We start from the raw sequence: 56,864 nt of genomic DNA on the forward strand, positions 1-56,864 counted from the left end.
ACCACGAACAGCCGCTCGTGGGTCAGGCGGGCCTTGTCGTCCGTCGTTTCCTCCGACAGCCAGCCGTAACCGGGCCGCGCGCCGCGCAATTCGCGGGCGAGATACTGATCGAGCGCCAGATCCGCCTCGGTGACGGGCGAGTTGTTTTCCTTGTTCCACACGCGCGGATCATGACCAAAGTATCCCATGGCGAGGCGGCCGGCCTCACGCGCGGCGTTCGCGATCAGGTCGAGGTCTTCTGCGGGGCTCGTGGCCGGCGAAGCATCAGCGTCCGGCAAGGGTCATTCCTTCGATAGCGACCGTCGGCGCGCTGGTGGAGAACCTGAGATCGGGGTCGTTGGCGGGCCGCAGCCGGGCGAACATGTCCTTCAGGTTGCCCGCGACCGTAACCTCGCTCACGGGATAGGTCAGTTCCCCGTTCTCGATCCAGAAGCCCGACACGCCCCGGCTGTAGTCGCCCGTTACCGGGTTGACGCCGTGGCCGATCAGGTCCGTGACATAAAGCCCCTCGCCGGTCTCGCGGATCATGTCTTGCGGCGACATATCGCCGGGCAGAAGCGCGAGGTTGGTTGGGGAAGGAGATGTGCCGGAGCCCGAACGCGCGGCGCGTGCGTTGCTCTCAAGACCGAGTTCGCGCGCCGTCGGGCCGTCCAGGAACCAGGCCTTCAGCACGCCATCCTCGATCATCGAGAGCGGCGCGACCGGCAGACCCTCGCCATCGAAGGGACGCGAGCCGGTGGCGCGCGGCTTCAAGGGGTTGTCGGTGATAGTGGTGCCGGGGGCGAAGACCTGCTTGCCCATCATGTCGCGCAGGAAACTGGTCTTGCGGGCCACCGCCGCACCGTTGACGGCGCCTGCGAAATGGCCGACCAGCGAGCGCGCGGCGCGCGGCTCGAAGATGATTGCGGTGGTGCAGGTATCGACCTTGCGCGGGTTGACCCGGCGCACCGCACGCTCACCCGCCCGACGGCCGATTCCGGCCGGATCGTCGAGATCGTCCCGGTGGGTGCGGAAATCGAAATCGTAGTCGCGCTCCATCGCCGTACCGTCGCCCGCGACGGCCGTCATGGAGAGCGAATGGCGCGAAACCAGATAGGAGCCGGAGAACCCCGCGCTCGTAGCCAGAACCACACCGCCGAAGCCGCTGGAGGCGGATGCACCGCCGGACTTGCTGATACCAGAAACGGCAAGCCCCGCCGCCTCCGCCGCAAGGGCCGCATCACGCAACTCGTCGGCGCTCACCTCGCGGTCGTCAAGGAGATCGAGCGACGGCAGGGAGCAGGCCAGAAGAGCGGCATCGGCGAGACCGGCATAGGGGTCTTCCGGGGCGACGCGGGCCATCGCGACAGCGCGTTCGGCAAGGCCTGCCAGATCATCGAGCGCATTGGCCGAAACGCTCGCCACCCGCCGGCCGACGAAGACACGCAGATTGAAGCCGTCGGACTCGGAGCGCTCCGTCTCCTCCACCTTGCCAGCACGCACGGAAACGGAAAGCGACTGGCCGGTGATGGCCACCGCATCGGCGGCATCGGCGCCGGCTGTTCTGGCCGCCTCGACCAAACGGGCTGCGCGCGCTTCGAGATCCTGCTGGTCGATGGAGAGTGTCATATGGTTCCTTTCGCTCCCGGGTCGTCAGGTCGGTCGGCCGCCGTGCGGCCCCGATCCGGGTTCGTGTATGCGCAATATATAGGAAGCCAGGCGCGGTTTTCCCGTGTCCCGCCCTCCAACGTCCTCAGCCGCGCGCCTTGTCTATGCCTCATCCATGGCGCGAGCAAGCAAACGCTTCGCCCGGGGGATGTAAACGAACCCTGAATTGCGCGCTCACCATTCCCTAACCCTCTTTGAAATCAGGAAAATTTAACCAGGTTTCTTAAGCAGGTTCCAACCGCCGGCGCCTATTGTCGATCACGTCAAACGGAAAGGCCGGCCACAAAAAACAGAGCCGGCCACGGGAGAGGCAAATTGAGGCGTCAAACAGCAACCTGCGGGATCGCACCCGCGGAACAGGAGACGTGCGCGCGTCTGGATCCCCTCGCGCTGCCTTCCACCTTCACTGTCGGCCTGGCCGAAAGTGAAGGTGGTCTGGCGGGGGCGGATATCCACCTGGAGCGCAACACCGTCATTGTCACGCGTCGCCACAACGGCCGGCGCAACCAGATCTTCCTCAAGCTTCGCGATTTTCGCGGCGTCGCCGCCCGCGTCCGGCCGTCGCAAACCGCCGGCGCCATTGATGTGACGCTGGAACTGATGCACGCCGAGCCGTCGCTGTCGCTGGTGCTGATGGAGGCCAGCGACCTTGATGACGTGGTCGCCGACTGGCAGGCCTGGGCTCGCCGCCTGGCGCTGCCGCTGCTCATGATAGAGCCGGACGGCAGCCTGCACGAAGTTGCCGGTTCTCCTGATCGGATCTCGGTCGGACGACCGGGTCCCCGGCGGCGCTCTTCTGTCCTGCGTGGGCGCCGTCCTCGGTTTCTCGTACGCCGCAAGCCCGGCATTGCCGGCATGATGCCGGTTCACGCCGACGAACGCGAGATCATCGCGCGGCGCTGAGTGAAGAACTGACCGCCCGGACAAGTCCTTTGTCCGGGACACACCGTTCGCGGTCCCGCGTCCGGGGCGCAACCGATTTTTCCAGAGCACCAGGCCGCCCCGGGACAACTGTCACGTCTCGACCGGCAGCGCCTTTTCGATAAGCCGTTCCAGCTTGTGCCGGACCTCCACCTTGACCGGCTCGCAGACCCGCAGGATCTCTTCGGCCTTCAGAAAATTGAGCACGCGGAAACCGTCGATATCGGGACGGATGAGGATGTCCGGCCTGCGTGTCTTGAGCTTTTCCGCGGTGATCGTCTGCATCAGGATCTGTGTCGATCCGAAGACCGAATCGCTTGCCGAGGGCAGCCGGTGGCCACTGCGCGGCAGCGGTGAGCCGATGACATCCACCGCGATGACGATGTCGAGCCCCTCGGGCAGCGCGTCGAAAGGCAGCGGGTTGACCACGCCGCCGTCGATCATCACACGGTCCTGGAAGGTGACGGGCTTGAAGATGACGGGGATAGCGATGGACGCGGCCACCGCCTGATGCAGGTCGCCGGTGCGGATCGTCACCTGCCGGCAATCGTAGAAATCAGTCGCGACGACCGTCAGCGGGATCTTCAGATCCGCGAAGTCACGCGGGATCGAGGGCCCGGCGAAGACCTCCAGCACGCGTGTCGCGTCGAACTGGGCCAATCCTCCACCGGCGAAGAGATCCGCGAACCGGCGCGGGCGAAGCTGCCATATGCGGCCCAGCGCGTCGGTGCGCTTGCGAAAGATCGTCGTTGTGATCTCGCGCAGATCCGCCCCCGATAGCCCGCCGCAATAGCCCGCGCCGATGATAGAGCCGATCGACGTGCCGGCGATCGCGGCTGGAACGATGCCCATCTCGTCGAGCGCTTCAAGAACGGGGATATGAGCAAGCCCACGCGCACCTCCGCCGCCAAGCGCCAGTCCGATACGTGGTGTTGTCATGAAACGGGCATTCCTTCGCAGAGCGGTGCGCCAGCGCGGCGCCGGATCGACAGAAGCGTTAGCCGGCGATCATGACGATGCAATGATCGGCGTCTTGTCCAAAGTTTCTGCGCTGATCAACGCACGACCAGCTTCGCCGGTTTCACGACTGTTTGAAAAAGCTGATGAGCGCGGCGGTCGTCGCCTCCGGGTTTTCCTCGGGCAGGAAATGGCCGCCGTCGACTGCTTGTCCCTCAACGGCGGTTGCCCAGTCGCGCCAGACATCGAGCGGATTCTTGTCCGGAGATAGGCCGCGCCCGCCCCACAGCACCAGAAGCGGCACGTCTATCGTCTTGCCCGCTGCACGATCCGCAGTATCGATGTCCATATCGATGCCTGCCCCTGCGCGATAATCCTCGCAGGCCGCATGAATGCGTTCCGGGTCGGAGAAAAAGGCGCGGTAGTGTTCCAGCGCCCGCTTGTCGAAGGCGGAAAGATTGCCGTTGGCGGTCCAGCTCGCCAACGTGTGTTCCAGATAGAAGGTGCTGGCGCGGGCGATGAGGTTCTCCGGCAGGGGCGTCGGCTGGGCCAGGAACAGCCAGTGGTACATCTTCAGGCCGTACTCCAGGTTCATCTGCCGCCAGTAGTCGTAGGTCGGCAGGATGTCGAGAACCGCGAGGCGCGACAGCCGGTCGGGATGATCCAGCCCCAGGCGATAGGCGACCCGCGCGCCGCGATCATGTCCGGCGAGCGCGAAGGTCTGGTGGCCGAGCCGCGTCATCATCGCGGCGATGTCGTTGCCCATCGCACGCTTGGAATAGGCGAGCCCCTTTTCCGACTTCGGCACGGAGCTTTGGCCATAGCCGCGAAGGTCCGGAATGATGCAGGTGAAATGCCGGCTCAGTTCGGACGCCAGCTTGTGCCACATGACGCCGCATTCGGGATACCCGTGCACGAGCACAAGCGGCATCCCCTCCCCGCCGATGCGCACATGCAGCGTGGCCCCCTCACCCTCCACCATGCGAGTCTCGAAACCGGGAAAGAGTTCGGGCAGATCGGCCATGGAAAGGATCCTCGCATGTTCCGCGCGAGGATGGCCCCACTTGCAGCATCTTTCAATGCCGCGTTCGCAGCATATGCCGCCTGTTACCCGCGTTCACGCTCCACGGCCCGCCAACCGATGTCGCGCCGGCAGAAGCCTTGCGGCCAGTCGATCGCATCGACCGCCGCGTAGGCCCGCGCCTGCGCGTCCGCCACCGTCGCGCCGAGCGCGGTAACGCCCAGAACGCGGCCGCCATTGGCGAGGGTGCGGTCGCAGTCGGCCCTGGTGCCCGCATGGAAGACCTGCACCGCCGGATCGGAAGCCGCGGCATCGAGCCCGCGGATATCCGTGCCCTTTTCATAGGACCCCGGATAACCGTTCGCGGCCATGACGACGCAGAGCGCGGTGTCGTTGCTCCAGGAAATCGTTCGACCTTCCAGCTTGCCGTCGGTGGCGGCCAGCAGCAGCTCGAGAAGATCGCTTTCAAGCCGCATCATCAGCGCCTGACACTCGGGATCCCCGAAGCGGACATTATATTCGATGAGCTTCGGACCATCCTCGGTGATCATCAGCCCCGCATAGAGGATACCGGTGAAGGCGCAGCCCATCTCGGCCATGCCGCGCATGGTCGGCTCGATGATCTCGACCATGGTGCGCGCCACGAGCGCGTCGCTCATCACGGGAGCCGGCGAATAGGCGCCCATGCCGCCGGTATTCGGCCCCTCGTCGCCGTCGAAGACGCGCTTGTGGTCCTGGGCGGTGGCGAGCGGCAGCGCCGTAGTGCCGTCGCAAAGCGCGAAGAAGCTCGCCTCCTCGCCCTCCATGAATTCTTCCACCACGACTTCCGCGCCGGCCTCGCCGAAGGTACCCTCGAAGCACGCGGCGACCGCGTCGAGCGCATCTTTCTCATTCATCGCGACGATGACGCCCTTGCCGGCGGCGAGCCCGTCCGCCTTGACGACGATCGGCGCGCCCTTCTCGCGCACATAGGCGCTGGCGGTTTCCGTATCCGTGAAGCGGCCGTAGGCGGCGGTGGGAATGTCGTATTTCGCGCAGAGATCCTTGGTGAAGCCCTTGGAGCCCTCCAGACGGGCGGCGGCGGCGGTGGGCCCGAAGACCTTGATGCCCGCCCTGGCCAGATCATCCGCAAGTCCGGCGACCAGCGGTGCCTCGGGACCGACGACGACGAGGCCGATGGTCTTTTCCTCGCAGAACGAGACAACGGCCGCATGGTCGGTGACATCAAGCGCGACATGGGTCGCAACGCGGTCGATACCGGCATTGCCGGGAGCGGCATAGAGCGCCTCGATCAGCGGTGATTTGGCGAGCGCCCAGGCCAGCGCGTGTTCGCGCCCGCCGGAGCCGATGAGAAGGACGTTCATGCGCAATCCCCGTCGCGGATTCATTTCGCGCGGGGTCTAGCACGGGATGGCGCGCGCGCAAATCGGTTCCGCACTTGACCTTGGCTCCGTTCCGCGCGAACTCAGGGAGCGAGCAGCCACCCTCAGCGCGGTATCGACATGAAGATGCAATTTCCCGGCATGGTGACGGAAGCCGTCGCAGACGCCGTTTCCGGCAACTGGGTCGACCGGTTCGCCCCCGAATGGCTGAAACCCTATGCGCGGCTGGCGCGCTGGGACCGGCCGATCGGCTGGTGGCTGCTGATGTGGCCGTGCTGGTGGTCGGCCGCGCTGGCGGCCGAAGCCGCCGGATACATGCTGCCGAACATTTGGCACCTGGTGCTGTTCATGATCGGCGCCATCGCCATGCGCGGTGCGGGCTGTACCTACAACGACATCGTCGACCGCAATTATGACGGCATGGTCGAGCGCACACGCTCGCGCCCCATCCCGTCCGGCCAGGTCTCCACGGTGCAAGCCGTCATCTTCATGATCCTTCAGGCGCTGGCTGGCCTCGTGGTGCTGTTGCAGTTCAACACCTACACGATCGTGCTGGGCTTCTGCTCGCTCGTTGTGGTGGCGATCTACCCGTTCATGAAGCGGATCACCTACTGGCCGCAGTCGGTTCTGGGCCTTGCCTTCAACTGGGGCGCGCTGGTGGGCTGGAGCGCCGTCTTCGGGCATCTCTCGTGGGCCCCGGTCGCGCTTTATGCCGGCGGCATCCTGTGGACCATCGGCTACGACACGATCTATGCCCACCAGGACAAGGAAGACGACGCGCTGATCGGGGTGAAGTCCACGGCCCGCCTGTTCGGCGGCTGGACGGAGACCGCCGTCTCGTTTCTCTATATCGGCGCAACCGCCTTCTTCGTGCTGGCGGCGACGCTGGCGGACGCCGGGCCGCTCGCCTTCCTCGGCCTTGCCGTCGGCGCGATCCACTTCATCTGGCAGATCATCGTCCTCGACATCGACGACAACGACCAGTGCCTCAAGCTGTTCCGCTCCAACCGCATCTATGGCTGGATCGTGTTCACCGGTTTCGTTGTGGACGGGCTGATCGCCAATTTCTGATATTTGTGCCAATAGTGGGAAATCGATTGATATCGCTGGGGCACAACGCCCGACGGGAGGAACGATGAGCGAACATATTCACTGGATGCTCGAACTCGCGCTGAAGGAGGGGGCGGCGGACGACCTGAAGGCCTTGATGCGCGAGATGGTCGACGCCACCAAGGCGGACGAGCCCGGCGCGCTCATCTACGAATGGTTTATCGACGAGGCCGAGACGAGCGTCCACATCTACGAACGCTATGCCGATTCCGCCGCCACGATGGTGCATCTCAATAATTTCGGCACGAAATTCGCCGCGCGCTTCATGGAACTGGTGAAGCCGACGCGGATGACCGTCTACGGCGCTCCGGACGAAACTGTGAGCGCCGCGCTCAAACGCCTCAACGCCACGTTCATGAGCGAGATCGGCGGCTTCGCGCGATAAGCGCGGGGAACCGAAATCAGCGCGACTTACCGCCGGTCGCGAAAGAAACCTTTCAACAAGTCCACAGCCCGGCTTTCTCCAATGCCGGAATAGACCTCCGGGGCGTGATGGCATGTGGCCTGCGCGAAGAAGCGCGGACCGTGTTCCACCGCCCCGCCCTTGGGATCGGCCGCCCCGAAATAGAGCCGGCGGATGCGCGCGAACGAGATCGCTGCGGCGCACATGGCACAAGGTTCCAGCGACACATAGAGATCGCAGTCGCCGAGCCGCTGGGACGCGAGCTTTTCCGCCGCCTCACGGATGACGAGGATCTCCGCGTGCGCGGTCGGGTCGTTGTCGGCAAGCGTCCGGTTGCCGGCTGCCGCGATGATCTCGCCATCGCGCACGATCACCGCGCCCACGGGCACTTCGCCGCGCGCGGCGGCGGCTTCCGCCTGAGCCAGAGCTTCGTCCATGAAGGAAGGAGACTTCATCATGGCCGGCAAGCTAGTGGCAAGCGGCGCGTTTTAGAAGCCGTCAGTTCGCAGTTGGTCATCGCCCCCCGCATTTTCCCATACCACCGCGCTATTTCGTTTCCGCCGCGCGCGACCTCTGCTATCACCCGCAGCATGGTCAAGGACACATCGAAACCGACGGCCCCCGGGGCTGGCGCTGAAGCAGACAACGGGGCGGACAAGGGCGAGCGCATCGCCAAGGTGATGGCGCGCGCCGGGCTATGCTCGCGCCGCGAGGCGGAAGGCTGGATCGCCGCCGGCCGCGTCGAGATCAACGGCCGTAAGCTCACCACCCCCGCCATCACCGTCACCGCGAAGGACAAGGTGGTGGTCGACGGCCAGGCCCTTCCCATGCGCGAGCGTACGCGGTTGTGGCTCTTCAACAAGCCCAAGGGCTTCGTCACCACATCGCGCGACCCGGAAGGCCGGCCGACAGTGTTCGACCGGCTGCCTAAGGACCTGCCGCGCGTCATTTCCGTTGGGCGGCTCGACATCAACACCGAGGGTCTGCTGCTGCTTACCAACGACGGCGGGCTGGCGCGCATGCTGGAACTTCCCGCCACCGGCTGGCTGCGCCGCTACCGCGTGCGCGCCCACGGCAAGGTCACACAGGCAGATCTCGATGCATTGAAAAACGGCATCGCCATCGACGGCGTCTTCTACGGTGCCATCGAGGCCGAGGTTGACCGCGAGCAGGGATCCAACATCTGGCTCACGCTGGGCCTGCGCGAAGGCAAGAACCGCGAGGTCAAACGCGTGCTGGAGCATCTGGGCCTGTCGGTAAACCGGCTGATCCGCATCTCCTTCGGCCCCTTTCAGCTGGCCGACCTTGCGGAAGGCACGACACGCGAGATCCGCGGCCGGGTCCTGCGCGACCAGCTCGGCGACAAGCTCGCACGCGAATCGGGCGCCGATTTCGACGCGCCGATCAACCAGCGCCAGCAGGACCAGAAGAAGCAGGCAGCGAACGCGAAAACCACCAAGAAGCCGGGGAAGCCACGCGCCAAGACCGAGCCCGGCTGGATCAGCGCCAAGCAAGGTGAGCAGGCACACGCCAAGGCCCACCCCAAGCACAAGGCCGGCGGGGCGAAGCCCGGGCTGAAGTCCAGACCGGATGCCGAGGCATCGACGCCCCCCAAGGGACGCGGCGGGGCCGGCAGCCGGATTCCCGCCAATGCGCGGCCCGGTGGCACCGGCGGCCGCGGCCCGTCCGACGAGGCCCCTGCGCGCGGCGGAAAAGCTGCCGGGAGCCGGTCCTCGGGAGGCCAGGCATCGGGAAACAAGGCATCAGGCAGCCAGACGCGCGGGGACAAGACACGCGGCGGATCGGGCGGCCCGAGAACGAGCAGTCCGGGTGCGGGTGGTCCGGGTGCGGGTGGCCGAGGAGGTCCGAAGCCCGGCAACCGGGGGCCGCGTTCGCGTCCGCCGAAATCGTAAGGCCGAAATCCCATGCGCATCGTCTCGGGCCGGTTTCGCGGCACCCATCTGGCAACGCCGAAGAGCGAGGGCACCCGCCCCACATCCGACCGCTTGCGTGAGACCATCTTCAACATCCTCGCCCACGGCCATGGCGATGTCGTCGTCGATGCGCGCGTGCTCGATCTCTTCGCCGGCACAGGCGCGCTCGGCCTTGAAGCCCTGAGCCGGGGGGCACGAGCTTGCGTCTTCGTCGAGGAGGCCGTGGAGCCGCGCGGTCTCATCCGGCGCAACGTGGAGACGATGGGGCTTACCGGCGCCACCAAGATCTTCCGCCGCGATGCGACGCAGCTCGGCGAGGCGGGCACAATCGAGCCTTTCGATCTGATCTTCCTCGACCCGCCCTATCGCAGGGGGCTCGGCGAGAAGGCGCTTGCTAGCGCGAAGGCCGGCGGCTGGGTAAAGCCATCCGCGCTCTGCGTGCTGGAAGAAGCCGCCGATGTCGCGATCGCGATCCCTGCAGGGTTCGAGCTCCTCGATGAGCGCACCGCCGGCGACAGCAAGGTCCTGTTCCTGCGCGTTGCCGGCGAATAACGGACCCTCTGTTCCAAAATTATCGGGCCGTTCCTTGCCTTTGCCGCCGGCGACCCCAAATGTGCCCGCACGACACCGGGCGCACGACACGGGCGCATCCTGCCCGCACACTCCGATCCCATTCAAGGCTTTCATGGCACCGATCCTAAAGATTTCCGGGCTTTCCAAGGTCTATGACAGCGGCTTTACCGCCCTCAAGTCTGTCGACCTTGAAATCGACAAGGGCGAAATCTTCGCGCTTCTGGGCCCCAATGGCGCGGGCAAGACCACGCTCATTTCAATCATCTGCGGCCTCGTCAGCCCGAGCGGCGGCACGGTCGTCGCCGACGGCCACGACGTCATCCGCGACTATCGCGCCGCACGCGCCATGATCGGGCTGGTACCGCAGGAACTCACAACGGACTCTTTCGAGACCGTGTGGGCGACGGTGAGCTTCTCGCGCGGCCTGTTCGGCAAGCCGAAAAACCCCGCTCATATCGAGAAGGTGCTGAAGGCACTCAGCCTTTACGACAAGCGCGATTCCAAGGTGATGACGCTTTCCGGCGGCATGAAACGACGCGTGCTGATCGCCAAGGCACTGGCACACGAGCCGGAAATCCTCTTCCTCGACGAACCGACGGCCGGCGTCGATGTGGAGCTGCGCCGCGATATGTGGAATGTGGTGCGAGAGCTTCGCGACGGGGGTGTCACCATCATTCTGACCACCCATTACATCGAGGAAGCCGAAGAGATGGCCGACCGGGTCGGCATCATCAACAAGGGCGAACTGATGCTGGTGGAAGACAAGGCGGAACTGATGCGCAAGCTTGGCCGCAAGCAACTCCGCCTGACGCTGCACGAACCCCTTGGCGCGCTCCCCGAGGCTCTTGCCGACCACGGACTGGAACTCGGCAAGGACGGAACCGAGATCGTCTACACCTACGACAGCCAGGGCGAGCGCACGGGCATCACCACATTGCTTTCCGACCTTTCGCAAAACGGCATCCGCTTCAAGGATCTCGATACCAGCCAGAGCACGCTGGAAGAGATCTTCGTCAATCTGGTGAGGAATCAGCAATGAACTTCCACGCCGTGCGCGCAATTTACGTCTACGAAATGGCCCGTGCCTTCCGCACCCTGTTGCAGAGCGTCGTCTCGCCGGTCATTTCCACCTCGCTCTATTTCGTCGTGTTCGGCGCGGCGATCGGCTCGCGCATCGACGAGATCAACGGCGTCTCCTACGGGGCCTTCATCGTGCCCGGTCTGATCATGCTCTCGCTGCTCACCCAGAGCCTGACCAACGCCTCCTTCGGCATCTATTTCCCGAAATTCGTCGGCACCATCTACGAGGTGCTGTCGGCGCCCGTCTCCTTCATCGAGGTGGTGATCGCCTATGTCGGGGCGGCCGCGACCAAGTCGATCATCCTAGGGCTGATCATCCTCGGGACAGCCAGCCTGTTTGTGCCGCTGAGGATCGAGCACCCCTTCGTCATGCTCACCTTTCTGGTGCTGACCGCGCTGACCTTCTCGCTGTTCGGTTTCATCATCGGCATCTGGGCCGACAGCTTCGAGAAGCTGCAGCTCGTACCGCTGCTGATCATCACACCGCTAACGTTTCTCGGTGGCAGCTTCTATTCCATCGACATGCTGCCACCCTTCTGGCGCACGGCGACGCTGTTCAACCCCGTCGTTTACCTGGTTTCCGGCTTTCGATGGAGTTTCTACGGCGTATCGGATGTCTCCGTGTGGATCTCGCTTGCCATGACGGGTCTCTTCCTGGCGATCTGCCTCACCGCGATCTGGTGGATCTTCCATACTGGCTGGCGACTGAAAAGTTAATTCCAAGCCCACATTCATCGCAAAATATATCAATATGAATCGTAATATCTCCGATATTGACGCACGGTTCACGTTGTCTAGTATAACTAATAGGCCACAAATGATGGATAATAGACCTTCTAATTCCACCTAATACCCCAGAGGCGACGTGCCTAGGGTCAGAATATTTTAAGAATGGACTTCGCCGAATGCTCCCCAAAAGCCGTGAAGCGATGTATCAGAACAGAGTCATGGTCGTCGATGACGATGAAGACGACATCTATCTGATGAAGAAAGCGCTGGCGCGTCTTCAGGAGTCCGCCCGGGTCAATCTCGATCTGACATTCGTCCTTTCCGGATCAGATGCGTTGGGCGAGATCGATCGCGGTCTTCAAGACAACACCCTGCCGGACAAGATCTTTCTCGATCTGAACATGCCCGGGGTGAATGGACTTGATGTCCTTCACCACTGCATGGTGCAGGAGATACTCGACAAGGTAGATGTCGTCGTGATCACGACCGCTTCCGATCCCGATACCCGCCGTGCCGCGCTGGCCAGCGGTGCCAGATCGGTGTGCGTCAAACCAAACAGCCTGCAAGAAATGTCCGAGCTGATTTCCAGACTTCTGGACGTCAACTGAACGCTCATCCATCCTGCAGCAGCGGTTCCCCCGGCCGGAAGACGATCACCTGACAGGAAATCGTCGGCTAATCTCAAAGCCGTCTTCCACTCAAAGCGCTCGCGCAAGACGCAATTCGAGAACATAATAATTCCGCAACGTCATTTTTTGTCCGAAAGAGGCCGTTCATTTTCGCCATCTCATACGGATTCGCCATCTCATACGGACGCCAAGGAATTTTGACGGGAGACTGATGCCCCGGTCTTGCCGCAAGGAAGGAGCCGGGGCAAGGGGAAGGCGCGGTCATGTCCGGGTACCTGGAGAACTTCTTCGAGGCGCAATCGTTCCTGGCGCACGGCTACTGTATGACGTGGAGAGGTGACCTGATCGCGCTACATGCGGTTTCCGACGCACTGATCTTCGTCAGCTACGTACTGATCCCCCTGGCAATGCTCTATTTCGTGCTACAACGTCCGGACCTTGCGCATAAAGGGATATTCGGACTCTTCGCGGCTTTCATTCTCGCCTGCGGAACCACTCATCTGATTTCCCTGATCACTCTGTGGGAGCCGATCTACGGCCTGGAAGGCCTGGTCAAGGCCATCACCGCGGCGATTTCCATGGCAACCGTCGTCGCCACGGGACTTGCGATCCCCAAAGCCCTCCGCCTGCCCAGTCCCGCCATGCTGCGCGAAGCCAATCTTCAACTGGTGGACGAGGTGGAAAGCCACAGCCGGACAAATCGCGATCTGATCCGCCTCCAGGACCAGCTGCGCGAGCATATGCGGGCGCGGGCGCGGGAAATGGAGGCCAAGGCGAGCGAGCTGGAGCGGGCGAACGAGAGCCTGCGCCGCTTCGCGCATATCGCCTCGCACGATCTGCAGGAGCCGCTGCGCAAGATATCGGTCTATGCCGACCTGCTCGAAGAGGCGCAGGAGAAGGGGGACACGGAAGACGCCGAGCGCGCGGTGCAGCGTTTGCGCACAATGTCGACCCGAGCCCGGACAATGGTCAGCGACCTGCTGCGGTTTTCCAAGATGAGCCAGTACGAACCCGCCCGAATCCCGATCGATATCGGCGCGGCGATCCGTGAGGTGGCAGAGCTGTTCGAACACACGCTTGCCGCAAGCGACGGCACGTTGGAAATCGACGTCGACGACCTGAAGGCGGAGGCGGACCCGCTGCTGGTGCGCCAGATTTTCCAGAACATCATCGGCAATGCGATCAAGTACGTTCCGAAGGGACGCGGACCCCGCATCCGGGTAACGACGCGCCGGGAACATAACCACCGCCTGATCATGATCTCGGACAACGGCATCGGCTTCGCCCCGGAATTCAAATCGAAGATCTTCGAGCCTTTCACCCGTCTGCACGGGCGAGACGTTGCCGACGGCTCGGGCATCGGCCTCGCGATCGTCGCGCGGGCCGTTCAGGGCATGGGCTGGCGGATCGACGTGGACACAGTCCCGGACAAGGGCACCACCTTCACCCTGGCGATTCCCCAAGGCGATATCCTGGTATAGCCCGCCTCTCCCTCGCGGGCGGGAGAGGAGACAGAAGCCCGGCTCGCGGACGGTATCGCGCACTCCATCCAGCGCTCTCGCTTGTGCCAGCCGCGCAACGGCGCACAAACGAAAAGAGGCGCCCGAAGGCGCCTCTCTCAGATCGAGCTTGCGCGCTGTATGAGCCCGCCGGGTGGATAGAGCGAAACGGAAGGATCCCTTCCGTTTCGACACGTTAGTCCATGGGGCCAATACCTTAGCGGCATGATTGTCTCAGACGGATGGAAACCATCCGTCTGAGACAGCCCACTATCCGTGACGTGCCTTGCGCGTCGCCTCGATGGCTCGGGAAAGATACATGTCACGATCGTAGACATCGGGGAAGTACTGCACCTTGCCGGTCTTGGCATCCGGCCAGGCGGTAAAATACGAGACATAGACGGGAATGTTTCCGGCAACCGTGTCCGCATCGTTCTTGCCCTGGGCGATACGTTCGGAAACGTAGGTCTTGTCCTTGCCGAGCACGGCCGCCGCCATCGCCTTGGGATCCTGCAGACGCACGCAGCCGTGGCTGAACGCACGGTTGGCGCGCTGGAACAGCGACTTGGCCGGCGTATCGTGCATGTAGATATGGTGCTTGTTCGGGAACAGGATCTTCAGTTCGCCAAGTGCGTTGGAATGGCCGGGAAGCTGACGCACGTTGATGCTCTGCTTCTTGGCCGCAACAGCCCGCCAGTCGACGGAGGCGGAGGAGACCTGCCGGCCGTTCACGGTCGTGACCTCGTACCCGGATTCGTCGAGATAATACGGGTTGTTGTTCAGCTTCGGGATCATCTCGTTGACGATGATCGAATAGGGAACGCCCCAATAGGGGTTGAATTCGACCGTCTTGATATGATCGTAGAAGAAGTTGGTCTGGTTCGACTTCTTGCCCACGACAACCCGCATGGACAACGGATCGCGTCCCTGCTGGACATAGGTCGCGGTGAAGGCCGGCTGATTGATGAAGACGCGGCGCTCGCCAAGATCGCGCGGCAACCAGCGCAGCCGCTCCATCGCGAGCTTCACCTTCTCTACCTTGGAATCGAGCGTCATGCCGACCATGGTGCGCACGGTGTTCGGCCCCACTACTCCATCGGCGGAAAGCCCGGCCTCGCGCTGATAGTCCTTGACCAGCGACACAAGCTCCGGCGTGTAGGTTTGCCCACCATCATAGGTGTCGAAGGTATCAGCGTGATCGGTCTTCAGATCCTCCGACGCCTTCCGCTCGATTGCCTTGACGACGTTGGCCATTTCCGGATCGCTCTGGCCCGGTTTGATCAGCGTGTTCGCCGCGATGGTAACCGGGGCTTCCTCGCTCTGCATCTTGAGCATGGCAAGAGCGGCCACCAGTTCCTTGAATTCCTTGCTGGAGGGGTTGCGTGCCTCCAGATAGGCGGTGACGTCATCGCTCGCGGCAAGGCTCGCCATCGTCACATCAAGGTCGACGTCGTGGCGCGGCAGGTCGTGGTAGCCGGAAATGCGGTCGGCATCCACGCGACCGCGCTGGGCATCGAGCGCATAGGTGAGCGCCGCCGCCGACATCTCCATCTCGAAACGCATCAGGTCGCGTTCACGCTCGCGGACGCCCAGGCCCGGCGCGGAAAGCGCCGTGCTGGCATCGTTGACGACCCCGTCATTGGCCGCATCGTTGCTCGCGACCTCGACGTCGGAATTCCCCATCGCCACCGTATCGCGCGGCATTTCCACGGCATAGTCGGCCGGATCGAGACCGACCGTACCTGCCGCCGCAAGCACCTTCATCGCGGCGCGGGCCTTGTCGGAGACCTTTCCGTCCTCGACCCAGACAAACGCCGGCTTCTTCGTGTAATAGGCTTCGACCGCATCGATGACCTCGGGCAGCGCGCGCAGCTTGAGGCCGGCGAGCATCTCCGCATCGCGCTCGAACGGGGTCGGGTCTGCCGGATTGACCGCGGTTTCAGGTGTCGCATCGTTCAATGCGGTCGCATCATCGGCGGCGGCGGGCGCGGCCGCGTCAGCGCCCGACCCGGCGGGCACCGACTGCGCGTCGGCGGCGGTCGTCGTGGCAGGATCGGCCGAGGTCGAATCAGCTGCGGTCGGATCAGCAGCCGTCGCGTTCGTCGCGTTGGCGGAACCGGTATTGTTGGCCGCGCCGCTGCCCGTCTCGGGAACGGCGCGATCCGTAGCGGTCGTCTGGTCGTTCGGGCTGTCGCCGGACGCGGCGATGGAACCGGTCAGACGCACATCGCCGGCGCGTTCGGGGGACTGCTCCGTGGTCGCGGCCCGAGCCTGCGCGTCACGGCGCGCGGCTTCCGCCTCCGCGGCCTCCTGCTGGCGCTTAAGCGCGGCCTCGGCCACCGCACGCGACAATGCGTCCAGCGAAACCGTCTTCAGCTCGTCCGGCTTGTAGGTGTAGTATTTCGGACTTGAAACGTGGGCCTTTACCGGCTCGGGATCGTAGCGGTCGTAGTCGTAATCCTTGCTCTGGGATCCCCAGCCGCCCCAACCGAAGAGACCGCCGCCGCGACGCTCGCGTCGCTGATGGCGGTAGCCTTGGGGCGCACGTTCGGCGCGCGGGTCGTAGTAACTGCGTCCCGGGTTCTCCGAACGCATGCGTTCGACACTGCGCGCACCGGCGAAACGGTCCGCTCCTTCAGCGGCGACCGGCTGAGACGACATCACCACCGCGCTCGCGAGAAGGGCGGAAACAAAGGCCGCCCGGTGGCCGCGCATTCTGAACGTCATTAGGAACCTACCAGATTTCTTCATCGTCAATCAGGCCACAACCATCGCCTGAACAAAGTTAACCAAACACTACACCAGCGACCATCAGACATCACATCTGAGCGAGGTGTAATCCGGAGCGCTCCAGACGCCTGCACAGCGCACCCCGCCCGGATCGGCGAGGCTCGCTTATGCGCCTGCAACTTAGACAAAAATGCAGCAAACGTGTCGAAGTTCCGGTGATCTATATCACTGTTTGCGTTATCGCCATCCCGGTGAAACTCGCTATCTGCATGTACAAGCGCTGTTTTCCGCCAACGCAGCGGTTCCTTTCACGAAGCCGTGCGTGCGTTTTGGACATCTTGTGTCGCGCGGGCCACAGACCCTTCAAAGCCTCCAGCACCTCTCGTTACCGCCTCGACGCCCGCGCACCGGGAGCAATCGCAGAAAGGTCAGCGTCGGCCGAACAGCTTTTCGATATCGGCGAGCTTCAGTTCGATCCAGGTCGGCCGGCCGTGGTTGCACTGCCCCGAAAGCGGCGTCGCCTCCATCTCGCGCAACAGCGCGTTCATTTCCTCCGGCCTGAGCCTTCGCCCCGAGCGCACGGAGCCGTGGCAGGCCATGGTTGCGGCCACGTGGTCGAGCCGCTCGCGCAGACGCGTCGCCTCGCTCATGTCGGCAATGTCGTCGGCGATATCGCGCACGAGCCCCCGGATATCGGTATCCCCCAGCAGCGCCGGCGTTTCGCGCACCGCCACGGCACCCGGTCCGAAGCTCTCCAGCACCAGCCCGCATTCGGCCAGTTCGTCGGCCCGGTCGAGTAGCCGCTCCACATCCTCCTGCGCCAGCTCCACCACTTCCGGGATAAGCAGCATCTGGCTCGCCACGCCTTTGGCCGCGAGTGCATCCTTCAGGCGTTCGTAGACGAGCCTTTCATGGGCCGCATGCTGGTCGACGATGACGAGGCCGTCCTCGGTCTGGGCGACGATGTAATTGGCATGAAGCTGCGCCCGTGCTGCCCCCAGCGGATGCGCCTGCAAACCGGCATCGACGGGCATGGCATCGGCGCGGGTATCGGCGGACGTCGCGTCGAAGCCGGCAAAGGGCGCCTGACTTTCGGCAAAACCGAATGCGCCGGCATCCTGCGCGGTCTCTTCCAGAACCTCCACCCCGGAAGCCCCTTCACCATGAAGCGGGCGGAAGGCAGAAAGCCGCCAGTCCTGCGCATCGCCCGAAGGCCGGCTCGGAACGTGGCGCGGTGCAGCGTATCCGCCGGACCAGGGTCTGGCCGGCGCCGCCTGGGCATTGCCGCCCTGCCAGCCACCGGTCCGCGGATCAACACCGTTCGGGCGTGCGAAATCGAGCGCCTCGCGACCGCCGGTGGACGATGCCCTGTGCCCCGCCTCCACCAGCGCGCGCTTGATGGCACCGACCATCAGCCCGCGCACCAGCTGACTGTCGCGAAACCGCACGTCGGCCTTGGCGGGATGCACGTTGACGTCGACCTGATGCGGGTCGAGATCGAGATCTAGAACGACGATGGGATGCCGGTCGCGCGCCAGCACGTCCGCATAGGCGCCGCGCAGGGCGCCAAGAAGCAGTTTGTCACGCACCGGCCGGCCATTGACGAAAAAGAACTGCTGCAGCGCGTTCGCCCGGTGGTAGGTCGGCAACCCGGCAAATCCGGTCAGCCGCACGCCCTCGCGCTCCGCCTCGATCGCCATGGCGTTGTCGACGAAATCCGAGCCCAGCACCTGGCCGATACGGGCAAGGCGCGCATCGGGGCCGGTGGCGGCGGGAAAATCGAGCGGCTGGCGACGGTCGGGGCCCGACAACGAGAAGCGCACATGCGGGTGAGCGAGCGCGATGCGCTTGACCACCTCGGTGATCGCGGCGGTCTCGGCACGGTCGGTCTTCAGGAATTTCAGCCGGGCGGGTGTTGCGAAGAACAGGTCGCGCACCTCCACCCGCGTGCCGCGATTGAGCGCGGAGGGGGCAACCTCACCCTTCTCGCCACCGTCGACGGTGATTTCCCAGCCGTGCGGCTCCTCCGCATTGCGGGTGGCGATGGTCAGCCGAGCCACGGCGCCGATGGAGGGCAACGCCTCGCCACGGAAGCCGAGCGTGCGGATGTCCATCAGGTCGCCTTCGGTCAGCTTCGAGGTGCAGTGCCTCTCGACCGCCAGCGCGAGGTCGGCCGCCGTCATGCCGGCGCCGTCGTCGGAGACGCGCATCAGGGTCTTGCCGCCGGCAGCCGTCACCACCTCGATGCGCGAGGCCCCGGCATCGAGCGCGTTCTCCACCAGCTCCTTCACCACCGACGCCGGACGTTCGATGACCTCGCCCGCGGCGATGCGGTTGATGACCGTTTCTGAAAGCTGCCTGACTGCCACGCCCTGTTCCTGTGGGGTTCTCTGCGGATTTGCCTGTCGGCGTTCGCCGCGCCGGTCGCCACGTCCTACCGGGAATTGGGGGCTTGCGGGGGCCGGTCGTTCGACTATGGTGCGGCCGCACGCCGCTTGAGATGTCCCCTCTTGCGAAGGGACGAAAGCCCAAACCGGCGCGCGAATCTTTTCCGTTTCATCTTACCAGATACGAGCCCCGATGACCGCCGACAGCCTGCTTCTTCCCGGACTTTCGATGATCGCATCCGACTACGACGGCATCCTGTGCGACGTGTGGGGTGTCGTGCACAACGGCGTGCGCGTCAATCCGGGCGCGAGCGAGGCGCTCTCACGGTTTCGCGAACAGGGCGGCCGGGTGGTGCTGATCACCAACGCACCGCGCCCCTCCGCCCCGATCTACGAACAGCTCGACAGTCTCGGCTGTCCGCGCGCCGCCTATGACACCATCGTCACCTCCGGCGACGTGACCCACGGATTGCTGAAGGCCTACGAGGGTGACACCGTCGTCCATATCGGGCCGGAGCGCGACTACACGCTCTACGAAGGCACGGGGCTTGCCGCAGTCGAGGACGATGCGCGGGCGCCCGATGGCGGGTTGATCGTCTGCACCGGGCTCTACGATGACGTCAACGAGACGCCGGAAGACTATCACGAGCGGTTCAGGAAGCTGATCGCGCGCGGGTTTTCCATGGTCTGCGCCAACCCGGACGTGGTCGTGGAGCGCGGCGACACGCTGATCTGGTGTGCGGGCGCCCTGGCGCGCGACTATGCGGCGCTCGGCGGCAAGGTGCAGATCCTCGGCAAGCCCTACAAGCCGATCTACGACCGCGCCATTGGCGAGCTGGAACGGCTCTCCGGCCGGGCACAGGACCGCGCGAAGGTGCTGGCCATCGGCGACGGTCTGCCGACCGACATCAAGGGCGCCTGCGGCCAGGGGCTCGACGTCCTCTTCATCACCGCCGGCATCCACGCCGCCGATTTCGGCGCCGCCGAAATGCCCGATGGTGGACTGGTCCGCGACCGGCTGGAAAGCGAGGGCCTCTCGGCGCGCGCCGCAATGCCCCGCCTCTCCTGGTAGTCAGAAGATCCGCTTTGGACGCGAGGACGAATGGTCCCGGGGTTCCGCGTGCCGGGCCACACCAGCCCAGGCACATGGAAAGGACGGCGCTTTCCGTTCTGCACGGATGGTTTGCCCATCAGACTTTTGCAATCTGATGGGCATGGACCTCAGGCGACCGTCAATCGACCATCCAGCTTCGCGCCCGTCACCTCACCGACCGTGCCGATCTGCCGGATCCTCGCAATCAGCTCGGTGCGATAGACAAGTCCGGTATGCGTAAAGTCGAACCCGCGCACGTCATAGCCCTTGACCTCGCGCTCCAGACCGCCGGCGATCAGCTTGCCGTTCCAGGCCTCTCCACCGGCCCCAAGGGCGATGTAGGTGTTGAAGGCCATGGTGAAGGTGTCGTTCTCGACTTCCTCCACCGGCCTGCCGTTGAGGATGATATCCACCGCGCGAGCCTCGGCAGGTGATGCGCCGAGCGCGATCCGGTAGCGGATGCCCGACGAGAAATGCAGAAAGCCGCGCGCGATGAACTCGGCGACATCCACCTTGTCCCTCTCTTCGGGACGCACGATGCGCCTGGCGTTGGAGTTCAGCATATCGCGGATCTGGGCCCCGGTGACACGGGCGATCTCGACCTGGTCGGCATAGGGCATCACATCGAACCAGGCGCGATAGGTCAGCGGTCCCGCCTCTATCCCGTGAACCAGTCCCGACGCGTTGAACAGCGAGAAGTCGACCTTGCCGGCGGCGAAGGTTTCTGAACGGGCCACAAGGGTGTCGTTCATGAAATTCGCCAATGCGATCTCGCCGGAATACCGGTCGCGCACGGTTTGCTGCGTCGAGACGGGCGCATCCTTGTCGACGGTACCGATCACCTCGGTCAGCTTTTCGTCGAGCGCGGAGATCATCGGCGCGATGACGGCGGTTTCGAACGCCTGGTCGTAGTCACCATCGTGTTCGAGATCGTCATAGCCGGCCTCGCCTTCCCTGACCCGGTCGTCGCGAAGCTTGATCGGATGCAGGTCGACATTGTTGAACCACTTGTCGCGCCCCTCGTCCGCCGCGACGGACATGGAGATGTTGCCCAGAAACTGGCCGAAAGCCTTGGCCTGGGTGAGCAGGACGCCGGAGACCATGTTGTGCTCATCCAGCCCGTCGGTGTTGAGCTCGGTATGGGAATGGCCGCCGATCAGGACCACAGGCTTTTGCGACATGGGCCCGATCGCCTCCGCGATCGAGAAGTCGCCTTCGCCGATCTTGCGCGCCGCGCCCGACTTTCCCGAACGGTGCATGCCCGCGCCATACCCGCAATGGGACAGGATCACGACCACGTCGGAAGCCGCCTCCACCGCCTTGTAGAGATTGGTGACCGCTCTCACCGGGCTCACCACCTGCAAGGTCGGATCGCTGTCCAGACCGGTGCGCGTGTCCACGGCGGTGGTCAGTCCGATAACGCCGACACGCAGCCCCTTCGCCTGCAGGATCGCTGCGGGAAAATAGTCGCGGTCACGTTCCAGATGGGTGGAGTTGTGAACGTTGGCACTCAGAAGCGGGAACCTGGCCTCGCGCCGGATGCCGAGTCTGAGCTGTGCGGAGCCGCGGTCGAATTCGTGGTTGCCCAGCGTCGCCAGTTCGATGCCCGCCGCCGCATTCGCGCGATAGCCGGGATCGGCGATGAACTCGTCTTCGTTCCAGCCGATGAGTTCGTCGAAGATCGAGCCCGTGTGATCGTCGCCGGCCGACAGGAACAGGACGATCTCGTCCTTGCGCGCCCGCTCGCGGGTTTCCCTGACGATCTTGACCATCTGAGCGAGGCGATGCGTGTCGCCCTTCTTCTTGCTCATGTCGGTCATGTGGTTGTGCATGTCGTTGAAGTGCATGAGCCGCAGCACGCGGCGCTCGCCGGGAGCCAGGGTCTTCTCCGGGACCGGCGCCCCGTCCTGCGCCACGATGGTGCGGATCGGACCCGACAACGGATCGCCCTTCAGCAAGAAGAGCTTTTCGACATTTCCCTGCGGGTTGGGCGTTGCCGCGACCAGTTGCAATTCACCGGCTGCGGGCGCCGCGTCCGCGCGGCGAACAAGCATGGGTGACAGGGCTGAAATCGTCGCACCACCGACGACGGTGGACATGAAGCAACGCCTTGTGAGGAGAGGCATCTTGGAGACTCGTTTCTAGACAGGATGGCAGGATAGCCGGGTCCTACTAAAAGGCCTCCGATAACGGTTTCATGACACCGCTTGCAGAATATCCGTGTGCGGAAACGCGCCCTTGAATGCGAAAAGAGCGGCCACCGGGACCGCTCTTTTCGCATTCAGCCGATCTGGTCGATCTCAATCGAAGAGCTTGTCAATATCCGCCTGGTCGGACCCGCCGAGCATGGCGTCGATCTCGTCCTGGGAGACACCCTCCCCGGCATGCTGCGGGCCGTGGAGAATCAGCTCGCGCTGGCGGCGCTCGTCCGCCGTCTCTTCGACATCGCCCTCATCATTTTCCATGATGCGCAGACGTTCGACGAAGTGCGTGACACGCTCGTCGATGTAAGACAGCGTCTTGACGACCTTGGAAATCCGCTGGCCCGTGATGTCCTGGAAGGCGCAGGCTTCAAAAATCTCGATCATCTTGTCGCCGACCATCGTCTGATAGGCGGTCGCGTCGGATGTGTCGGCAGCCATGATCTCTTCGGCGGCGGCCATGATCGTCTGGGTCGCCTCTTCCGTCGCGTCGACGATGGCGTCGAGCTCGCGGCCGGCCTCGGGAATGCGGTTGTGCTTCATGTCGGAGGCGCGAAGCTGAACCACTTCCTGCTTCATCCGCGCGATCTCGTTGGCGATATCCTCGAATTCCTGCCGCATCGAGGGGGCGTAGGAGTGGAGGAAACCCTTGAAATCGCCGGCCATAACTTCGGCCAGCCGCATCACGTCGTTCAGTGAGACGTGGTCTCCGCGGGCCTTGTTGTCCTCAAGAAACTTGATCACGCCCGAGACGTCGTTTTTCGTCATCGGTATCATGGCTTTTTCCCTGTCTGCCGCGCGCGCTGGCTCATTTTCCGCCTCGCGCGGGCTTTTATCCCTCCCGTCGGGCGCGCTGTCGCACGCCGGCGGATCCGAATCCGGTGTCCGGCCGGGCTGGTCTGATGCCGCGCCTGCCTGACCCGATTCGCTTTTTTCTATTATAGCGGGCCGCGACGCGTGCCGGTTCCCGTCTGACCGATTGCGCATGCCCTTCAGCCGTTCGCTAGTCGTTGAAGACCGCGTCGATCTTGCCCTTCAACGTCTGCGCATTGAACGGCTTCACGATGTAGTTGTTCACGCCCGCCTTCTTGGCGGCGATGACGTTCTCCGTTTTGGATTCCGCCGTCACCATGATGAAGGGCGTCTTGCAAAGACCCGAATCGGACCGAACCTGCTTCAGCAGCTCGTAACCGGTCATCGGCTCCATGTTCCAGTCGGAGATCACGAGACCGTACTTGCGCTGCTTCATCTTCTCCAGCGCCTCCGTGCCATCCGCAGCGTCATCGATATCGCTGAAGCCGAGTTGCTTCAGCAGGTTACGGATGATGCGGATCATCGTCTTGTAATCATCAACCACAAGAACCGGCATCGAAAGATCAAGGGCCATATTTTACTCCATGCACTCACCTGAACAGCCATGGCCATCGCGGCCGTACAGCGTTGTGACGATCCAGGAAAGAGATCTGCCGGTTCCCCGGCTCCCCACGCGTGGCTTCACAATAGGCAGAGGGGACTGAAAAGAGAGTTAAAATTCGAGGATGAACATGCACATGGCAGGCGAATGCTCCAAAAGCCGAATTGTGGGGTATCTTTGACGCCCTTAACCTGCGGCTCCATCCGCAGTTTCCCGGAAACCATACAATGTCCCTGCCTCCCCTGCGCACGCTCTATTTCGAAGACTTGGAAATCGGCATGAGCGAGAGCCTTACGAAGACCGTTCACAGCGACGATGTGGTCGGCTTTGCCGAAGTCTCCGGTGACCGCAATCCGATCCACCTTTCAGAACACTTCGCGGCCAGAACCCCGTTCCGCACGCGCATCGCACACGGCCTCTATACCGCCAGCCTGATCTCCGCCCTTCTGGGCACGCGCCTGCCCGGCCCCGGCGCGATCTATCTGTCGCAGACGCTCAACTTCAAGGCGCCGGTGAGGATCGATGACGTACTCACCGTCACGATCACGGTGTCGGAGCTGGTGGAGCGCGGCAGAAAGGCGCGCCTTTCCTGTGTCGCATCGGTGGGCGACACGGTCGTGCTGGAAGGCGAGGCCGTGGTGAAGGTGCCCGGTCGCGGCGATCCCGGCGGGGTCGATTAGGCCCGGCATTGCGGGGACCGTGCGCGGCGCAGCGGCCAGGCGAGCGGGACGTTTTACACGCTTGACCTTTGAGCGTTAAGTCGGCACGGTCCGCGCGCCTCTCCATGCCACCGGGATCCGCCCTCATGCCGCATGCCGCCGCACCGGCGCCGAAAGCGTTTCACGCCGCCTATTCCCTCGACGCCTTTCCCGGCGCCCTGAAGGGCGGGGTCGTTGGCATCGGCAATTTCGATGGCGTCCACCGGGGCCATCAGGCGGTGCTGGAAAAGGTGCGGGAAGAAGCCGACCGGTTGGGCTTGCCTGGCTACGTGATGACGTTCGAGCCGCACCCGCGCGCCTTCTTCACCCCGCAAAAGCCGCTGTTCCGGCTGACCCCGCCGCACGCCAAGGCGGAGATCGTACGGGCTTTCGGCCTCGAAGGATTGCTGGTCCTGCCCTTCGACGCCTCCTTCGCGCTGCGTGAGGCCTCGGACTTCGTCGAGCGCATTCTCGTGAAGCGGCTCTCCATCGTCCACGCGGTCACCGGCTACGACTTCCATTTCGGCCGCGCACGCGCCGGCACGCCCGACTACCTGCGCCAGTCGGGCGATAAGCACGGTTTCGGCGTCTCCATCGTCGATCGCGTGCATGACGAGGGCGGCGAGACGATCTCGTCCAGCCGCATCCGCAAGGCGCTTTCGGACGGCGAGATCGCACTGGCCAACGGGCTGCTGGGCTATCGCTGGTTCGCGGAGGGCGCAGTGCGCGATGGCGACAAGCGTGGCCGCGAACTCGGCTATCCGACGGCCAACATCGCGCTCAATCCCGACTGTGCGCTTGCCCACGGCATCTATGCGGTGCGCACCGTCATCGACGGCGTGCTGCACAACGGGGTGGCGAATTTCGGCCGCCGGCCGACCTTCGACAACGGCGCGCCGCTGCTGGAGGTCCATGTCTTCGACTTCGCCGGCAACCTCTATGGCAAGACGCTGGAAGTCTCCTTCGTCTCGTTCCTGCGCGGCGAGGAGAAATTCGACACTATCGACGCGCTGATCGTCCAGATGGACCGTGACAGCGAAGAGGCCCGCGCCGCGATCGCCGCGTTGCAACCGCTGTCGCCGCTGGACCTCGCCCTTTACGACATTCCGCGCGCCGGCGAGGCCGCCGCGGGCTGATCCGCTCCGCCGGGCTTTGGCGCAGCCGCCGCTTCCCGCCGCAGGCCGAGCAAAATCACGATGACCAGCAGCAGCGGTCCGGCAGGAAGCCACAGTTTCTCGGCAAGGCCGGCAGCGGCCCCGCTGAAAACGAGAACTCCGGCCAGCGCCGTCTTCTCGTAAGGCAGGAAGCCCTTCTCAATTCCTTCTCGAAGCAGGAAGGCCGCCGGGACGAGCATGAGCGTCAATTCGTAGCCAAAGGCGTAGGGGGTTGCGAGAACGCAAGCCGGGACGAGCACGAGGGCCCCGGCGACAAAGCTGCGCATGCGCATCCAGGTCCATGCCACGGCCGCCGCCGCGAACACACAGGCGAGCGCTTGCAGACACCAGCCTGTGGCCACATCGAGACCGAGCAGACGGGCCGCGGAATAGACCGAGATCGATCTTGCCCAGGGAACGGAGCCGTCCTGCAGCACGTCGCTGCCAACATGCATCTGTGCCACGAAGGCAACCCAGGGAGATGCCCCCAGAACCGCCCAGCTTGCCAAGGCGATGGCGATTGCCGACAGGCCGGCACCGAGAATTGTCCGCCAATGGCCGGAGACGAGCAACGCCGCCGGAACGAGCAGGCCGAGCTGTGGCTTGTAGGTCAGCAGACCGATCAGGAGACCGGCGGAAAACAACCCGCCGCGCCTCAGAAGCGCAAGCGCGAATGCGAACAACGCAGCCGATATCAACGTGTTCTGCCCGTGCAGGAGGGTGTTGAACGCGGCCGGCGCGGCGCACAGCAGCGCAACCAGACGCCAGTCCCCGGCCGCCATCCGCATCGCGGCAACGAAGAGGGCGAGGCTCAGCGCGGAAAACGCCAGAAAAGCGGGATAGAAATCCAGCGCGCCGAACGGCAGCACCGCCAGAAGCCAGGTCGGCGGGTAGAGAAAATTGAAGAATTCCGAGGTGTTTCCGGTGAGAGCCTGCTGAAAGGCGAGAAAAGCGGCGGTGTCGTATGGCGCGGCCGGAAAGCCGGAAAGCGCCTGGCCCGCCGCGAGCCAGAAGCTCAGGAAATCGATCAGCATCACATTCCCGGCGGGAGCGTGATAGGGGTTGGGAACGAGGATCATCGCGACGAAAGCCAGCACATAGGCGGCGAGCGCCAGTTGTACCGCGAAGCTCACGAGATCGGGCCGGACCCACGTGCCCTCGCGCATTTTCGTCACAATACTCGACATTCCCGCCCCTTGCGCCGCGTTCCCGATGGTGTCGGGGTCGTTGCAATAACTTACGTCGAGAATTTCAAGAAAACCTTGCCCGGGACGGATTTCGGTTTCCCCAGAACGGACGCAGCGAAAACGATCGCCGCGCCCGCATGAAAGAGATAGTCGAGAGACATGGGCAAGACGGACGGCGAACCGGCCTCACCGCGCCAGGCACACGACCTGCACTGGCAGTGAGGTCTTGGCGAGCTTGCGGCCGATCTCCCAGGGCTTGGGGTGCTTGTTTGCCTTGCGCCGGCATCCCATCACGACGGAAACCTTGTTGTTGATCTTGTAGGTCCAGTCGCGATCCAGAATGGCCGCGTTGGACCAGCCATCCGCCTTCAGTTTCGCCCGCTTGTGCTCGCAAAAGGCCTGGGGGCTTTTGAAGCCCGCCAGATAGACCGCCGACATGGGCACCGCCTTCGAGGCGATATGCTTGAACGTGCGCTGATCCTTGCCGTTCAAGGAGAAGATCTCCGGCAGCCCCTCATAGCTCGCATACTCCATCAAGGGTCCGCTCGGCACGCCGACCATTGCCTGGACATCGGAAATGCGATGGCCCTTCTTGCAGGCACCTTCCGTCCTGACGACGAACGTGTAGGTGTTGCCTGGTGACACATAATTGTTGCTCTGCACCCCCACCTTGATCGCAAACGGCAGTTGATGCTGTTCGATCTTCAAGGACTGCGGCTTGCCCTTGAGTTTCGCGTCCGCTTGCGTTGACATCAGCCCAATCAAAACGGCCGATCCGACGAGAAATAATTTCGATTTCATTTAAAAACTCCATCGCGAAAGTCATCTGATCGGGCTTTTATATATTTTCCTCAAAATAAATACTGTTGCCTACGTCACATCCCGGCGACTTGTGGCGATGGCGTCCGGCTGGTCGAGGCGCGGTGACGCGGGCATCGGGAGCTGGGCCATAAACACTTTATTCGTCGGCCTTTCGCTGGTATCAGAACCGGCATGATGCGCTCGTTTTCTCTTCGGCGGTGCTTGCCGGTTCCGCGCCACATACGAATTACCGGCCCGGCCTTCGGCTGACGGGGCATCCGCTCCAGCCTGAGGGACCGGGACGAAGGCGCCGGCGTACCTGCCGGCTGCTCCACCTTATCCTTTCGCGTTTGCGCCGACGCGAGGCCACGGCATCACGCCGGCGCCCGCGCTCCGGCTTCAAGACCAGCACAGATCCGAGCGATGACCGAAACACGCGACTATTCGAAAACCCTCTTCCTGCCCCAGACCGATTTCCCCATGCGCGCCGGGCTCCCCAAGAAGGAGCCGGAAATCCTCGAGCGCTGGCAGGAAATGGACCTCTACAAGCGCATGCGCGAGGATGCGGCGGGCCGGCACAAGTTCCTGCTGCATGACGGCCCTCCCTATGCCAACGGCAACATCCATATCGGCCATGCGCTGAACAAGACGCTGAAGGACATCATCACCCGCTCCATGCAGATGATGGGTTGGGACAGCAACTACGTGCCCGGCTGGGACTGCCACGGCCTGCCGATCGAATGGAAGATCGAGGAGGAGAAATACCGCTCCAAGGGCAAGCAGAAGCCGGATCTCACCGACGCGCAAGCCATGGTCGCCTTCCGCCAGGAATGCCGCGCCTATGCGGAACACTGGATCGGCGTGCAGCGCGACGAGTTCAAGCGCCTCGGCATAGAGGGCGACTGGGAGAACCCGTACCTGACGATGCGCTTCGAATCCGAAGCGATCATCGCCGAGGAACTGATGAAGTTCGCCCGCACCGGCCAGCTCTATCGCGGTTCCAAGCCGATCATGTGGTCGGTCGTTGAGAAGACCGCGCTGGCGGAAGCCGAGATCGAGTATCACGACCACGAGTCCGATACGATCTGGGTGAAGTTTCCGATCACGGAAGCCGGCGGCACCAACGAGGCCGTGGCGGATGAGCTGCTCGACGCCTTCGTCGTCATCTGGACGACCACGCCCTGGACCATCCCGGGCAACCGCGCGGTCTGCTTTTCCTCACGCATCTCCTATGGCCTTTATGAGGTCACGGGCGCGGAGAACAATTTCGGGCCGCAGCCGGGCGAAAAGCTGATCTTTGCCGACACGCTGGCTTCCGAGTGCGCCGCCAAGGCCAAGCTGACCTTCGAGCGCAAGCGCGATGTCACCGCCGATGAGCTCGCCTCGCTGACGCTCGCCCATCCGCTGACCGACATCGGCTACGATTTCGACGTCCCGCTTCTCGACGGCGATCACGTCACCGACGACGCCGGCACGGGCTTCGTGCATACCGCGCCGGGCCATGGCGCCGACGATTTCGAGATCTGGATGGAGAGGCGCGCCGAGATCGAGGCACGCGGCATCTCCTCCGCCATCCCGTTCACAGTCGACGACGCCGGCTATTACACGGCGGATGCGCCGGGCTTCGGACCCGACGCAGAGGGCGGACCGGCCCAGGTCATCACCGCCAAGGGCGACAAGGGCGACGCCAACAAGCGCGTCATCGCGGCGCTGATCGCGGCGGACGCGCTGTTTGCGCGCGGCCGCCTCAAGCACCAGTACCCGCATTCCTGGCGCTCCAAGAAGCCGATCATCTTCCGCAACACGCCACAGTGGTTCGTCTACATGGACAAGGAGCTTTCCGACGGCTCCACGCTGCGCGGCCGCGCTTTGCAGGCGATCTCCGAAACCCGTTTCGTGCCCGCATCCGGCCAGCACCGACTCAATGGCATGATCGAGAACCGGCCAGACTGGGTGTTGTCGCGTCAGCGCGCCTGGGGCGTGCCGATCACCGTCTTCCGCCACGAAGACGGCCGACTCGCGCCGGGACCGGATTTCGACAAGTCCGACGAACTCGGCACCCGCATCTCGGACGCCTTCAAGGCCGAAGGCGCGGACGCCTGGTACAAGGAAGGCGCGAAGGAGCGGTTCCTCGGCGGTCTGGTCAACGATCTCGACGCCTGGACCCAGGTCACCGACATTCTCGATGTGTGGTTCGATTCCGGCTGCACCCACGCCTTCTGTCTGGAAAAGCGCCCCGATCTCAGCCCCAAGCGGGCGGTGGACGGCGGCGGGGACTATGTCCTTTATCTTGAAGGCTCCGACCAGCACCGCGGCTGGTTCCATTCCTCGCTTCTGGAAAGCTGCGGCACGCGCGGCCGCGCGCCTTACGACGCGGTGCTGACCCACGGCTTCACGATGGCCGAGGACGGGCGCAAGATGTCGAAGTCGCTGGGCAACCAGACCTTCCCGCAGGACGTCATCAAGCAGTACGGCGCCGATATCCTGCGGCTGTGGGTGGCGTCGGCCGACTATTCCGACGATCAGCGCATCGGCGCGGAAATCCTCAAGACCAACGCGGATGCCTATCGCAAGATGCGCAACACCATCCGCTGGATGCTGGGTTCGCTGGCGCATGCCAGGGGCGAGGACGTCACCTTTGCCGACATGCCCGAGCTGGAGCGGTTGATGCTGCACCGGCTTGCCGAACTCGACGGCGTGGTGCGGTCCGCCTATGACGCCTTCGACTTCAAGCGGGTGTTCTCACAGGTCTTCACCTTCATGACGGTGGACCTTTCAGCCTTCTATTTCGACATCCGCAAGGACGCGCTCTACTGCGATCCGATCTCGTCCACGCGGCGCAAGGCGGCGCTTTGGGTGATCGAGAAGCTGTTCGACGCGGTCGTGACCTGGCTCGCCCCCATACTGCCCTTCACGATGGAGGAGAGCTGGTTGTCGCGCCACGGCGAGGACGCAGGCTCGGTCCATCTCAGGCAGTTCCCGAGCTTCCCGGACGAATGGCGCGACGAGGGTCTCGCCCAACGTTGGGCGAAGATCCGCGATGTCCGCCGCGCCGTCACCGGCGCGCTGGAGCTGGAGCGTGCGGAAAAGCGCATCGGTTCCTCGCTGGAGGCGCATCCGACCGTCTACATCGCCGATCCGGAGTTGCTGGCCTCGCTTGAGGGCCGCGACATGGAGGACATCTGCATCACCAGCCAGCTGACCACCGTGGCGGGCGATGCGCCGGCGGGCGCCTTCACGCTCGACGACGTTCCCGGCGTCGGCGTGGTGCCGGGGCTGGCGCAAGGCACGAAGTGCGCTCGGTCCTGGAAAGTGCTGCCGGAAGTGGGATCCGATCCCGACTATCCGGACGTGACCCCGCGCGATGCCCAGGCGTTGCGCGAGTTCGATGCACTTGCAGCCGCCTCGGCCTGAACGGAAAAGGGATGAGCGCGATGACCCTTTGGGGACGCCACAGCGGCATGGTCGCGCTCATCGCCATTGTCGGGCTTGTGCTCGATCAGGCGACGAAGCTGTGGCTTCTCAACGGATTCGACCTCGGCGCGACCGGGCCCGTCGCTCTCACGCCCTTTCTCGATATCGTTCTGGTGTGGAACCGGGGAATCTCCTACGGGCTCTTCCAGCAGGACAGCGAGACGGGGCGGTGGCTGCTCGCCGCCTTCACACTCGCCGCCGCGGTGGCGATCTGGATCTGGGCGGCTGGTTCCCAACGTTTCGTCACGGGGTTGGCGCTTGCCTTCATCCTGGCGGGCGCCATCGGCAACGGCATCGATCGTCTTGTCTTCGGCGCCGTCGTCGATTTCGTGCATTTCCACGTGGGGTCATTTTCGTGGTATGTGTTCAACATCGCGGACGTCTGGATCGTTGCGGGTGTGATCGGCCTTCTGTATGACTGGCTGACCGATCGCGGCGGAAGTGCCGCAAAATAGGCGTTATTGCCCGCTAACCGCACGCTCAGGGAGAGCTTTTCGTATTTCCCTGCGCCGACCGGCCAAGCAGCAAACCTGAGGACAACAACCGTGCCGAGTACCCGACCGCGTTCGATCGCCCGTCTCGCCGTGGTGGCCGCCATCGGCCTTGGCATGACCGGCTGCATGTCCAACTCAGAGGGCATGTACGGGTCCGACGGCACCGCGCCCGACGTGGCGCTGGTCAAGGGCCTCATGAAATCGATTGGCGCGGTCGATCCGAACGAGAAGCCGATCAATTATCAGCCGCGCGCGCCGCTCGCCATTCCGAGCGACCAGAAGGATCTGCCGAGCCCGGAGACCGCCGCCGCCACGCCGGCCAACTGGCCGCGCGACAAGGATGCGGAGCTCGCCGCCATTCAGAAGGCGAACGACCGGCGCGAGGCGGAAGCCAACATCAACATCGAGAAAAGCAGCCATCGCCTCGGCATCGAGGAGGTCAAGAAGGGCACGCTCGCCGGCAATGATCGCCTCAAGGACGGCCCCGGCTCTATCCGCGATGACGGTTCCTGGGAAAACAGCCAGAACCGCCTGACCATCGAGCAGATGAAGGGCCAGAAGATGGTCAAGCCGGAGGATACGGCGAAGCTCTTCGATGCGAACGGCAAGCCGCAGCGCAACTACCTGATCGAACCGCCGGTGGAATATTCCACCCCGGCAGCAACCGCCGCCCTTCCTGATGTGGAAGCCATCAAGAAGGAAAAGGTCAAGCCCGCGACCGACACGATCGACGATTACGATCCCCGCCGCGATACGACGCGCTGACGGCCCGCGCCGCAGGACCTGTTTGCGGCCACTCTTTCAATGACCTCTCCTCCCTTGGGGAGAGGTTGGCTCACATGCACCGGCTGAGGGATGGAGATATCCCTCTTTCATGAAGGCCCGTTTCCCTCACCCGATCGGGGAGGGATGCGTTCATGCCGTGTCGTGTGACGTCGCTTGTCTCTGCGATCGAGTGGGGCCGGCGCCTTACCGCATTTTCCCAAAAGGCCGCTCACATTCTCGAGACGGGACAATGGCCCGGCGCACCGGAACGCTGCGTTTCCTGCGATTTCCGGCGCATCTTGCGTAACAGCCCCCACGCATCCTTACGGATAATTCATTCGCGCTGGCGCCCGCAAACTGCCTATATCCTTCGCGAGAGTGCACACGCGATCAGCGAAGGAGCCTCAATCCGTGTCTTTAACGAAAAGCCGGTTCATGCAGGCGGCATGCGCCGCTGCCCTCGCCTTCACCATCGTGGCCGGCCCCGTGCCGAGCCTGGCGGAGACTGCGAAACCCTCAGCGGCATCCGACTTCGCCGATGTGAAGATCGGCGCCGATGTTTCCACCTTCACCCTCGACAACGGTCTGCAGGTGGTGGTCATTCCCGACCATCGCGCGCCCGTCGTCACCCAGATGATCTGGTACAAGGTGGGGGCCGCGGACGAAAGCCCGGGCAAGTCCGGCATCGCCCATTTCCTCGAACACCTGATGTTCAAGGGCACCAAGACGCACCCGCAGGGCGAGTTTTCCGCCGTCGTGTCCGAACTGGGCGGCTCGGAAAATGCCTTCACCTCCTCCGACTACACCGCCTATTTCCAGCGTGTGGCCAAGCAGCACCTGAAGACGGTCATGTCGTTCGAGGCGGACCGGATGGAAAACCTGGTGCTCAGCGATGCCGTGGTGGCGCCTGAACGCAAGGTCATCCTGGAAGAGCGTTCGATGCGCGTCGACAACGACCCCGGCTCGCGTCTGAGCGAGGCGGTGAACAGCGTCCTCTATGCCAATAACAGCGGCTATGCGATTCCCATCATCGGCTGGCGGGCGGAGATGGAGAAGCTGTCTGCGAAGGACGCCATCGCCTTCTACAACCGCTTCTACACGCCCAACAATGCGGTGCTGGTGATCGCCGGCGACGTCGACGAGGCGCAAGTCAAGACGCTCGCCGAAGAGACCTACGGCAAGGTCGCCCGCCGGGCCGATCCGCCCGCGCGCCTGCGTCCGGCCGAACCGCCCCTGCCCGGCCACCGCATCGTTCGGCTTTCCGATCCGCGCGTGAAGCAACCGAGCGTGCGCGATGCCTGGATCGTGCCGAGCTACACCACCGCAAAGAACGGCGAGGCCGAAGCGCTCGATGTGCTTGCCGACGTTCTCGGCGGAGGCGCGACCAGCCGGCTCTATCGCCAGCTCGTCGTCACCGACAAGATCGCCACCAGCGCGGGCAGCTACTATTCCAGCACCCAGCTCGGCCCCACCGACTTCACCGTCTATGCCGTGCCACGCGACGGGGTGAGCCTTGACGACGTGCGGGCGGCCTCGACGAAGGTGATCGCCGACATCGCCAGGAACGGCATCACCGACGAAGAGCTTGCCCGCGCCAAGCGCAAGGTGCTTGCCAATGCGATCTACGCCCAGGACAGCCAGTCGACGCTGGCGCGCATCTTCGGAAGCACGCTGACCACCGGCGGCACCATCAAGGACGTGCAGGAATGGCCGGCGCGGATCTCCAGGGTGACGGCCGACCAGGTCAAGGCGGCGGCGGCCTATCTCGACGCGAACCGCTCCGTCACCGCCTATCTCACCGGCAAGCCGATTGAGGACGGGAACAAATCCTGATGACCCATCATAATCCGAGAACACCGCGCGCAACGGCACAGGCCGCGGCGCGTGCCGACACCTCAGCCGCACGCCGCGGGTTCGCGGCGCTCGTCACGCTTACCGTCCTGCTGATGCTGGCGCTGCTTGCCCGTCCCGTCCACGCCACGGAAATCCAGCGCGTCGTCAGTCCCGGCGGCATCGAGGCCTGGCTGGTGGAGGACCACACCATTCCGCTGATCTCGGTCGACTTCGCCTTCGAGGGCGGAGCGACACAGGATCCGAACGGCAAGGAAGGCCTCACCAACCTGATGTCGACGCTGCTCGACGAGGGGGCAGGCGATCTCGATTCGCAGGCCTACCAGACCAGGCTGGAGGACCTTTCCGTCGAGATCGGCTTCAATGCCGGACGCGACAGCTTTTCCGGCAGCATGAAGACCCTGACCGCCAACCGTGACGCGGCCTTCGACATGCTGAGCCTCGCGATCACCGATCCGCATTTCGACAAGGATGCGATCGAGCGCATGCGCACCCGGCTGATCGCCGGCATCCGCAATGACAGCCGCGATCCCGATTCGGTGGCAAGCGAGCGCTGGTTCGCCGCCGCCTTCCCCGGCCACCCCTACGGGCGGCGCACGGAAGGAACGGAGAAGACGCTCGCCGCCATCACCCGCGACGATCTCGTGACGCTGCACAAGCACCTGATGGCGCGCGGCAACCTGAAGATCGCCGTCGTCGGCGCGATCGACGCAAAGACGCTGGGCCCGCTGCTCGACAAGACCTTCGGCAAGCTTCCGGCCAAGGCGGAGCTCGTCAAGGTGCCCGACGCGACGCCGAAGACAGGCGTGACGGAAAACGTCAACATGGATGTGCCGCAAGCGGTGATCCGTCTCGGACTGCCGGGACTGAAGAGGGCCGACCCGGACTTCATCCCGGCCTATGTGATGAACCACATCCTGGGCGGCGGCAGCTTCTCCTCCAGGCTTTATGAGGAAGTGCGCGAGAAGCGCGGGCTGGCCTATTCGGTCTGGTCCTATCTCGCGCCCTACGACCATGCGGGCATCCTGATGGCCGGGACAGGAACGCGTTCGGACAGCGCGGGCGAGACGCTCAAGATCATGGAAGAGCAGATCGCGCGCATGGCCAAGGACGGGCCGACGGCAGACGAGCTCAAGAAGGCCAAGAGCTATCTCACCGGCTCCTATGCACTGCGCTTCGACACCTCGGGCAAGATCGCCAACCAGCTTGTCGGCATCCAGATGGAAAATCTGGGCATCGACTACATCAACAAGCGCAACGACCTTATCGAGGCGGTGACGCTTGACGACGTCAAGCGGGTTGCGAAGGAGCTTCTTGGCGGCAAGACGCCGACGATCGTCACGGTGGGCCGCGCGGCCTCCTGATCCTCTTCAAAAGCCGACTATTGAGGGCGGGACGGCCGGCAGGCAGTCCCGCCCTTTTCTTTTGCCCGACGGCGCGCGGGAACCTTGCCGCACGGAACTTCCAACCATGAGATATATACGGACAAAAAACCGTGCCAAATGAGCGCAGGTGACATGGTGCCGCTCGTCCCAAATGACAATACTGCGCTATAACCCTTGAAAATCAGTCAGTTCTGAGCTTTTCGGGACCCTGCCATGCAGAAGCTGGAATCCACAGTTCCGACACTATTTTGACACAATTCAGCCACGATTGAAGCCTAGCTCGCCGCTACCTGATTATTGACTGAAGGTTCAAAAAAATGAGTCAAGGCGTTGCAATGGGCATCGGGCTCGGCATTGGTGCCGCGGTTGGTGCTTCCTTCGTCAGCTCGACACTCGGGCTCCTTGTCGCGGTTGCCGTAGGCATCTTCGCGAGCGGCTTCTTCTACTCCGTCCAGGGTGCCACCGAGGACGAATAGACACGTTTCGGCCCCCGCATGGGGGCTGAGGATGAAAGCGGCGTCACACCCGGCGCACGCGACCCATCCTCCGAGACGCAGCCCGCCCCGGCTCCTCACGATGAGCCCGCCCCTCCCAGTGCCAGAGAGCATCAAAGAGGCGGGTTCATCCCGGGGAGCCAGGCGGGGACAGGGAGCGTCTCGCAGGATGGGCCGCAGGGCCCGCCGCACAGTCCCTCTGACGACTGGGCAGACGAACCAAGCGATTCCCCTGTCCATGGGACGCGCACGCGTCTCGATACCTGCGTGTCCGCCGTCCCGACTTGATCGGGCATCCATTGGTATTGCGATACGGACAGATTAGGGGCAGCGTCCTCGCGGCGGATCCTCGGGCAGGCAAACGGTCGTCCCGCACCGAGATGGTATTGAACCCCGATCAGATCTGTAATGACAGAAGGCGCCCTGCGCGCGCGACAGCCGCATGGTTGCCCGCCTCATGCTGCCCGCTCTTTCTTCCCGATCCTTAAACTGCCCGCCCTCTCACAATGTCCCGGCTCACAGTGCCCCGGCTCACAATTCCCCAGCACGGTCGAGCCGCTCATGCGGCTCCGTGCGAACGCGAGAGGAGAAGGTCTGAGGCGGTTTCTTTACCCGACCGCTCGGCGGCGTTCGCTACCCGGCAGCGGGCCGCCCTGGAGCACATCGGCGCGTACCGGGCGCGGTGGCGAGAACAGGAAGCCCTGTCCGTAGCCGATGCCGAATTCCAGAACCTCCAGCACCTGCGCCTCCGTCTCGATATGGTCGGCGACGAGTTCGATGCCATAGCGCACGAGCAGATCGGCGAAGTCATGGGGATGGATGTCGCCGGCAACCGCGGGCGCGCGGCCGAGAAGCCGGTCGGCCGCGATCTTGCCGTAGGCGAAACCGCGACGGCTCAAGCCCCTGAAATCCGCGCCCATGTCCGTGATCTGGTCGACTGAGAAGCGGAAACCCACGTCATGCAACGCCGACAGGGTCTCGAATTCCAGCGGCCCCATCGCGTCGACGCCCGCCTGGGTGAATTCGAGCACGATCAGTTCCGCAAGCTGGCGGTTCTTGTCCATGTACTCGATGAAGCCGGGAAAGAACTTGTCATCCGACAGGGTCAGCGGCGAGATGTTGCAGAACAGGCCCACCGCCTTGTTGCGCGAGGCGAGCCGCCGCAAAACCTGAACCGAGCGCAGCAGCAGGACGTTGTCCACCGTGGGAATGATGCCGAGGCTTTCGGCGATCGGCACGGTGTGAAGCGGCAGGAGAACCTCTCCGTCTTCCGTGCGCAGGCGCGTCAGCGCCTCGTAGTAACGCACCTGTCGCTGAGGCAGCGTAACCACGGGCTGGAGATAGAGATCGATGCGGCTCGCCTCCACCGCGCGCGCGACCGCGTCGCGAAGCGCAGGGTCGTCCGTACCGCCGCCCGCGCCCCACAGCGCGGCGCCGGGATCCTGCCAGGACACTCCGCCCGCGTCCCCGTATGCCTGCCCCGATCCCGGGTTCCCAGACTGGGCGTAGGCCTGGCCGTTGGCGATTGCGCGAGGAGGAGCCGAAAGTCCGGCGGGCTGAGGCGAGACGTAGCCGCCACCGGCGCGCGCGTTCATCAGCGCCGGCATCTCGGTCACCCGCGTTTCCAGATCGGCGACCGCCTCGGCGATCTGCTTGACCAGAGTGCCCAGAACCTCGACCTCGACAAAGACAGGCTCGATCTCGTCGCGAGCGCGTGCGGGAAAGCCGTTCTCGAAAGCGCTGAGGCGGTTTTCCAGGCTCTGAACTTCCTGATTGATCTGCACCACGCCACGGCTGACCATGTCCACTTGGCGCTGGGTGCGGTTCTTGTCGCGGGTGCGCATCACCTGGAGGTTGACCAGATATTGCGCCACGAGGATCGCCGTGCCCACGATCGTCGCGTCGCCCAGGCTCGTGCCGAAAAGGAAATACAGGACGGCACTCGCCGAACCGGCGATCACCACCATGCACATTCCAATGAAAAGCGCCGATACCCAGGCCATGTCCGCGTCAGCCGCCGTCGCAGGTCGAATCAATACCAATTTCCGGCAATTCTGCCCGAAAGCGGCACCATAACCCAATGGCGGCAGCGCGTCGGCAGCGGAAAAACGTAAATAGGCGTTAAGGATCGCCGATCTCCCCCGTTATCTTTGATCATCCCAGTGGGGGAAAACCCGCAAACCGCCTTGAGCAGGCGTGCCTTACGGCCCGGGGCGCTGCGACATCTTGACCGTTGACCTTCCAGTCGCTGCAAGGTCCATCCTCATTTTCAACGTCAAATTCAGCCGCATTGGCAAACGAGCGGAGAAGACAATGATTGTTCTGACTGTCGAAGGAATGTCCTGCGATCACTGCAAGAAGGCGGTTGCGAACGCCGTCGCCGGCGTCGACCCGAAGGCCGAGTACTCCATCGATCTGGAAAGCGGCCGCGTCGAGGTCTCGTCCGAGTTGCCGGCGAAGAGCTTCGCCGACGCGATCGAGGAAGCCGGTTACGACATCGCTGGCACGCAAGCGGCCTGAACACGGACCGCCCCCGTCAAGGGTCGGCACGCCTGCCTTGCGCGCGCCGCCTCCCCTGCCCTTCTGTCTATCGGTCGAAAGCGCGATTTTCCGTGGCGGCCGATTTGTCCTATCCTGAGCGCCACAAGAACAGGCGGCTGCGCTTCGCGCGCGGTCGACCTGCTGCCGCAATGGCACCTTTGGGAGGACATCGTGAGCGCCACGAGCGACGGCCGCGACGACGCGACGGACGGCTGCGGGATGGATGGCTGCGAGATGGATGGCTGCGAGACAGGCGCCGTCAGGCTTGAGCTCTCGCGGATCCTTGAAAGCCCCGCCTTCGCGGCCTCGCCCCAGTTGCGCTCGTTTCTGACATACATTGTCGAACGAAAACTGCAGGGCGAGCCGGAACGGATCAAGGGCTACACCATCGCGACCGAAGCCCTCGGCCGCGATGCCTCGTTCGACCCGTCCGCAGATCCGATCGTGCGGGTGGAGGCGGCCCGGCTGAGACGCATGCTGGCGGATTATTTCAGGGGTCCCGGCGTCAGGGATCCGATCCGCGTCGACATCCCCAAGGGCGGCTACATCCCGCACTTCACCCCGGCTGGAGACAGCGACGCGTCGGCAGCGCCTCCAGCACCTGCCGCCGCCATACGGGGCCCCCATCGCCCGCGCGCCGCATATGGCGCGGCTGGCGCCTTCTTCCTGATGATTGCTGCCTTTCTGGTTTACCGCTCGTTCGAGATGCCATCCTCGTCCCCTCCCGCCCTTGCTGTCGCCACGGTGCATGATGACGGCAGCGGCATTCCGGTCGCCGCCTTCAAGGGGGATCTGCCGGTCGTCCTGGTCGCCGCGATCGAGGAGGATCCGGCGGCGCGCCTGCCCGGCGGGTTTTCCGGTGCCGCGCTGCGTGACAAGCTCGCCCGCGCGCTCTATCGCTTTGACGAAATCGGCGTGACCGACACCGCGGACGCCGCCGATTACCGGCTGGAAGGTCATGTCTCTTCAGATCAGGAAAGACTCTTCCTGAGCTTCCGCCTCGTCTATCTGGCGAGCGGCGAGATCGTGTGGTCCTCGCTGTTCGACGTGGCAAGCGAGGGCGAAACGCCCGATCTGGTACAGGAACGGGTCGCCCGCAATGCGGCGACCGCCATAGCCCAGCCCTACGGCGTCATTTTCAATCATGCGGCCTCGCGCGCCGGCGAGGACGGGGCGCAGGCCGCGGGCACGCAGGAGGGACTTGCCTGCGTGCTGCGCACATTTTCCGCGCAACGTCGCTTTTCCGCCGACCTCAATGCCCGCAGCCGGGCCTGTCTGGCAGGCCTTGCGGCACGGCGGCGCCCGCCAGCTGCCATTCATGCGTTGTTGCCTCTCGCCTACGCAGAGGACGTGCGCTCGGGAACCGATCCGGCCAGCCGTACCGCCAATCTGCAAAAGGCCCTCGATCTCGCCCGGCGAGCGGTGGAGATCGCCCCGCAAAGCGCGCGCGCCCATCAGGCGCTTGAATCGGTGCTCGTACTGCTCGGTCGCCATGAAGAGGCTCTCGCCGCCGGACGGCTGGCGCTGGAACTGAACCCCAACGATCCCGACATAATCGCCACCCATGGCGGAGCGCTGGTGATGAGCGGCGACAGCGAGAAGGGGCTGGCCCTTCTGGTGCGTGCCGGCCGTCTCAATCCCGATCACCCGGAATGGTACACCGTCATGACCGTGTTCGGGGCGCTGGGCGCGGGCAAGAGCAAACTGGCGGAAGCGGAGGCCGAGAGCCTTGCCGGATCCACCGCTCTCTCCGCGCTGCTGGCGCGTCTTCTCGTCGCGCACGAGGCCGGCGATGGCGCGCGCGCGCGCGCCGCCATGCGTGCGCTTGACGCAGAGTTTCCCGATTTTGCGGTGGATCCCGATCCGACCCTGCGTGCCGTCCTGCCGTCTTCGGCCCTGCGCGCACGGCTCGTCGGCGCCGTGCGCGCGGCACAGGACGACAAGCGCTGAACCGACGAAATATCGCTCCATCGTTCCGGCCACGAAACGCCCCTTGTTAACGTTGACGTTTCCCGAAACCCGCTTGCGTGTTGAGCATTTCCCGCGTCCGGTCTATAGCGGGCGGACAAGATGGTTTCGACTTCTTGAGGGGGACTGAGCAGACATGAGCATCGCGACCGCCATCGGCCGAACGGCAAAGGCTACCGCAGTCCTTGGCACTTTGCTTGCGGGCGCGGCCATGCTTGTGGGGGCAGCGACGATGCCCGGCCATGCTGAGGAACCCGCTCCTGCCGCAAAGCTCGTTGCGGCACAGGAGGCTCTCGATCAGGCGTGGTCGGAGGCACCGCTCGGCTTCACGGTCGCCATCTTCACTTCCGGCAAGGCGGGCGGCTATGGCCGTTATACGCCCAGGGAAAACGCGGTCTTTGCACCCGGCGAAGCGATCAACGTCTATGCCGAACCGGTCGCCTATGGCTTCGCCCGTGAGGACGATCTCGTCGCCATCGCGCTTGCCGCCAGTTTCGAACTGCGTACGCCGGGCGGACAGATCCTGGCATCGGGCGACGACTTCGCCCACCTCACCGCCAAGGCCCGTCACCCGATCCGCGAATTTCCCGCCACCCTCACATACCGCTTCGACGGCCTTTCCCCCGGGGACTACGTGCTCGTGACGAAGCTCGCGGACGACAATTCCGACAAGTCAGGGGCATTTTCCCTGCCCTTTACGGTGAAGGCGCGTTAAGTCCGCGTCCGCGCGGACCGCAGGTTCGCCCCGCGCGCAACGCGCACCGCCCTTGTGATGCGACGACGCCCGCCCTTCGCGAACGAAGGACGGGCGTGCGCAGGTTGTCGCGTCGGTCCACCCATCGCGCCGCCCGTAGCCTCGCCGGCGGCGAGATCGCTCTTATCGCGACACCCTCAACCGTGTGATTTCCTTGGCGATTTTTGCGAAGGCCAATGTCAGCTCGGAGTTGGATTCCGACTTGTAGGCCATACTCGGCTTCGTGGCACAGTCCTCCAGCATGTCGAGCGTGCTCTGGTCAGAAACCTGGAAGGCGATCGTGTAGATCTCCACGCCGCCGTCGGTCTTGGCATTGGTACAGGCCTCGGCCGTGCGGGCATTCATCGTCGTGTGCACGGTCCAGGAACTGTCCGTGGTTTCGGCCCGGCCTTCGGTCACATACCCGTAGGCATTGTATTTCGAGATGTTGGGGTTCTTGTCGTACCACTCGTAGGTGTTCGCACCGTCCGTCATCAGGATCATGATGCGGCGGTGACCGGGCAATGCCGGATCGTCGAGCCGACGACCGCCGGTGAACGGTTCGGCCGGCGACAGCGCACGCCATCCCCACACCACACCTTGATGAATGTTGGTATAGCCGTCGGCGACCATCGCGGTCACGGCGTTGTCGAGGGTGGTTCGGCTCGTGGTCAGCGGCGTGATCGCCTGCGTCTTGCAGCCGTAGTTGGGGCCGCGCGAAACGCCATTGGTCGACGTGCTCAGCGACGCCCCGTCATATTTGCAAAGACGCTTCTGCTTCAGGTTGTGACCGTCGGTGCCGGTTTCCTCGATGCTTGCCGTACAGGTGCCGCCGTCATCGTCGATCCAGTTGTTGGAGTAGCGATAGGAGTGCCAGTTGCCGTACCAATAGTAGCCGCCCTCGTCCGGCTCGTCGGGGGCGAACTGGGGAACGAACAGGCTGGCGGGCGTATCGTCGCTCGCAAGATCGTCGTTGACGTCATAGGGATAGGGTCGCGCCTCCACACAACCCTGCCAAGTGACGCCGTCGATCTGGTCGAACAACGCAAGGCGCGAAACCCCGGTCTTTTCCATATTGTTGGCATTGAGCGGCGACAGGCCGTTCACATCCAGCCAGCTGGCATCGGCATTGTCGGCGCCGACATTGACGAAGGCGGTGAAGGGCACGATGCCGATCTTGACCCGGTCGGCCATGCTGCCGGTGGAATTGGCCGCAAGCAGCGTCGCGGTGAGATCCTTTGCCGAGGTCTTCAGGGTGGAGATCTTCGTCCCGCCCATGGAGCCGGAATTGTCCAGCACCATCACGACATCGAAGCTCGCCTCGCCGACCTTCGTCTCGGCTGCGATCTTGAAGGTGAATTCCTCCACGCCGATGAGCGGCGCAAATGAGGTCGGCACGCTGACATCGGCAGAGACCTCCACAGTGCCATCGCCATTGGGAACGGCGGAGAAATTCGAAATGGTCGCGGAGGTGGAGATGAAATTTGCGTCGAAAGCGTCCCGGGCACGCGCTGCCACCTGATCCGTGGTGAGCCCCAGAGTTCTGGTGTTCGCCGTGAGAGCCGCGGCGTCCATGGCGATCTGCGCGCGCTGCTTGGTGGCCACCACGTCGGCCATATCGATCCCGGCGCCAACCGCAAACACGACCGGCACGGCCGCCAGCCCGAACAGCATGGCGACATTGCCACGCCGGTCACCCATGAACTTGCGGATCATTGCAACTTCCTTACAGATAGCCTCGCGAACTTGCGGTCGCAGGGTTTACATTCGCGACCGCAAACAAGCGTTTGACGCGCCGAAAATATTCTCGGCATGTATCCATCTATTTATGATTCATTTCGGAATAGTTCCTTCGCTTTATTTCTTTTCTTAAATTTTTATTCTATTTTACTTCATTTTATTACTAGAAGTTCTTTCCCTTCCAATTGCTGTCACATTTACTCAGCATGGTTCGCCAAATCCCGTGCGAACCGGCCGCGCGAGAGACGGTGTGAACGTCCGCGTTTCCGGCCGGACAACCAAAGGCGCATGCAGAACGAGAAGCGGCGGGGCGGTGTGATGCGGGCATTCACTATCCGTTAACCACGATCACAATGGGTCGCGGATGCCCGGTTTCGCACTTCGGGCACTCCGTACGGAGGGATGACGCCAGCCGGCGCAGCTCCCGGTCTCGTCTCGCCCGGTCTTGCCCCGTCTCGCCCGGTCTTGCCCCGTCTCGCCGACCCGACTGTCGGGGCGCCGTGAATACCAAAAAACACAGACCGATCTCATTGACACCGGCGAAGCGGCACCATACATGGAGTTCGGCCGTTAGCACTCTGTGTACTTGAGTGCTAACATGCCCGGGCGATGGCCTGAATCCATCAGTCTTCAAGGCATCACTGAGGAGCGCTGCTCATTTTGGAGGGCGCTCTGAGAGAGGAAAGAGCCAGACAATGACTTTTCGTCCTTTGCATGACCGCGTCGTCGTCCGTCGCGTCGACTCCGAGGAAAAGACGGCCGGCGGCATCATCATCCCCGACACTGCCAAGGAAAAGCCGCAGGAAGGCGAGGTCGTTTCCGTCGGCCCCGGCGCACGCGACGATTCCGGCAAGGTTGTGGCTCTCGACGTCAAGGCCGGCGACCGCGTGCTGTTTGGCAAGTGGTCCGGTACCGAGGTGAAGATCGACGGCGAAGACCTGCTGATCATGAAGGAAACCGACATCATGGGCGTGCTCGCCTGATTGGCGCAACCCACGATATCGACACCCCCTTTCAACCCTATTCGCGAGACAAGACACGATGAGTGCCAAAGACGTTAAGTTTTCCACGGATGCGCGCGACCGCATGCTGCGCGGCGTCGACATCCTCGCCAATGCCGTAAAGGTCACGCTCGGCCCCAAGGGCCGCAATGTCGTTATCGACAAGTCCTTCGGCGCCCCCCGCATCACCAAGGACGGCGTCACCGTCGCCAAGGAAATCGAGCTTGAAGACAAGTTCGAGAACATGGGCGCGCAGATGGTGCGCGAAGTCGCTTCCAAGACCAACGATCTGGCTGGCGACGGCACCACCACCGCGACCGTGCTGGCCCAGGCCATCGTCAAGGAAGGCGTCAAGTCTGTTGCCGCCGGCATGAACCCGATGGACCTGAAGCGCGGCGTCGATCTCGCCACTGCCGAGGTCGTCAAGGACCTGACCGCGCGTTCCAAGAAGATCAACACCTCCGCCGAAGTCGCGCAGGTTGGCACCATCTCCGCCAACGGCGAGAAGGAAATCGGCGACATGATCGCCGAGGCCATGCAGAAGGTCGGCAACGAGGGTGTCATCACCGTCGAGGAAGCCAAGACCGCCGAGACCGAGCTTGAGGTCGTCGAGGGCATGCAGTTCGATCGCGGCTACCTGTCGCCGTACTTCGTGACCAACGCCGAGAAGATGCTCGCCGATCTGGAGAAGCCCTACATTCTCCTGCACGAGAAGAAGCTCTCCAACCTGCAGGCCATGCTGCCGATCCTCGAGTCGGTCGTGCAGTCCTCGCGCCCGCTGCTGATCATCGCCGAAGACGTCGAAGGCGAGGCTCTGGCCACGCTCGTCGTCAACAAGCTGCGTGGCGGCCTGAAGATCGCCGCCGTCAAGGCGCCGGGCTTCGGTGACCGCCGCAAGGCCATGCTCGAGGACATCGCGATCCTCACCGGCGGCACGGTCATCTCCGAGGATCTCGGCATCAAGCTCGAGAACGTCACGCTCGACATGCTCGGCACCGCCGAGAAGGTCACGATCACCAAGGAAGCCACGACGATCGTCGACGGCGCCGGCTCCAAGGACGACATCCAGGGCCGCGTTGCGCAGATCAAGGCGCAGATCGAAGAGACCACCTCCGACTACGACCGTGAGAAGCTCCAGGAGCGTCTGGCCAAGCTCGCCGGCGGCGTTGCCGTCCTGCGCGTCGGCGGTGCGACCGAGGTCGAGGTGAAGGAGAAGAAGGACCGCGTCGACGACGCCCTCAACGCGACCCGTGCGGCCGTGGAAGAAGGCATCGTGACGGGCGGCGGCACCGCGCTGCTGCGCGCCAAGGCCGCTGTCGAGAAGCTCACCTCCGACAACCCGGACATCATGGCCGGCATCAAGATCGTGCTGCGCGCCCTTGAGGCCCCGATCCGCCAGATCGCCGAGAACGCCGGCGTGGAAGGCTCCATCGTGGTCGGCAAGCTGCTCGAGAGCGACGACAGCATGGGCTTCGACGCCCAGAACGAGAAGTATGTCAACATGGTGGAAGCCGGCATCATCGACCCGACCAAGGTCGTGCGCACGGCGATCCAGGATGCGGCGTCCATCGCCGGCCTGCTGATCACCACCGAGGCGATGGTCGCCGAGCTGCCCAAGAAGGACTCCCCCTCGATGCCGGGCGGCGGCGACATGGGCGGCATGGGCGGCATGGGCTTCTAAGACCCTCGCCCAGACAGAATACGCAAAGGGCGGTCCTTCGGGGCCGCCCTTTTTCATGCCCCCGCTCTTGTTGCCCCCGCGCCTTCTTGCTGACGACGTCGGGAGGACACGACTTGCGATGGCGGCATGGGGCTCCAGCCCTCATCGCCCAGACAGAATACGCAAAGAGCCCTCCTCGTCGCCGCCCTTTCCCTCGCGCTAGTTCGCCGACAGCGGTCGATGATAGAGTGTGCCTTCGATCCGCCAGGCCCCCGGATCCAGCTGCTGGTCGGCAAAGAAACCGACCTCCACCGTCTTTGCCGCGAGATCCATGCACGCCTTGAAGAGCGGAATGGGAAGGCCGCCTGGCAATACCGGCCGGCCATCGGCAAAGATCGTCGCATGCGCGCGGCGGGACGGGTCGGCCTGCAAACCGATGTGGCCGCCAATGATCAACTTCGAACTGTCGATGCAAACGCGCATGAGCTGCGGCTCCTGAAACCGGGCGACGGTTATCTGCGGCGCGGCGGGCGCGAAACGCGGATCGCCGGAGAGGGCGAATTTCACGGTGTCGAAATCCGCCTCGCCGTATCCAACCAGCATGAACTTCCCGATACCGCTGGGCACGGCCTTCGTCAGGCTGACCTGCGAGGCATGGACCACCACGCCGCCGCCCTCGTGCATCAGGATGGCCGGTTTTCCCTTTTCCCGGTTGACCGTCGTACTCGACTGGTAGCCGTCATTGACAAATTCGGGATAGGAAATCGCATATTCCATGGCGGCGGGCAGATTGTAGGCGATAACGGCATTTCGGTAGAAAGTGCGCCACGTTGCCTGAAACGTTCCGCCGAGACGCGGTTTCGGCTCAAGGTTCGCCAGATTGGTCGCCGCGCGCACCTGATCGAGCGGCGCAAAGGCGAGAGCGCCCAGGACCCGAACAGGCCCGGGGAAAGGCAATGGCGGCTTGTCGGGATCGATCTTGCGCACCAGCGTTGCGGTGAATGTCGATCCTGAGAGATCGACGCAGCCGTGCTGCCACATGGCGACGTCGCGCGCATTGCCCGGGGCCGAACGCGTCACGGCTTCCCCGTCCACGCTGAAGGCGACGAGCGGCAGCGTGTTCCCCGAATTGCCCGGATCGATAATCCTGTCGATGCACAGGCGGACGAAATGGGGGACGGAAAACTCCGCGATCGTAAAGCTCTGCGGAATGCTTGTCTCGCTGCCGAGGATATCCGTCACGCCCGCCTGACCGCCCCAGGTGTTGCCGATCAGGATTGCGGGGGAGAGTCCCTCGAGCATGTAAGTCCCGTTAAGCGCACTCTCCGCTGTCGCCGCGGCAACACCCAGCACGCCGATATCAGTCCCTTCAACCAACGTTTCGCCACCTGGTTCTATGCCCGTCTGGAGGGCACCCCCCATGCGCTTCAGGCCGATCAGCGGCTCGACCGAACCCTCGCCGGTCTTTGTCTCGTCCACGGCAATCGTGTAGCGAGCGGGAAAGCCCAGACGCGAGAGAGGAACCAGGTTCGGGTATGCCCGCCAGGGCGCATTCACGATGATTGCCACAGACGCGTCGGCCGCCACCTGCGGCACGCCACCGCCATCTGCCAGGGCCGTGTGCGGCTGCGCGCAAAGCAGCGCCGCGAGTACGCAGCCGGCCATCGCAAATCCGAGCCGCCCCGCGCTTGGGCCCCGGTCCCCTCGAAAACAAATCGTCGGCATCCAATCCCCCGATCATCACAAGACACGACCCTTCCGTTAAGTCACTTACATGAAGAAAGCGATGTCAAGCAATCCGCTCGACATCAGCCACACCTTGCGTTGATCTCTCGGCGATACTCCGATACCTGTCGCAGGAAGCCTGTATGGGTTAGACCGGGCGCGAACCTGCAAGAGGACTCTCCCCATGCCCACCGATCTGGAAACCCGCATCGCGGATCTCGAAACCCACATCGCCCACCAGGAAAAGCAGATCGCGGATCTGGACACCGTCGTTACCCGCCAGTCGGGCGAGATCGAGCATCTGCAGCGCCATCTGCGCGCGCTGGCGGGGCTCGTGGCTGAACTGGAAGAGGCGAGCGAAGTGCCAATCACCAAGCCGCCGCACTACTGAAATCACACCGCCACAAAAAACCTGCGATTGTGCCCTTGACTTAGAGCGCACTCGAAGCCCTAGGTTCCTGCGCGTCGTGACGAAGACAGGCGTTATTCCATGAAAATCGGTGAACTTGCCAAGCGGTGCGGATTGTCCGCCCATACCTTGCGCTACTACGAACGCATCGGGCTGCTGCCCTATGCCGACCGCGACCGATCGGGACAGCGCGACTACGACGCCTCGATCCTTGACTGGCTCGAATTCCTCCGCCGCCTGAAGACGACGGGGATGCCTATCCGAGACATGCTGCGCTATGCGCAGATGCGTGCGGATGGCGATGAGACGTTCAGCGAACGCGGTGCGCTTTTGCGCAAACACCGCGAGCGTGTACGCACCCATCTGGCCGATCTGGAAGCCTGCCTTCGTTCCCTGGACAAGAAGATCGCCTTTTACGGAAAGGCGAAGCAAAGGACAGACGCAGATGACGGCCTCCATGAACACGAAGATGAAGACACGGCGCCTCGGCCAGGGGCTTGAGGTCAGCGCCATCGGCCTCGGCTGCATGGGCATGACCTGGGCCTACGGCGCCACGCAGGACGATCGCGGCGAGGCAATCGCCACCATCCGGCACGCCCTCGACGCCGGTTTGACATTGCTGGACACCGCCGACGTCTACGGCCCGCATACCAACGAGGAACTCGTCGGCGAGGCGATCGCGGGCCGGCGGGACGAGGTGGTTCTCGCCACCAAGTTCGGCATCCTGCGCGGCGTGACGCCCGAGCCGGGCTCGGTTGCGCCAACGGTCAACGGCCGGCCCGACTACGTCAAGGCGTCGTGCGAGGGATCGCTGAAGCGGCTCGGGGTCGATCATATCGATCTCTACTATCTCCACCGCGTCGATCCGAACACGCCGATCGAGGACACGGTGGGAGCGATGGCCGATCTGGTGAAGGCCGGCAAGGTGCGCCATATCGGCCTTTCGGAGGCGGCGCCCGATACCATCCGCCGAGCCCACGCGGTCCATCCGCTGACCGCTGTCCAGAGCGAGTATTCCCTGTGGACGCGCGAACCGGAGGACGGCGTGCTTCAGACATTGCGCGAACTGGGAATCGGCTTTGTCGCCTATTCGCCGCTCGGGCGGGGGTTCCTGTCGGGCGCGATCCGTTCGATCGATGATCTTGCGGCCGACGACTACCGCCGCCGCTCCCCCCGCTTCATCGGCGAGAACTTCGCCCGCAACTTGGAACTGGTCGCGGTAATCGAGGGACTGGCGCGCGACAAGGGCGTGACGCCGGCCCAACTCGCGCTCGGCTGGGTCATGGCCCAGGGCGAGGACATTGTCCCCATCCCCGGCACCCGGCGCCGTTCACGGCTCGACGAGAACCTCAAGGCGGCGGATATCGTGCTCAACGATACCGAGCGCAAGGCCATCGCAGACGCCCTGCCGGCCGCCGCTGGCGAGCGCTACCCGGCGTCCACCATCCGTGAACTGAACCGCTGAGCGGAGGCACACTCTCTCCTCGCGCCGCAAGACGTTGCGCGAGGAGCTTGCATAATTCTCATATTTGAAATAATCTTTCATATATGAGAGATTCCAATACTCCCGTTTCCACACTCGACGCCCGCATTGCGGAGCGGTTGAAGGCGCTGCGCGGTGAGCGCGGGTGGTCGCTTGAGACCCTGAGCACGCGTTCCGGCGTCTCGCGGGCGACCCTGTCGCGGCTGGAAAACGGCGATGTCAGCCCCACGACCGCCGTTCTCGCCCGGCTCTGCGCCGCCTACGGCATGACGTTGTCGCGGTTGATGCTGATGGCGGAGGAGACATTCACCCCGCTGGTACCGCGTGATCTCCAGCCCGAATGGCAGGATGCGGCCGCTGGCTTTAGCCGCCGGTCGGTTTCGCCACCGGCGAACGCCCTGTCCGGCGATGTGCTGGAATGCCGTCTGGAGGCGGGCGCCGACATCGCCTACGAGGCGCCGCCGCGCGAAGGGCTGGAACATCATCTGGTGCTTATGGAAGGCGCGCTCACCGTCACCGTGGACGGCGATGAGCACAGCCTCAGCCCCGGCGACTGCCTGCGGTATCGACTTGTCGGCACAAGCCGTTTCCAAACGCCGGCAGAAACGCCCGCCCGTTATTTTCTTTTCATGGTGTGAACGACCAATGACCCGCCCCGCCGTCCCCGGCCCCTCTTCGCGTCCCATCATCTCCAGCCTGCCGGCCGCAACCATGGAAGACCGCCTTGGCGAGTTCGTGGACCTGCTCAAGGCCTGCGTAGATGCGGGGGCGAGCGTCAATTTCATCGTGCCGTTCAGCGTCGGGGAAGCGGCAGCGTATTGGCGCGGAAAGATCCTGCCGGGTCTCGGCGCCGGCAAGCGTGTCATGCTGGCGGTCGACGTCGAGGGCCGGCTTGCCGGAACGGTCAATCTCGATCTCGACACCCCGCCGAACCAGACCCACCGGGCGGAGGTGAGCAAGCTGCTCGTCCATCCCGATTTCCGCCGCCGTGGCATCGCGCGCATGCTGATGGAGGCGGTAGAGGACCACGCACACCAGGGGGGCCGCACACTGCTGACGCTCGACACCCGCACAGGCGACACCGCCGAGCCGCTCTACACCTCGATGGGATACGTCACAGTGGGCGTCATCCCCGATTATTGCCGTGACGCTGATGGCAAAGGGCTCAGCGGCACGACGATCATGTACAAGACGATCTGAACGCGCGCCGAGGCGCTTAAGCCGTCACCGGCCGCGGCTTGCCGTTTGCGTCCACCGCGACATAGGTGAATTCGGCCTGGATCACCTTCTCGCGCACCTGGCTCAGCGCGCGCAGGGCCCAGGCTTCCACCTCCACGTTGATCGAGGTTCGGCCGACCTTGCCGACCTCGGTATAGACGCAGAGCACGTCGCCGACCTTGACCGGGCGGATGAAGTGCATGGCATCAACCGCCACCGTCACCACCCGTCCATGCGAGATCTGGTTCGCCGCAAGCCCACCGGCGATGTCCATCTGCGACATGACCCAGCCGCCGAAAATGTCGCCCGCCGGATTGGTGTCGCTCGGCATGGCGAGCGTCCGCGTTGTCAACTCTCCACGCGGGGCCTCGTTTTCGTCCGCCATTTCATGCCGCTCCTTGATTATGTGACGCTCCGACGCGTCGGACCTTTGAACGCACCCGTTTACCGGGCCTTGCCGTCGGCTGACAACCGCCATTCGCGCATGGCCGGCCCGCTTGCAGCACAGCCTGAGCGATCCGATAGTCTGGCCGGAGACAACCAGACCCCACAGACGAGGCATCATGGCCGTTTCGCCACAATTGCGTGATTTCGTGCTCGATCAGTTGAGCGACCTCGGTTCGCTGGAGACCACTCGGCTCTTCGGCGGGCTGAGTGTGCGATGCGACGGACAGCATTTCGGCGCCATATTGCGGGGTGGCACATTCTATCTCGTGGCCGATCCGGCGTTTCGGGCGGACCTCGAGGCGCTCGGCGGCACGATTTTCACCTACGCGCGGCGCGACCGGGTGATCGAAGTGCCGCGTTTTGTCTCCGTGCCGGAGGAAATTTTGGAAGATGTGGACGAACTCCTGCCGCTTGCCCGCCGCGCGATCGACATTGCGCGTCGCGGCTCATCGGATGGCTGATGCGACACTGCGCTGTCTGACCCGACTTGATTTCGGCCGGGCATCATGGCAAAAAGCAAGGAACATCAAGAGAAGGGCTGGCGCCCTCGCCAACCTGCCCATCCGCGGCAAGGTGGTACCCGACGTTAAGGGATGTGGCCCGGCGACTTGTTCGACCAGGCAACCCAGCGGTCTTCGCCAGTCCTCCTCGGCATCATGCTGACGGAGGAATTTTTATGTCTGCTCTTCGCATCGCACTCAGCGCCCAACCGCGCGCCGCGTATTTCGACCCCGCCGACGGGGAGCTCGATACCGCGCTCGCCTTCCCTGCGGAATTATCGGGCGAGACCGCCGGTCTGGTCTTCGACCTGCTGCTCGCCGCCGCCGCCCGGGATGCCCGCTGCCGCTTTTGCCCGGCCGCCCTTCTGCCCCATGACGAACGTGCCGCGCGCCGCGCGATGCTGATCCGGCTCTGGCAGCGCTGCTCGTCGCGCGTTATCGACGAAGGCCTCGTCGCAGATCTCCTTGCAAGGCGCGGCGAGACATTCATGAAGCTCGCCACCCCCCGGCATGGTTCCTCCGCGAACCGTTAGTCGCACGTGCGGACAACCAACCCGGCACACTCCCTGCGGAACCAATGCCGTGAAATGCGGTTTCTCTCCAGATGAAAGCCTCTGCCGGGACACGGCCGGCCGGTACGCGTCTGCCGGATCGTCGCCTTCGGAGGCGACTACCTCCATGCAAAGGTTGAGGGCAGGCGGGAACATCGCGGCGGGTCTGGCGTTCGTGGCTCTGGCCGCCTTGTTCCCCGCAACGGCATTCGCCGCCTGCAAGCCGCCCGAAAAGCCCGCGCCGCCGGGATGCCGCATCAAGGGAAACATCAACAGCGATGGAGCACGGATCTATCATGTTCCGGGCAAGAGCCGCTGGTATTCCCGAACCTGCATCAATCGCCCCGGCGAACGCTGGTTCTGCAGCGAGGAGGAGGCCCGGGCCGCCGGCTGGCGCGCGCCGCGCCGCTAACCGGGCATGCACAACCCTCCGCGCACATACCCAAACGCAAGGCAATGCTAGACAGCCGCGCCAAGTATCGGCAAACAGGAAAAGACAGTCACCACGCCGCAAGACGGAGCCGCCATGGAAGACCAGATCCTACAGACCCGCGACCTGATCGAATTGCAGCTCGCCACCTTCACGCAGATGATGGCCAGATACGGCCTTTCGGTCGTCTACGCGATCATCGTGCTCATTGTCGGCTGGTGGGCGGCGGGCCGGATCGCGAACGTGGTGCGACGCGCCTGCGAACGGTCCGACCATATCGACAATACGGTGACGGGTTTCGCCTCCTCGATCACGCGCTATTCCGTCATCGCGCTGGTCATCATCACCGTGCTGCAGCTCTTCGGCTTCCAGACGACTTCCCTGGTCGCCGTCATCGGCGCCGCCTCGCTGGCCATCGGCCTCGCGCTCCAGGGCACGCTTTCCAATCTGGCCGCCGGCGTCATGCTGCTGTTCTTCCGCCCCTTCCAGGTGGGCGACTTTGTCGAGCTGGCCGGCAATACCGGCACGGTGAAGAACCTCACCATGTTCTTTACGGAACTTGCGACCGCCGACAACGTGAAGATCATCATCCCCAACGGGGATGTGTGGGGGTCGGCCGTGACCAACTACTCCTCCCACCCGACACGGCGCTGCGACATCACCGTCGGCATCTCGTATGACGACGATATGGACAAGGCGAAGAAGGTCTTTCACGCCGTGATCGCAGAGGAGCCCCGCATCCTGGCCGATCCCGACCCCTTTGTGGAGATCACCAATCTCGGCGACAGCTCCGTCGACGTGACCTTGCGCGTCTGGACGTCGTCGGCGGATCTGTGGGCGGTGCGCTGGTTCCTGATCAAGCGGCTGAAGGAGGCGCTGGACGAGGCCGGCATATCCATCCCCTACCCGCACATGCAGATGGTGGGGCAAGTTCCGTCGACGGGCACGCAGTCGGGAAGCTAGAACTGGAAAGGGGAAGTCGCCCCTCACATGCTGGCCGCCTCCTCCAGCGTCGCCATTTTCTCGATGCAGTAATAGCCCGAGATCTGGCTGATCGTGCCCGCGCGCTTCCATTCGTTGAGCACGCGGGACACGTTCTCGCGCGCGGCCCCCGCCATGTTGGCGATGTCGGCCTGCGAGAGCTTGTAGTGGATCAGTGTGCGGTCCTTTTCCACCTCCTTGCCGAAGCTGTCGGCCAGCAGCAGCAGTGTCTTGGCGACGCGACCGGGCAGCGGCAGGAACGAGCGCGCGGCCAGCACATCGTTGGCGAGCCGCAGCCGGCCGCCGACGATGCGCAGCATGTGGCGGTAGATGTCCGGGTTCTCCTCCGCGAAGCGGTCGAAGGCGCGCTTGTCGAAAAAGGCGAGCCGGGCGGGCTTCAGCGCCGTCACTGTCGCCGATCTCGGCTGACCGTCGAGAAGCGCCATCTCGCCCACAAGCTGGCCGGGGCCGAGCACCGCCAGAAGCTGTTCGTCGCCCTCAGCTGACAGGAGCGACACCCGAAGCGAGCCCTCCAGCACCGCATAGCAGCCGTTTCCCGGATCGCCCGCCTCAAACAGGATCGTGCCCGCCTTCAGCTTCATCGGCCGGGCGAGCGCCTCCAGCCCGGCGGCAAGATCGGGCGCAAGCCCCCCCAGCGAGAAGCTGTTTTCAAGGAATTCATTGATCTCCGCCACCAGCCATTCTCCCCGTTGGAGCCGCGCCGCACCTGAAATATGCCTGGACCATACGACAGGTGGAACCCATCGCCGCCCCGCACGTTTCATAACCAGACAGGACGCGGACTTTGCCGTGAGCTTTGAAGGGAAACGCCATCTGGCCGCCCCCGCTGGCCGGATCAGGCGAAAGCCCTTCAAAGAGTGCCGCATTCGCCCGTCAGGTTAAAGCATCGCCGTGTGACGGTCATCACAGATGATCCTGGCAAGGCGGTTTAGAAGAAGATCGTCGGCTTCGCCCCTTCAGGTGCGCGGCCGGTTCATATCAAAGCAGTCGCGTCGCCCAACCGACTTCCAACAGGGCTTCAGCTGCCGTTCGCAAGATACGCCGGTTTCCCCACCGGCAGAATAGTCGAGACCCGCTCCCCGCCGGTCTCCCCCCGCCGCAACCGTCTCCCCGACCGGTTTCGGCACCAAGGCAGGGCTGTTTTATCCCCGGCCCACGCACGAAACGCCTCCCTGTACCCCGCAGGGAGGCGTTTTCGTTTTCTTCCGGATCCCGTTTTTCGCATACCCGCCCGCATCGTGCCGCATCCCTTATTTCGAATGGCCGTTATATAAAGAACAATCGCTATTGGAGCGCATGCCGGATGCCTTCCCGCCCGCACCGCGTTCCGGCGCAGGCGGACCACTTTCGAAGGTGCGGACCGATGGATCCCTACGAACACATCTACGATGACGGCGACGGCAACGACGGCACAACGCTCGTACTCCTCCACGGAACAGGCGGCGACGCGGCACAATTCATGAAACTGGGACGGGCGGCCGCCCCGACCGCAGCCCTGATCGCGCTGGAAGGAAATGTCGACGAGCAAGGGCTCGCTCGCTTTTATCGCAGGGTATCGGCCGACATTCCCGATTTCGAGGATCTGGAAAACCGGTCGCGCGACCTCGCCGCGTTCCTCGCCGATGCTCTTCAGCGCCACGGGCGCGATCCCGACCGGGCGGTGGGCGTGGGCTATTCGAACGGCGCCAACATCCTTGCGAACCTGCTTTTCAACCAGCCCCGCGTGCTGGCGGGCTATGCGCTGATGCATCCCTCCATCCTCTATCGGCCGTGCTCGAACAAGGCTATCGCGGGGCGCAAGGTGCTGATCACGGCGGGGGCGGACGATCCGATCGCCCCGGAAGCGGAGACCCGCAAGCTGCGCGCCTGGCTGCACAAGCAGGGTGCCACGGTCGACCTGATGGTTCATGACGGCGAACAGGACCTGCGCGAGGAGGAGATCGACCGGCTGAAAGCCTGGCTCGCCGAATTCTGCCGGGCAGGACGCGTCAACGCGATGGCCGACAGCGCCTGAGGCGGACGTCGCGCTACAACGCCGGAAAAGAACGGTTTCGCCTTTCGACGCGCCGCCGAGGCATGCGCCTTTGGCGTCTCGAAAGGCCGATACCCGCACAGATCGGGCGAACATGCCCGAACCCGCTTTCTTTCAGAACAGGAAGATGTCCTTCTCCGTCAGCGCCAACAGGAAGTCGGGGCTGTCGAGATAGGCGAACTGGGACTCGCGGCCTGCGATCTCGGCCCTGGTGGCGAGACTGCGCAGGTGCTCGTCCGCCTGGGCGGGCACGCACCAGACCGACGTGCCATCGCGCCGGCCTTCCAGCCCGCGCCAGAAGAAGCGGTGCAGCGCCTTCGGGTCCTCCACCATCGGCAGGGTGACAGCCTCGCGGTTGGTGTCGCCGCCGAGCTTGCGGATACGGCGGGCGAGGAGGCGGCTGCGCAGGCGCTCTGGCTCGCGGAACAGGAAATCCGGCCAATCCTCACGGTAGCGTTCCGCCATCACCTCCACCACCAGCTTGGCGACCCCGGCATTGCCGTCGAGCCCGTCGGCCAGCGCGATGAAAGCCGGGGGGTGGCCGTAATAGTCCTGGAACCTGTCCAGCTGCGCCTCGATCTCCGCCTTGAGCGCCATGTTCGGCAAAAGCCCCAAAGGCGCGCGCAGGGAATAGAAGCGCGGCGCGGGAAACCGGGGGCCGAGCGCCTCGCGGGCGGGATCGGAAATCGGAGCGTAAGGGCGCGAGAGAACCAGCGTCAGGCCGACGCGGGTGCGCCGGGCCACCGTTTCCACCTGATCGCGAAGCGGCAGATATTCGCGCGGCCAGCGGTCGGAAGCCGCGATACAACCCACCGCCGTCAGCCGGTTATCGGCCAGAAGCGCGCGGATCGCCCTGTCGACGCCGAAGGCGGTGCCGTAGTCGAGCGCGGTCAGGACAATGCGTTTCATCTTCCTCGGACCCAGTAGCAGGCGAAAGGCCAATGCCTGAAGGCCGGTTGCGGCCGAATCGCCGACCTCTTCCCTTAACCGGATACGCTACTCGGTGTCGTGCGAAAAGACGGCTTGCGCGCCGCCCTTCGCACCGGCGATGCGGTAGATGCGGATCTGTTCCAGTGCCACGCCGGCCACTTCGCGCGTGACGGTGGCCAGAAGCTCGACCTCGGCGAAGCGCGCCGCAAGTTCGTCAGAGCGGTCGCGCCGCGTCACGGCGACATAGAGCGCGGGGCGCACCACGAGCGACGGATCGGGCGATGGATCCATGGCGTAGCGGATGCGCTCATCAAGCTGGAAGACGGGGAGAGCCGAGCCGGCCTCATGGAGCGCGAAGGCGATCTGGCCCGTCATGCCGTAGGCCGAGGTTGCGACCCAGGCCGCGTCCTCGCGCTTTGCCAGTTCCGTGATCTCGCGCGCCACCTCCGGCCAACCGCGCAGCTGGAAGGTCGGGTCCTTG

53 protein-coding genes and 1 riboswitch (2 of these 54 cut by a window edge) are annotated in these 56,864 nt (G+C 64.0%); of the genes, 33 read left to right on the plus strand and 20 right to left on the minus strand.

The window, feature by feature from the left end:
- Positions 1-278, minus strand: the 5' end (the start) of a protein-coding gene (locus C8N35_RS01555) for a 3'(2'),5'-bisphosphate nucleotidase CysQ (protein ID WP_107987868.1). It extends 532 nt beyond the left edge of the window; the window shows 278 of its 810 coding nt (coding positions 1-278); its start codon is at positions 276-278; its stop codon lies off the left edge, out of view.
- Positions 265-1,608: a TldD/PmbA family protein gene (locus tag C8N35_RS01560; RefSeq protein ID WP_107987869.1), complete on the minus strand. Its 1,344-nt coding sequence runs from the start codon at positions 1,606-1,608 to the stop codon at positions 265-267. Before C8N35_RS01560 ends, C8N35_RS01555 begins: the two co-directional genes overlap by 14 nt.
- A gap of 354 nt (positions 1,609-1,962) precedes the next feature.
- Between C8N35_RS01560 and C8N35_RS01565 the strand changes: the two genes are divergently transcribed.
- On the plus strand, positions 1,963-2,550 hold the full coding sequence (locus C8N35_RS01565; RefSeq protein ID WP_107987870.1) for a DUF6101 family protein: 588 nt from the start codon (positions 1,963-1,965) through the stop codon (positions 2,548-2,550).
- Between the two features lie 111 nt (positions 2,551-2,661).
- Here C8N35_RS01565 and C8N35_RS01570 read toward each other — a convergent pair whose 3' ends face one another.
- From C8N35_RS01570 to purD, 3 genes are all read right to left on the minus strand, one after another.
- Positions 2,662-3,507: a patatin-like phospholipase family protein gene (locus C8N35_RS01570; protein WP_107987871.1), complete on the minus strand. Its 846-nt coding sequence runs from the start codon at positions 3,505-3,507 to the stop codon at positions 2,662-2,664.
- A 142-nt stretch (positions 3,508-3,649) separates the two neighbouring features.
- Entirely contained in the window at positions 3,650-4,549 is a 900-nt protein-coding gene (locus C8N35_RS01575) for an alpha/beta fold hydrolase (RefSeq protein ID WP_107987872.1), read from the minus strand.
- A gap of 83 nt (positions 4,550-4,632) precedes the next feature.
- The gene (gene purD, locus C8N35_RS01580; protein WP_107987873.1) at positions 4,633-5,910 is read right to left on the minus strand and encodes a phosphoribosylamine--glycine ligase; all 1,278 of its coding nucleotides are present in this window, start codon (positions 5,908-5,910) and stop codon (positions 4,633-4,635) included.
- A 144-nt stretch (positions 5,911-6,054) separates the two neighbouring features.
- Here purD and ubiA point away from each other — a divergent pair, with 144 nt between their 5' ends.
- Both ubiA and C8N35_RS01590 read left to right on the plus strand, forming a co-directional pair.
- A complete protein-coding gene (gene ubiA / locus C8N35_RS01585; protein WP_428977095.1) occupies positions 6,055-6,999 on the plus strand; it encodes a 4-hydroxybenzoate octaprenyltransferase in 945 nt (314 codons plus the stop codon).
- A 64-nt stretch (positions 7,000-7,063) separates the two neighbouring features.
- On the plus strand, positions 7,064-7,423 hold the full coding sequence (locus tag C8N35_RS01590) for a putative quinol monooxygenase (protein WP_107987875.1): 360 nt from the start codon (positions 7,064-7,066) through the stop codon (positions 7,421-7,423).
- 26 nt (positions 7,424-7,449) lie between these two features.
- On the opposite strand, the gene C8N35_RS01595 is transcribed toward C8N35_RS01590, so the two are convergent.
- Complete coding sequence (locus tag C8N35_RS01595; protein ID WP_107989007.1) at positions 7,450-7,896, minus strand: nucleoside deaminase; 447 nt, start codon at positions 7,894-7,896, stop codon at positions 7,450-7,452.
- Between the two features lie 135 nt (positions 7,897-8,031).
- Between C8N35_RS01595 and C8N35_RS01600 the strand changes: the two genes are divergently transcribed.
- The 6 genes from C8N35_RS01600 to C8N35_RS01625 all read left to right on the plus strand — a co-directional run bounded on the left by C8N35_RS01600 (position 8,032) and on the right by C8N35_RS01625 (position 13,867).
- Positions 8,032-9,354, plus strand: a complete 1,323-nt coding sequence (locus C8N35_RS01600) for a pseudouridine synthase (protein ID WP_107987876.1) — start codon at positions 8,032-8,034, stop codon at positions 9,352-9,354.
- A gap of 12 nt (positions 9,355-9,366) precedes the next feature.
- Positions 9,367-9,927, plus strand: a complete 561-nt coding sequence (rsmD, locus tag C8N35_RS01605; RefSeq protein WP_107987877.1) for a 16S rRNA (guanine(966)-N(2))-methyltransferase RsmD — start codon at positions 9,367-9,369, stop codon at positions 9,925-9,927.
- 133 nt (positions 9,928-10,060) lie between these two features.
- Positions 10,061-10,987, plus strand: a complete 927-nt coding sequence (locus C8N35_RS01610) for an ABC transporter ATP-binding protein (RefSeq protein WP_107987878.1) — start codon at positions 10,061-10,063, stop codon at positions 10,985-10,987.
- Positions 10,984-11,745 carry an ABC transporter permease gene (locus C8N35_RS01615; RefSeq protein ID WP_107987879.1) on the plus strand — a complete coding sequence of 254 codons (762 nt, stop codon included), beginning with the start codon at positions 10,984-10,986 and terminating at the stop codon, positions 11,743-11,745. Before C8N35_RS01610 ends, C8N35_RS01615 begins: the two co-directional genes overlap by 4 nt.
- 230 nt (positions 11,746-11,975) lie before the next feature.
- The gene (locus tag C8N35_RS01620) at positions 11,976-12,365 is read left to right on the plus strand and encodes a response regulator (protein ID WP_170121987.1); all 390 of its coding nucleotides are present in this window, start codon (positions 11,976-11,978) and stop codon (positions 12,363-12,365) included.
- Positions 12,366-12,649: 284 nt separating this feature from the next.
- Positions 12,650-13,867, plus strand: a complete 1,218-nt coding sequence (locus tag C8N35_RS01625) for a sensor histidine kinase (RefSeq protein ID WP_107987881.1) — start codon at positions 12,650-12,652, stop codon at positions 13,865-13,867.
- A gap of 288 nt (positions 13,868-14,155) precedes the next feature.
- Here C8N35_RS01625 and C8N35_RS01630 read toward each other — a convergent pair whose 3' ends face one another.
- Positions 14,156-16,612 (minus strand): L,D-transpeptidase family protein, encoded by a 2,457-nt coding sequence (locus tag C8N35_RS01630; protein ID WP_210203357.1) that lies wholly within the window; start codon positions 16,610-16,612, stop codon positions 14,156-14,158.
- Positions 16,613-17,043: 431 nt separating this feature from the next.
- Complete coding sequence (gene mutL / locus C8N35_RS01635) at positions 17,044-18,984, minus strand: DNA mismatch repair endonuclease MutL (RefSeq protein ID WP_107987882.1); 1,941 nt, start codon at positions 18,982-18,984, stop codon at positions 17,044-17,046.
- Between the two features lie 211 nt (positions 18,985-19,195).
- Between mutL and C8N35_RS01640 the strand changes: the two genes are divergently transcribed.
- Complete coding sequence (locus tag C8N35_RS01640; protein WP_107987883.1) at positions 19,196-20,074, plus strand: TIGR01459 family HAD-type hydrolase; 879 nt, start codon at positions 19,196-19,198, stop codon at positions 20,072-20,074.
- A gap of 149 nt (positions 20,075-20,223) precedes the next feature.
- Here C8N35_RS01640 and C8N35_RS01645 read toward each other — a convergent pair whose 3' ends face one another.
- The 3 genes from C8N35_RS01645 to C8N35_RS01655 all read right to left on the minus strand — a co-directional run bounded on the left by C8N35_RS01645 (position 20,224) and on the right by C8N35_RS01655 (position 23,683).
- Entirely contained in the window at positions 20,224-22,194 is a 1,971-nt protein-coding gene (locus C8N35_RS01645; protein WP_210203358.1) for a bifunctional metallophosphatase/5'-nucleotidase, read from the minus strand.
- A gap of 201 nt (positions 22,195-22,395) precedes the next feature.
- Positions 22,396-23,073 carry a protein phosphatase CheZ gene (locus C8N35_RS01650; RefSeq protein WP_210203359.1) on the minus strand — a complete coding sequence of 226 codons (678 nt, stop codon included), beginning with the start codon at positions 23,071-23,073 and terminating at the stop codon, positions 22,396-22,398.
- 226 nt (positions 23,074-23,299) lie between these two features.
- Complete coding sequence (locus C8N35_RS01655) at positions 23,300-23,683, minus strand: response regulator (protein ID WP_107987885.1); 384 nt, start codon at positions 23,681-23,683, stop codon at positions 23,300-23,302.
- Between the two features lie 254 nt (positions 23,684-23,937).
- On the opposite strand from C8N35_RS01655, the gene C8N35_RS01660 reads away from it, so the two are divergent.
- Both C8N35_RS01660 and C8N35_RS01665 read left to right on the plus strand, forming a co-directional pair.
- Complete coding sequence (locus C8N35_RS01660) at positions 23,938-24,390, plus strand: MaoC family dehydratase (RefSeq protein WP_107987886.1); 453 nt, start codon at positions 23,938-23,940, stop codon at positions 24,388-24,390.
- 125 nt (positions 24,391-24,515) lie between these two features.
- Positions 24,516-25,544: a bifunctional riboflavin kinase/FAD synthetase gene (locus tag C8N35_RS01665; RefSeq protein ID WP_245926618.1), complete on the plus strand. Its 1,029-nt coding sequence runs from the start codon at positions 24,516-24,518 to the stop codon at positions 25,542-25,544.
- Here the strand turns inward: C8N35_RS01665 and C8N35_RS01670 are convergent.
- Both C8N35_RS01670 and C8N35_RS01675 read right to left on the minus strand, forming a co-directional pair.
- Complete coding sequence (locus C8N35_RS01670; RefSeq protein WP_107987888.1) at positions 25,505-26,749, minus strand: glycosyltransferase family 87 protein; 1,245 nt, start codon at positions 26,747-26,749, stop codon at positions 25,505-25,507. The two genes, C8N35_RS01665 and C8N35_RS01670, sit on opposite strands and share 40 nt — an antisense overlap.
- Positions 26,750-26,935: 186 nt before the next feature.
- Entirely contained in the window at positions 26,936-27,550 is a 615-nt protein-coding gene (locus C8N35_RS01675; protein ID WP_107987889.1) for a hypothetical protein, read from the minus strand.
- Between the two features lie 423 nt (positions 27,551-27,973).
- Between C8N35_RS01675 and ileS the strand changes: the two genes are divergently transcribed.
- From ileS to C8N35_RS23805, 6 genes are all read left to right on the plus strand, one after another.
- Entirely contained in the window at positions 27,974-30,964 is a 2,991-nt protein-coding gene (gene ileS, locus C8N35_RS01680) for an isoleucine--tRNA ligase (protein ID WP_107987890.1), read from the plus strand.
- Positions 30,965-30,975: 11 nt separating this feature from the next.
- Positions 30,976-31,479 (plus strand): signal peptidase II, encoded by a 504-nt coding sequence (gene lspA, locus C8N35_RS01685; protein WP_107987891.1) that lies wholly within the window; start codon positions 30,976-30,978, stop codon positions 31,477-31,479.
- 90 nt (positions 31,480-31,569) lie between these two features.
- A complete protein-coding gene (locus C8N35_RS01690; RefSeq protein ID WP_107987892.1) occupies positions 31,570-32,283 on the plus strand; it encodes a hypothetical protein in 714 nt (237 codons plus the stop codon).
- A 411-nt stretch (positions 32,284-32,694) separates the two neighbouring features.
- Entirely contained in the window at positions 32,695-34,116 is a 1,422-nt protein-coding gene (locus C8N35_RS01695; protein ID WP_245926619.1) for a M16 family metallopeptidase, read from the plus strand.
- On the plus strand, positions 34,116-35,498 hold the full coding sequence (locus C8N35_RS01700; protein WP_107987894.1) for a M16 family metallopeptidase: 1,383 nt from the start codon (positions 34,116-34,118) through the stop codon (positions 35,496-35,498). Before C8N35_RS01695 ends, C8N35_RS01700 begins: the two co-directional genes overlap by 1 nt.
- 338 nt (positions 35,499-35,836) lie before the next feature.
- Positions 35,837-35,995: a hypothetical protein gene (locus C8N35_RS23805; protein WP_170121988.1), complete on the plus strand. Its 159-nt coding sequence runs from the start codon at positions 35,837-35,839 to the stop codon at positions 35,993-35,995.
- A gap of 626 nt (positions 35,996-36,621) precedes the next feature.
- Here the strand turns inward: C8N35_RS23805 and C8N35_RS01705 are convergent.
- Entirely contained in the window at positions 36,622-38,016 is a 1,395-nt protein-coding gene (locus tag C8N35_RS01705) for an EAL domain-containing protein (RefSeq protein ID WP_146177327.1), read from the minus strand.
- 310 nt (positions 38,017-38,326) lie between these two features.
- Between C8N35_RS01705 and C8N35_RS01710 the strand changes: the two genes are divergently transcribed.
- From C8N35_RS01710 to C8N35_RS01720, 3 genes are all read left to right on the plus strand, one after another.
- Positions 38,327-38,533: a cation transporter gene (locus C8N35_RS01710; protein WP_107987896.1), complete on the plus strand. Its 207-nt coding sequence runs from the start codon at positions 38,327-38,329 to the stop codon at positions 38,531-38,533.
- Positions 38,534-38,725: 192 nt separating this feature from the next.
- Positions 38,726-40,504 (plus strand): tetratricopeptide repeat protein, encoded by a 1,779-nt coding sequence (locus C8N35_RS01715; RefSeq protein WP_107987897.1) that lies wholly within the window; start codon positions 38,726-38,728, stop codon positions 40,502-40,504.
- 154 nt (positions 40,505-40,658) lie between these two features.
- Entirely contained in the window at positions 40,659-41,237 is a 579-nt protein-coding gene (locus C8N35_RS01720) for a hypothetical protein (protein WP_107987898.1), read from the plus strand.
- Positions 41,238-41,399: 162 nt separating this feature from the next.
- Here C8N35_RS01720 and C8N35_RS01725 read toward each other — a convergent pair whose 3' ends face one another.
- A complete protein-coding gene (locus tag C8N35_RS01725) occupies positions 41,400-42,971 on the minus strand; it encodes a TadE/TadG family type IV pilus assembly protein (protein WP_107987899.1) in 1,572 nt (523 codons plus the stop codon).
- Positions 42,972-43,690: 719 nt separating this feature from the next.
- On the opposite strand from C8N35_RS01725, the gene groES reads away from it, so the two are divergent.
- Positions 43,691-43,978, plus strand: a complete 288-nt coding sequence (gene groES, locus C8N35_RS01730) for a co-chaperone GroES (protein ID WP_107987900.1) — start codon at positions 43,691-43,693, stop codon at positions 43,976-43,978.
- A gap of 58 nt (positions 43,979-44,036) precedes the next feature.
- Complete coding sequence (gene groL, locus C8N35_RS01735) at positions 44,037-45,677, plus strand: chaperonin GroEL (protein ID WP_107987901.1); 1,641 nt, start codon at positions 44,037-44,039, stop codon at positions 45,675-45,677.
- 198 nt (positions 45,678-45,875) lie between these two features.
- Here the strand turns inward: groL and C8N35_RS01740 are convergent, their stop codons facing one another.
- Positions 45,876-47,321: a hypothetical protein gene (locus C8N35_RS01740; RefSeq protein WP_107987902.1), complete on the minus strand. Its 1,446-nt coding sequence runs from the start codon at positions 47,319-47,321 to the stop codon at positions 45,876-45,878.
- A gap of 244 nt (positions 47,322-47,565) precedes the next feature.
- Here C8N35_RS01740 and C8N35_RS01745 point away from each other — a divergent pair, with 244 nt between their 5' ends.
- From C8N35_RS01745 to C8N35_RS01765, 5 genes are all read left to right on the plus strand, one after another.
- Positions 47,566-47,772 (plus strand): SlyX family protein, encoded by a 207-nt coding sequence (locus C8N35_RS01745; RefSeq protein WP_107987903.1) that lies wholly within the window; start codon positions 47,566-47,568, stop codon positions 47,770-47,772.
- A 99-nt stretch (positions 47,773-47,871) separates the two neighbouring features.
- Positions 47,872-48,291, plus strand: a complete 420-nt coding sequence (locus tag C8N35_RS01750) for a MerR family transcriptional regulator (protein ID WP_107987904.1) — start codon at positions 47,872-47,874, stop codon at positions 48,289-48,291.
- On the plus strand, positions 48,260-49,255 hold the full coding sequence (locus C8N35_RS01755; RefSeq protein WP_107987905.1) for an aldo/keto reductase: 996 nt from the start codon (positions 48,260-48,262) through the stop codon (positions 49,253-49,255). The genes C8N35_RS01750 and C8N35_RS01755 overlap by 32 nt, the downstream gene beginning before the upstream one ends.
- A gap of 83 nt (positions 49,256-49,338) precedes the next feature.
- Positions 49,339-49,911, plus strand: a complete 573-nt coding sequence (locus C8N35_RS01760; RefSeq protein ID WP_107987906.1) for a helix-turn-helix domain-containing protein — start codon at positions 49,339-49,341, stop codon at positions 49,909-49,911.
- A 7-nt stretch (positions 49,912-49,918) separates the two neighbouring features.
- Complete coding sequence (locus C8N35_RS01765; RefSeq protein ID WP_107987907.1) at positions 49,919-50,473, plus strand: GNAT family N-acetyltransferase; 555 nt, start codon at positions 49,919-49,921, stop codon at positions 50,471-50,473.
- Between the two features lie 16 nt (positions 50,474-50,489).
- On the opposite strand, the gene C8N35_RS01770 is transcribed toward C8N35_RS01765, so the two are convergent.
- The gene (locus tag C8N35_RS01770; protein WP_107987908.1) at positions 50,490-50,876 is read right to left on the minus strand and encodes an acyl-CoA thioesterase; all 387 of its coding nucleotides are present in this window, start codon (positions 50,874-50,876) and stop codon (positions 50,490-50,492) included.
- 112 nt (positions 50,877-50,988) lie between these two features.
- On the opposite strand from C8N35_RS01770, the gene C8N35_RS01775 reads away from it, so the two are divergent.
- The 4 genes from C8N35_RS01775 (at position 50,989) to C8N35_RS01790 (ending at position 53,382) form a co-directional block, all read left to right on the plus strand.
- Positions 50,989-51,399, plus strand: coding sequence for a TfoX/Sxy family protein (locus C8N35_RS01775; RefSeq protein WP_146177328.1), 411 nt, complete (start codon positions 50,989-50,991; stop codon positions 51,397-51,399).
- Between the two features lie 57 nt (positions 51,400-51,456).
- Positions 51,457-51,576, plus strand: a riboswitch (SAM-I-IV-variant riboswitch).
- Between the two features lie 38 nt (positions 51,577-51,614).
- Positions 51,615-51,971 carry a hypothetical protein gene (locus tag C8N35_RS01780; RefSeq protein ID WP_107987910.1) on the plus strand — a complete coding sequence of 119 codons (357 nt, stop codon included), beginning with the start codon at positions 51,615-51,617 and terminating at the stop codon, positions 51,969-51,971.
- Between the two features lie 193 nt (positions 51,972-52,164).
- Positions 52,165-52,401, plus strand: coding sequence for a sunset domain-containing protein (locus C8N35_RS01785; RefSeq protein ID WP_210203360.1), 237 nt, complete (start codon positions 52,165-52,167; stop codon positions 52,399-52,401).
- A gap of 114 nt (positions 52,402-52,515) precedes the next feature.
- On the plus strand, positions 52,516-53,382 hold the full coding sequence (locus C8N35_RS01790; RefSeq protein ID WP_107987911.1) for a mechanosensitive ion channel family protein: 867 nt from the start codon (positions 52,516-52,518) through the stop codon (positions 53,380-53,382).
- Between the two features lie 23 nt (positions 53,383-53,405).
- On the opposite strand, the gene C8N35_RS01795 is transcribed toward C8N35_RS01790, so the two are convergent.
- The gene (locus C8N35_RS01795) at positions 53,406-54,095 is read right to left on the minus strand and encodes a Crp/Fnr family transcriptional regulator (protein WP_107987912.1); all 690 of its coding nucleotides are present in this window, start codon (positions 54,093-54,095) and stop codon (positions 53,406-53,408) included.
- Positions 54,096-54,784: 689 nt separating this feature from the next.
- Here C8N35_RS01795 and C8N35_RS01800 point away from each other — a divergent pair.
- Entirely contained in the window at positions 54,785-55,435 is a 651-nt protein-coding gene (locus tag C8N35_RS01800) for an alpha/beta hydrolase (RefSeq protein ID WP_170121989.1), read from the plus strand.
- A gap of 132 nt (positions 55,436-55,567) precedes the next feature.
- Here the strand turns inward: C8N35_RS01800 and C8N35_RS01805 are convergent, their stop codons facing one another.
- Both C8N35_RS01805 and C8N35_RS01810 read right to left on the minus strand, forming a co-directional pair.
- Entirely contained in the window at positions 55,568-56,362 is a 795-nt protein-coding gene (locus tag C8N35_RS01805; RefSeq protein WP_107987914.1) for a ChbG/HpnK family deacetylase, read from the minus strand.
- A gap of 87 nt (positions 56,363-56,449) precedes the next feature.
- Positions 56,450-56,864 carry the 3' end of an ArnT family glycosyltransferase gene (locus tag C8N35_RS01810; protein ID WP_107987915.1) on the minus strand. It continues 1,139 nt past the right edge of the window, so the window shows 415 of its 1,554 coding nt (coding positions 1,140-1,554); its start codon lies off the right edge, out of view; the stop codon is at positions 56,450-56,452.

Source organism: Breoghania corrubedonensis, assembly GCF_003053845.1.
Lineage (GTDB): Bacteria > Pseudomonadota > Alphaproteobacteria > Rhizobiales > Stappiaceae > Breoghania > Breoghania corrubedonensis.

Coding starts and splice junctions, on each gene's coding strand:
- C8N35_RS01670 (WP_107987888.1), bottom strand. CDS start 26,749: ATGTCGAGTATTGTGACGAAAATGCGCGAGGGCACGTGGGTCCGGCCC.
- C8N35_RS01630 (WP_210203357.1), bottom strand. CDS start 16,612: ATGACGTTCAGAATGCGCGGCCACCGGGCGGCCTTTGTTTCCGCCCTT.
- rsmD (WP_107987877.1), top strand. CDS start 9,367: ATGCGCATCGTCTCGGGCCGGTTTCGCGGCACCCATCTGGCAACGCCG.
- C8N35_RS01700 (WP_107987894.1), top strand. CDS start 34,116: ATGACCCATCATAATCCGAGAACACCGCGCGCAACGGCACAGGCCGCG.
- C8N35_RS01645 (WP_210203358.1), bottom strand. CDS start 22,194: ATGTCCACCGTCGTCGGTGGTGCGACGATTTCAGCCCTGTCACCCATG.
- C8N35_RS01575 (WP_107987872.1), bottom strand. CDS start 4,549: ATGGCCGATCTGCCCGAACTCTTTCCCGGTTTCGAGACTCGCATGGTG.
- C8N35_RS01750 (WP_107987904.1), top strand. CDS start 47,872: ATGAAAATCGGTGAACTTGCCAAGCGGTGCGGATTGTCCGCCCATACC.
- C8N35_RS01675 (WP_107987889.1), bottom strand. CDS start 27,550: ATGAAATCGAAATTATTTCTCGTCGGATCGGCCGTTTTGATTGGGCTG.
- C8N35_RS01780 (WP_107987910.1), top strand. CDS start 51,615: ATGTCTGCTCTTCGCATCGCACTCAGCGCCCAACCGCGCGCCGCGTAT.
- lspA (WP_107987891.1), top strand. CDS start 30,976: ATGAGCGCGATGACCCTTTGGGGACGCCACAGCGGCATGGTCGCGCTC.
- C8N35_RS01725 (WP_107987899.1), bottom strand. CDS start 42,971: ATGATCCGCAAGTTCATGGGTGACCGGCGTGGCAATGTCGCCATGCTG.
- C8N35_RS23805 (WP_170121988.1), top strand. CDS start 35,837: ATGAGTCAAGGCGTTGCAATGGGCATCGGGCTCGGCATTGGTGCCGCG.
- C8N35_RS01755 (WP_107987905.1), top strand. CDS start 48,260: ATGAAGACACGGCGCCTCGGCCAGGGGCTTGAGGTCAGCGCCATCGGC.
- C8N35_RS01765 (WP_107987907.1), top strand. CDS start 49,919: ATGACCCGCCCCGCCGTCCCCGGCCCCTCTTCGCGTCCCATCATCTCC.
- C8N35_RS01625 (WP_107987881.1), top strand. CDS start 12,650: ATGTCCGGGTACCTGGAGAACTTCTTCGAGGCGCAATCGTTCCTGGCG.
- C8N35_RS01610 (WP_107987878.1), top strand. CDS start 10,061: ATGGCACCGATCCTAAAGATTTCCGGGCTTTCCAAGGTCTATGACAGC.
- C8N35_RS01600 (WP_107987876.1), top strand. CDS start 8,032: ATGGTCAAGGACACATCGAAACCGACGGCCCCCGGGGCTGGCGCTGAA.
- C8N35_RS01660 (WP_107987886.1), top strand. CDS start 23,938: ATGTCCCTGCCTCCCCTGCGCACGCTCTATTTCGAAGACTTGGAAATC.
- C8N35_RS01720 (WP_107987898.1), top strand. CDS start 40,659: ATGAGCATCGCGACCGCCATCGGCCGAACGGCAAAGGCTACCGCAGTC.
- purD (WP_107987873.1), bottom strand. CDS start 5,910: ATGAACGTCCTTCTCATCGGCTCCGGCGGGCGCGAACACGCGCTGGCC.
- C8N35_RS01595 (WP_107989007.1), bottom strand. CDS start 7,896: ATGAAGTCTCCTTCCTTCATGGACGAAGCTCTGGCTCAGGCGGAAGCC.
- C8N35_RS01590 (WP_107987875.1), top strand. CDS start 7,064: ATGAGCGAACATATTCACTGGATGCTCGAACTCGCGCTGAAGGAGGGG.
- C8N35_RS01655 (WP_107987885.1), bottom strand. CDS start 23,683: ATGGCCCTTGATCTTTCGATGCCGGTTCTTGTGGTTGATGATTACAAG.
- C8N35_RS01770 (WP_107987908.1), bottom strand. CDS start 50,876: ATGGCGGACGAAAACGAGGCCCCGCGTGGAGAGTTGACAACGCGGACG.
- C8N35_RS01570 (WP_107987871.1), bottom strand. CDS start 3,507: ATGACAACACCACGTATCGGACTGGCGCTTGGCGGCGGAGGTGCGCGT.
- C8N35_RS01800 (WP_170121989.1), top strand. CDS start 54,785: ATGGATCCCTACGAACACATCTACGATGACGGCGACGGCAACGACGGC.
- C8N35_RS01665 (WP_245926618.1), top strand. CDS start 24,516: ATGCCGCATGCCGCCGCACCGGCGCCGAAAGCGTTTCACGCCGCCTAT.
- C8N35_RS01620 (WP_170121987.1), top strand. CDS start 11,976: ATGGTCGTCGATGACGATGAAGACGACATCTATCTGATGAAGAAAGCG.
- groL (WP_107987901.1), top strand. CDS start 44,037: ATGAGTGCCAAAGACGTTAAGTTTTCCACGGATGCGCGCGACCGCATG.
- C8N35_RS01650 (WP_210203359.1), bottom strand. CDS start 23,073: ATGATACCGATGACGAAAAACGACGTCTCGGGCGTGATCAAGTTTCTT.
- C8N35_RS01745 (WP_107987903.1), top strand. CDS start 47,566: ATGCCCACCGATCTGGAAACCCGCATCGCGGATCTCGAAACCCACATC.
- C8N35_RS01615 (WP_107987879.1), top strand. CDS start 10,984: ATGAACTTCCACGCCGTGCGCGCAATTTACGTCTACGAAATGGCCCGT.
- groES (WP_107987900.1), top strand. CDS start 43,691: ATGACTTTTCGTCCTTTGCATGACCGCGTCGTCGTCCGTCGCGTCGAC.
- ileS (WP_107987890.1), top strand. CDS start 27,974: ATGACCGAAACACGCGACTATTCGAAAACCCTCTTCCTGCCCCAGACC.
- C8N35_RS01705 (WP_146177327.1), bottom strand. CDS start 38,016: ATGGCCTGGGTATCGGCGCTTTTCATTGGAATGTGCATGGTGGTGATC.
- C8N35_RS01560 (WP_107987869.1), bottom strand. CDS start 1,608: ATGACACTCTCCATCGACCAGCAGGATCTCGAAGCGCGCGCAGCCCGT.
- C8N35_RS01790 (WP_107987911.1), top strand. CDS start 52,516: ATGGAAGACCAGATCCTACAGACCCGCGACCTGATCGAATTGCAGCTC.
- C8N35_RS01640 (WP_107987883.1), top strand. CDS start 19,196: ATGACCGCCGACAGCCTGCTTCTTCCCGGACTTTCGATGATCGCATCC.
- ubiA (WP_428977095.1), top strand. CDS start 6,055: ATGCAATTTCCCGGCATGGTGACGGAAGCCGTCGCAGACGCCGTTTCC.
- C8N35_RS01760 (WP_107987906.1), top strand. CDS start 49,339: ATGAGAGATTCCAATACTCCCGTTTCCACACTCGACGCCCGCATTGCG.
- C8N35_RS01805 (WP_107987914.1), bottom strand. CDS start 56,362: ATGAAACGCATTGTCCTGACCGCGCTCGACTACGGCACCGCCTTCGGC.
- C8N35_RS01710 (WP_107987896.1), top strand. CDS start 38,327: ATGATTGTTCTGACTGTCGAAGGAATGTCCTGCGATCACTGCAAGAAG.
- C8N35_RS01740 (WP_107987902.1), bottom strand. CDS start 47,321: ATGGCCGGCTGCGTACTCGCGGCGCTGCTTTGCGCGCAGCCGCACACG.